At 34.2% G+C, this 57,671-nt stretch carries 53 protein-coding genes and 2 tRNA genes (1 of these 55 running past the window's edge); 21 read left to right on the top strand and 34 right to left on the bottom strand.

Annotated features, from left to right (window positions below):
* Positions 1–21 precede the first annotated feature (21 nt).
* From AC6CH4_RS01480 to AC6CH4_RS01470, 3 genes are all read right to left on the bottom strand, one after another.
* Entirely contained in the window at positions 22–348 is a 327-nt protein-coding gene (locus AC6CH4_RS01480) for a LytR/AlgR family response regulator transcription factor (protein ID WP_498099527.1), read from the bottom strand.
* Between the two features lie 127 nt (positions 349–475).
* The gene (fabD, locus tag AC6CH4_RS01475) at positions 476–1,351 is read right to left on the bottom strand and encodes an ACP S-malonyltransferase (RefSeq protein WP_133507282.1); all 876 of its coding nucleotides are present in this window, start codon (positions 1,349–1,351) and stop codon (positions 476–478) included.
* A 73-nt stretch (positions 1,352–1,424) separates the two neighbouring features.
* Positions 1,425–1,787: a DUF983 domain-containing protein gene (locus tag AC6CH4_RS01470; protein WP_498099525.1), complete on the bottom strand. Its 363-nt coding sequence runs from the start codon at positions 1,785–1,787 to the stop codon at positions 1,425–1,427.
* A gap of 170 nt (positions 1,788–1,957) precedes the next feature.
* Here AC6CH4_RS01470 and AC6CH4_RS01465 point away from each other — a divergent pair, with 170 nt between their 5' ends.
* Entirely contained in the window at positions 1,958–2,818 is an 861-nt protein-coding gene (locus AC6CH4_RS01465; RefSeq protein WP_498099523.1) for a helix-turn-helix domain-containing protein, read from the top strand.
* A gap of 151 nt (positions 2,819–2,969) precedes the next feature.
* On the opposite strand, the gene AC6CH4_RS01460 is transcribed toward AC6CH4_RS01465, so the two are convergent.
* From AC6CH4_RS01460 to AC6CH4_RS01445, 4 genes are all read right to left on the bottom strand, one after another.
* Positions 2,970–3,503 (bottom strand): YceI family protein, encoded by a 534-nt coding sequence (locus tag AC6CH4_RS01460; RefSeq protein WP_498099521.1) that lies wholly within the window; start codon positions 3,501–3,503, stop codon positions 2,970–2,972.
* 256 nt (positions 3,504–3,759) lie between these two features.
* A complete protein-coding gene (locus AC6CH4_RS01455) occupies positions 3,760–4,476 on the bottom strand; it encodes a pirin family protein (RefSeq protein ID WP_026985603.1) in 717 nt (238 codons plus the stop codon).
* A gap of 441 nt (positions 4,477–4,917) precedes the next feature.
* On the bottom strand, positions 4,918–5,277 hold the full coding sequence (locus AC6CH4_RS01450) for a hypothetical protein (RefSeq protein ID WP_498099519.1): 360 nt from the start codon (positions 5,275–5,277) through the stop codon (positions 4,918–4,920).
* Positions 5,278–5,283: 6 nt separating this feature from the next.
* Positions 5,284–6,765 carry a helix-turn-helix domain-containing protein gene (locus tag AC6CH4_RS01445; RefSeq protein ID WP_498099517.1) on the bottom strand — a complete coding sequence of 494 codons (1,482 nt, stop codon included), beginning with the start codon at positions 6,763–6,765 and terminating at the stop codon, positions 5,284–5,286.
* Between the two features lie 208 nt (positions 6,766–6,973).
* On the opposite strand from AC6CH4_RS01445, the gene aceB reads away from it, so the two are divergent.
* Entirely contained in the window at positions 6,974–8,575 is a 1,602-nt protein-coding gene (gene aceB, locus AC6CH4_RS01440) for a malate synthase A (protein ID WP_498099515.1), read from the top strand.
* A 249-nt stretch (positions 8,576–8,824) separates the two neighbouring features.
* A complete protein-coding gene (gene aceA / locus AC6CH4_RS01435) occupies positions 8,825–10,105 on the top strand; it encodes an isocitrate lyase (protein WP_310298642.1) in 1,281 nt (426 codons plus the stop codon).
* A gap of 261 nt (positions 10,106–10,366) precedes the next feature.
* On the opposite strand, the gene AC6CH4_RS01430 is transcribed toward aceA, so the two are convergent.
* The 9 genes from AC6CH4_RS01430 to AC6CH4_RS01390 all read right to left on the bottom strand — a co-directional run bounded on the left by AC6CH4_RS01430 (position 10,367) and on the right by AC6CH4_RS01390 (position 19,120).
* Positions 10,367–10,942 (bottom strand): Crp/Fnr family transcriptional regulator, encoded by a 576-nt coding sequence (locus AC6CH4_RS01430; protein WP_498099513.1) that lies wholly within the window; start codon positions 10,940–10,942, stop codon positions 10,367–10,369.
* On the bottom strand, positions 10,942–11,259 hold the full coding sequence (locus AC6CH4_RS01425) for a DUF6370 family protein (RefSeq protein ID WP_498099511.1): 318 nt from the start codon (positions 11,257–11,259) through the stop codon (positions 10,942–10,944). The genes AC6CH4_RS01430 and AC6CH4_RS01425 overlap by 1 nt, the downstream gene beginning before the upstream one ends.
* Positions 11,260–11,261: 2 nt before the next feature.
* The gene (gene purT / locus AC6CH4_RS01420) at positions 11,262–12,422 is read right to left on the bottom strand and encodes a formate-dependent phosphoribosylglycinamide formyltransferase (protein ID WP_498099509.1); all 1,161 of its coding nucleotides are present in this window, start codon (positions 12,420–12,422) and stop codon (positions 11,262–11,264) included.
* Between the two features lie 184 nt (positions 12,423–12,606).
* On the bottom strand, positions 12,607–14,481 hold the full coding sequence (locus AC6CH4_RS01415; protein WP_498099507.1) for a peptidase U32 family protein: 1,875 nt from the start codon (positions 14,479–14,481) through the stop codon (positions 12,607–12,609).
* 140 nt (positions 14,482–14,621) lie between these two features.
* Positions 14,622–15,167, bottom strand: a complete 546-nt coding sequence (locus AC6CH4_RS01410) for a dihydrofolate reductase family protein (RefSeq protein ID WP_498099505.1) — start codon at positions 15,165–15,167, stop codon at positions 14,622–14,624.
* Positions 15,168–15,241: 74 nt separating this feature from the next.
* Positions 15,242–15,835: a hypothetical protein gene (locus AC6CH4_RS01405; RefSeq protein ID WP_498099503.1), complete on the bottom strand. Its 594-nt coding sequence runs from the start codon at positions 15,833–15,835 to the stop codon at positions 15,242–15,244.
* Positions 15,836–15,969: 134 nt separating this feature from the next.
* Positions 15,970–16,428, bottom strand: a complete 459-nt coding sequence (locus AC6CH4_RS01400; RefSeq protein WP_498099501.1) for a ferritin-like domain-containing protein — start codon at positions 16,426–16,428, stop codon at positions 15,970–15,972.
* A 341-nt stretch (positions 16,429–16,769) separates the two neighbouring features.
* Entirely contained in the window at positions 16,770–17,960 is a 1,191-nt protein-coding gene (locus AC6CH4_RS01395) for a pyridoxal phosphate-dependent aminotransferase (protein ID WP_310298623.1), read from the bottom strand.
* Positions 17,961–18,025: 65 nt separating this feature from the next.
* Positions 18,026–19,120, bottom strand: a complete 1,095-nt coding sequence (locus AC6CH4_RS01390) for a fatty acid desaturase family protein (RefSeq protein WP_498099499.1) — start codon at positions 19,118–19,120, stop codon at positions 18,026–18,028.
* A 107-nt stretch (positions 19,121–19,227) separates the two neighbouring features.
* Here AC6CH4_RS01390 and rsmG point away from each other — a divergent pair, with 107 nt between their 5' ends.
* Complete coding sequence (gene rsmG, locus AC6CH4_RS01385; protein ID WP_498099497.1) at positions 19,228–19,857, top strand: 16S rRNA (guanine(527)-N(7))-methyltransferase RsmG; 630 nt, start codon at positions 19,228–19,230, stop codon at positions 19,855–19,857.
* Between the two features lie 57 nt (positions 19,858–19,914).
* On the opposite strand, the gene AC6CH4_RS01380 is transcribed toward rsmG, so the two are convergent.
* From AC6CH4_RS01380 to pruA, 3 genes are all read right to left on the bottom strand, one after another.
* Complete coding sequence (locus AC6CH4_RS01380) at positions 19,915–21,078, bottom strand: thiol-activated cytolysin family protein (protein WP_498099495.1); 1,164 nt, start codon at positions 21,076–21,078, stop codon at positions 19,915–19,917.
* Positions 21,079–21,096: 18 nt separating this feature from the next.
* Positions 21,097–21,939, bottom strand: a complete 843-nt coding sequence (locus AC6CH4_RS01375; protein ID WP_498099492.1) for a hypothetical protein — start codon at positions 21,937–21,939, stop codon at positions 21,097–21,099.
* 210 nt (positions 21,940–22,149) lie between these two features.
* Entirely contained in the window at positions 22,150–23,775 is a 1,626-nt protein-coding gene (gene pruA, locus AC6CH4_RS01370) for an L-glutamate gamma-semialdehyde dehydrogenase (RefSeq protein WP_498099490.1), read from the bottom strand.
* A 201-nt stretch (positions 23,776–23,976) separates the two neighbouring features.
* Here pruA and AC6CH4_RS01365 point away from each other — a divergent pair, with 201 nt between their 5' ends.
* The 4 genes from AC6CH4_RS01365 to pdeM all read left to right on the top strand — a co-directional run bounded on the left by AC6CH4_RS01365 (position 23,977) and on the right by pdeM (position 29,810).
* The gene (locus tag AC6CH4_RS01365) at positions 23,977–25,008 is read left to right on the top strand and encodes a ligase-associated DNA damage response exonuclease (protein WP_498099488.1); all 1,032 of its coding nucleotides are present in this window, start codon (positions 23,977–23,979) and stop codon (positions 25,006–25,008) included.
* Positions 25,005–26,606 (top strand): ATP-dependent DNA ligase, encoded by a 1,602-nt coding sequence (locus tag AC6CH4_RS01360; protein ID WP_498099486.1) that lies wholly within the window; start codon positions 25,005–25,007, stop codon positions 26,604–26,606. Before AC6CH4_RS01365 ends, AC6CH4_RS01360 begins: the two co-directional genes overlap by 4 nt.
* 101 nt (positions 26,607–26,707) lie before the next feature.
* The gene (locus tag AC6CH4_RS01355) at positions 26,708–29,167 is read left to right on the top strand and encodes a ligase-associated DNA damage response DEXH box helicase (protein WP_498099483.1); all 2,460 of its coding nucleotides are present in this window, start codon (positions 26,708–26,710) and stop codon (positions 29,165–29,167) included.
* Positions 29,168–29,174: 7 nt separating this feature from the next.
* Positions 29,175–29,810, top strand: coding sequence for a ligase-associated DNA damage response endonuclease PdeM (gene pdeM, locus AC6CH4_RS01350; RefSeq protein WP_498099481.1), 636 nt, complete (start codon positions 29,175–29,177; stop codon positions 29,808–29,810).
* On the opposite strand, the gene apaG is transcribed toward pdeM, so the two are convergent.
* The 5 genes from apaG to map all read right to left on the bottom strand — a co-directional run bounded on the left by apaG (position 29,807) and on the right by map (position 36,328).
* Positions 29,807–30,193, bottom strand: a complete 387-nt coding sequence (gene apaG / locus AC6CH4_RS01345) for a Co2+/Mg2+ efflux facilitator ApaG/CorD (protein ID WP_492966727.1) — start codon at positions 30,191–30,193, stop codon at positions 29,807–29,809. The two genes, pdeM and apaG, sit on opposite strands and share 4 nt — an antisense overlap.
* A 79-nt stretch (positions 30,194–30,272) precedes the next feature.
* Positions 30,273–31,532 (bottom strand): type IX secretion system plug protein, encoded by a 1,260-nt coding sequence (locus tag AC6CH4_RS01340; protein ID WP_498099479.1) that lies wholly within the window; start codon positions 31,530–31,532, stop codon positions 30,273–30,275.
* Positions 31,533–31,612: 80 nt separating this feature from the next.
* Positions 31,613–34,516 carry a DEAD/DEAH box helicase gene (locus AC6CH4_RS01335; RefSeq protein WP_498099477.1) on the bottom strand — a complete coding sequence of 968 codons (2,904 nt, stop codon included), beginning with the start codon at positions 34,514–34,516 and terminating at the stop codon, positions 31,613–31,615.
* A gap of 128 nt (positions 34,517–34,644) precedes the next feature.
* Positions 34,645–35,418, bottom strand: a complete 774-nt coding sequence (locus tag AC6CH4_RS01330; RefSeq protein WP_498099475.1) for a methyltransferase domain-containing protein — start codon at positions 35,416–35,418, stop codon at positions 34,645–34,647.
* 91 nt (positions 35,419–35,509) lie between these two features.
* A complete protein-coding gene (map, locus tag AC6CH4_RS01325; protein WP_498099473.1) occupies positions 35,510–36,328 on the bottom strand; it encodes a type I methionyl aminopeptidase in 819 nt (272 codons plus the stop codon).
* A gap of 268 nt (positions 36,329–36,596) precedes the next feature.
* On the opposite strand from map, the gene AC6CH4_RS01320 reads away from it, so the two are divergent.
* On the top strand, positions 36,597–37,853 hold the full coding sequence (locus tag AC6CH4_RS01320) for a DUF445 domain-containing protein (protein ID WP_498099471.1): 1,257 nt from the start codon (positions 36,597–36,599) through the stop codon (positions 37,851–37,853).
* A 181-nt stretch (positions 37,854–38,034) separates the two neighbouring features.
* Here the strand turns inward: AC6CH4_RS01320 and gpmI are convergent, their stop codons facing one another.
* Both gpmI and AC6CH4_RS01310 read right to left on the bottom strand, forming a co-directional pair.
* Positions 38,035–39,552 (bottom strand): 2,3-bisphosphoglycerate-independent phosphoglycerate mutase, encoded by a 1,518-nt coding sequence (gpmI, locus tag AC6CH4_RS01315; RefSeq protein ID WP_498099469.1) that lies wholly within the window; start codon positions 39,550–39,552, stop codon positions 38,035–38,037.
* Between the two features lie 140 nt (positions 39,553–39,692).
* Positions 39,693–42,125, bottom strand: a complete 2,433-nt coding sequence (locus AC6CH4_RS01310) for a DUF5916 domain-containing protein (RefSeq protein WP_498100599.1) — start codon at positions 42,123–42,125, stop codon at positions 39,693–39,695.
* A 286-nt stretch (positions 42,126–42,411) separates the two neighbouring features.
* On the opposite strand from AC6CH4_RS01310, the gene AC6CH4_RS01305 reads away from it, so the two are divergent.
* On the top strand, positions 42,412–43,134 hold the full coding sequence (locus AC6CH4_RS01305) for a murein L,D-transpeptidase catalytic domain family protein (RefSeq protein WP_498099467.1): 723 nt from the start codon (positions 42,412–42,414) through the stop codon (positions 43,132–43,134).
* Here AC6CH4_RS01305 and AC6CH4_RS01300 read toward each other — a convergent pair.
* Complete coding sequence (locus tag AC6CH4_RS01300; RefSeq protein ID WP_498099465.1) at positions 43,123–44,715, bottom strand: L,D-transpeptidase family protein; 1,593 nt, start codon at positions 44,713–44,715, stop codon at positions 43,123–43,125. The genes AC6CH4_RS01305 and AC6CH4_RS01300 overlap by 12 nt on opposite strands.
* Before the next feature lie 155 nt (positions 44,716–44,870).
* The gene (locus AC6CH4_RS01295; RefSeq protein ID WP_498100597.1) at positions 44,871–44,993 is read right to left on the bottom strand and encodes a hypothetical protein; all 123 of its coding nucleotides are present in this window, start codon (positions 44,991–44,993) and stop codon (positions 44,871–44,873) included.
* Positions 44,994–45,286: 293 nt separating this feature from the next.
* Between AC6CH4_RS01295 and AC6CH4_RS01290 the strand changes: the two genes are divergently transcribed.
* Positions 45,287–45,359, top strand: a tRNA-Gly gene (locus tag AC6CH4_RS01290).
* Between the two features lie 105 nt (positions 45,360–45,464).
* A tRNA-Gly gene (locus tag AC6CH4_RS01285) sits at positions 45,465–45,537 on the top strand.
* A 138-nt stretch (positions 45,538–45,675) separates the two neighbouring features.
* On the opposite strand, the gene pepE is transcribed toward AC6CH4_RS01285, so the two are convergent.
* Positions 45,676–46,383, bottom strand: a complete 708-nt coding sequence (gene pepE / locus AC6CH4_RS01280; RefSeq protein ID WP_498099463.1) for a dipeptidase PepE — start codon at positions 46,381–46,383, stop codon at positions 45,676–45,678.
* A 162-nt stretch (positions 46,384–46,545) separates the two neighbouring features.
* On the opposite strand from pepE, the gene AC6CH4_RS01275 reads away from it, so the two are divergent.
* The 7 genes from AC6CH4_RS01275 (at position 46,546) to AC6CH4_RS01245 (ending at position 52,611) form a co-directional block, all read left to right on the top strand.
* Positions 46,546–47,313 carry a carboxypeptidase-like regulatory domain-containing protein gene (locus AC6CH4_RS01275; protein WP_498099461.1) on the top strand — a complete coding sequence of 256 codons (768 nt, stop codon included), beginning with the start codon at positions 46,546–46,548 and terminating at the stop codon, positions 47,311–47,313.
* Positions 47,300–48,025, top strand: a complete 726-nt coding sequence (locus AC6CH4_RS01270) for a carboxypeptidase-like regulatory domain-containing protein (protein WP_498099459.1) — start codon at positions 47,300–47,302, stop codon at positions 48,023–48,025. The genes AC6CH4_RS01275 and AC6CH4_RS01270 overlap by 14 nt, the downstream gene beginning before the upstream one ends.
* Positions 48,015–48,776: a BamP family beta-barrel-assembly machinery protein gene (gene bamP, locus AC6CH4_RS01265; protein ID WP_498099457.1), complete on the top strand. Its 762-nt coding sequence runs from the start codon at positions 48,015–48,017 to the stop codon at positions 48,774–48,776. Before AC6CH4_RS01270 ends, bamP begins: the two co-directional genes overlap by 11 nt.
* On the top strand, positions 48,766–49,272 hold the full coding sequence (locus AC6CH4_RS01260; RefSeq protein ID WP_498099455.1) for a DUF6702 family protein: 507 nt from the start codon (positions 48,766–48,768) through the stop codon (positions 49,270–49,272). Before bamP ends, AC6CH4_RS01260 begins: the two co-directional genes overlap by 11 nt.
* 66 nt (positions 49,273–49,338) lie before the next feature.
* Positions 49,339–51,582 carry a M1 family metallopeptidase gene (locus AC6CH4_RS01255; protein WP_498099453.1) on the top strand — a complete coding sequence of 748 codons (2,244 nt, stop codon included), beginning with the start codon at positions 49,339–49,341 and terminating at the stop codon, positions 51,580–51,582.
* Between the two features lie 104 nt (positions 51,583–51,686).
* A complete protein-coding gene (locus AC6CH4_RS01250) occupies positions 51,687–52,046 on the top strand; it encodes a Sec-independent protein translocase subunit TatA/TatB (protein WP_056194644.1) in 360 nt (119 codons plus the stop codon).
* Position 52,047: 1 nt separating this feature from the next.
* Positions 52,048–52,611, top strand: coding sequence for a phosphatase PAP2 family protein (locus AC6CH4_RS01245; RefSeq protein WP_498099451.1), 564 nt, complete (start codon positions 52,048–52,050; stop codon positions 52,609–52,611).
* A gap of 141 nt (positions 52,612–52,752) precedes the next feature.
* On the opposite strand, the gene AC6CH4_RS01240 is transcribed toward AC6CH4_RS01245, so the two are convergent.
* The 4 genes from AC6CH4_RS01240 to AC6CH4_RS01225 form a co-directional block, all read right to left on the bottom strand.
* Positions 52,753–53,139, bottom strand: coding sequence for a hypothetical protein (locus AC6CH4_RS01240; RefSeq protein WP_498099449.1), 387 nt, complete (start codon positions 53,137–53,139; stop codon positions 52,753–52,755).
* Between the two features lie 36 nt (positions 53,140–53,175).
* Positions 53,176–53,892, bottom strand: a complete 717-nt coding sequence (locus AC6CH4_RS01235) for a phytanoyl-CoA dioxygenase family protein (RefSeq protein WP_498099447.1) — start codon at positions 53,890–53,892, stop codon at positions 53,176–53,178.
* A gap of 81 nt (positions 53,893–53,973) precedes the next feature.
* Entirely contained in the window at positions 53,974–54,615 is a 642-nt protein-coding gene (locus AC6CH4_RS01230; RefSeq protein WP_026985648.1) for an O-methyltransferase, read from the bottom strand.
* Between the two features lie 110 nt (positions 54,616–54,725).
* Complete coding sequence (locus AC6CH4_RS01225; protein WP_498099445.1) at positions 54,726–55,091, bottom strand: hypothetical protein; 366 nt, start codon at positions 55,089–55,091, stop codon at positions 54,726–54,728.
* Positions 55,092–55,301: 210 nt separating this feature from the next.
* Here AC6CH4_RS01225 and rlmN point away from each other — a divergent pair, with 210 nt between their 5' ends.
* A complete protein-coding gene (gene rlmN, locus AC6CH4_RS01220; RefSeq protein WP_498099443.1) occupies positions 55,302–56,345 on the top strand; it encodes a dual-specificity RNA methyltransferase RlmN in 1,044 nt (347 codons plus the stop codon).
* Positions 56,346–56,432: 87 nt separating this feature from the next.
* Here the strand turns inward: rlmN and AC6CH4_RS01215 are convergent, their stop codons facing one another.
* Positions 56,433–57,293, bottom strand: a complete 861-nt coding sequence (locus tag AC6CH4_RS01215; protein ID WP_498099441.1) for a hypothetical protein — start codon at positions 57,291–57,293, stop codon at positions 56,433–56,435.
* A gap of 161 nt (positions 57,294–57,454) precedes the next feature.
* Between AC6CH4_RS01215 and AC6CH4_RS01210 the strand changes: the two genes are divergently transcribed.
* A protein-coding gene (locus AC6CH4_RS01210; RefSeq protein ID WP_498099439.1) for a polyprenyl synthetase family protein crosses the window boundary here: on the top strand, positions 57,455–57,671 show its beginning. Its footprint extends 761 nt past the window's final position; 217 of the gene's 978 nt are visible here — the first part of the coding sequence; it begins with the start codon at positions 57,455–57,457; its stop codon lies beyond the right edge, outside the window.

Raw genomic sequence — 57,671 nt, 5'->3', positions numbered from 1 at the left:
CAGTCTTTTTTTATGTTGATGTTACAGCATGAATTTATTGATTGCCTTAGTGAGACAATCTTTATAAGTCTTGCCAATAGTTATTTTATTCCCTTTGGCAATAATGTGATTGTCTTCTATGCTATCTATATTGGTTAGGTTAACTATAAATGAATTGTGAACCCTCATAAATTCATTAGGTAATACATCTATCAAGTCTTTTAAAGATTTGTAATAGGTATGTTTGATATTTTCTATTGTTATAATCTGAACATAATTCCCCAAACCTTTAATTACCGCTATGGAATCAAAATGTAGTTTTACAATTTTTTTATCCGTTTTTATGAATGTAAATTTTTCTTCTTTCATCCTATTTAATCTCATTTTAAGGGATTGAGATTCTGGAGTAAATTTAAATGGTTTTATATAAAAAATCCTCATAAACAATCTGTTTATGAGGATTTTATTTATATCGTCAATAACTGAAAGCTAAAAATTAAGCATTCGCTGTAACCGCTTCTTTATCAATTTTATTAATCAAGCCAGCTAACACTTTTCCAGGACCAACTTCAGTAAATAAAGTAGCACCATCAGCGATCATTTGCTGAACAGATTGTGTCCATTTTACAGGAGCAGTCAATTGTATAATTAAGTTCTTCTTGATTTCGTTTGCATCAGAAACCGCATTTGCTGTTACGTTTTGGTAAACAGGGCAAATAGGAGTAGAGAAAGTTGTAGCTTCGATTGCAGCTGCTAATTCTTCTCTTGCTGGTTCCATCATTGGTGAGTGAAATGCTCCTCCAACAGGTAAAATTAAAGCACGTTTTGCTCCGGCAGCTTTCATTGCTTCACAAGCTTTTTCAACTGCTGTAGTTTCTCCTGAAATTACTAATTGTCCGGGACAGTTATAATTTGCAGCAACTACAATTCCGTCAATAGAAGCACAAACTTCTTCAACGATATTATCAGCTAAACCTAAAACCGCAGCCATTGTTGATGGAGTGATTTCGCAGGCTTTTTGCATTGCCAAAGCACGTTGTGAAACTAATTTAAGGCCATCTTCAAAAGATAAAGTTCCGTTTGCCACTAAAGCAGAAAATTCGCCCAATGAATGTCCGGCAACCATTTCTGGTTTAAAATCTTCGCCTAAAGTTTTAGCTAAAATAACAGAATGTAAAAATACAGCTGGCTGAGTCACTTTAGTTTCTTTTAGTTCTTCGGCAGTACCTTCAAACATAATATCTGTAATTCTAAAGCCTAAAATTTCGTTAGCTTTTTCGAATAAGTCTTTGGCTAAAGCCGATGATTCATATAAGTCTTTGCCCATTCCTGTAAACTGCGCGCCCTGACCTGGAAATACGTATGCTTTCATTTGTCTAATTTATTTTTTTATTTTTTTTGAAATTGAAAATTAGTTTCAATTGAAAGGCAAAAATAGTATTTTTTTAGCTCGTATAATCCTTAAACATGTAAATCCATGCTAATCTTGAAAATCGGAGATTGAAAGAAGTGAGTAAAGTAATGACAACGGCAATAATGGGAATGATTCGTAAGTCGAATGTTTGATCAAAGAAAAACTGAGCAATACAATACGTAGCAATACCTTGTGCAACTGTTAGTCCGTAATTTACATACATGGCTCCAAAGAAATATCCTGGTTCTTTCTGAAATTTGTAATTGCAATGACTGCAGTATTCGTTCATCTTTGGAAGACCAAAATTCAGGAAAATATTTTTGTCTTTAAATACTTTTCCTTTATGACAAACCGGACATTCGTTGCTTAAAATATGAGTTAATGTACTTGACATGACTTTGTTGTTTTTATTTATACAAAGGTATTTCATAATGAATTTAAAGTCTTTTTTATATCTTCGCTACTTATAGCACAATAAAGACATTTTGTTGTGAAAATTCCAAATCTGAAATTCCAAATTCCAAAATTTATATCTAAAATCTGCAATCTAAAATCTAATCGCGTATGAAAAAGTATCCCATTTATAGTGTTCAGAATTTCAGTTGCAATGATGTTCATCGCGATTTTTATGTCAATACTTTCGCGGAGCATTTAAAAAGCCACAGTTTTGTAGAAGAACCACATCGGCATGATTCGTATTTAATGGTGTTTTTTACAAATGGATCCGGATTGCATGAAGTCGATTTTGATCAATTCGAAATAAAAAGAGGAAGTTTGTTTGTTCTTCAACCGGGACAAATGCATCATTGGAGCCTGTCAGAAGATATCGAAGGCTTTGTGATTATCTTTTCGCAGGAACTTTATAATTTATATTTCGGGCAGAAAAAAATCAACGACTATAATTTTTACCATTCCATTCATAGCCGGCCAGAAATGGTTTTTGAAGAAAATGAAATGCTGAAAATTCTGCCGTATTTTGACTTATTGATTCAGGAAAACAATCAGAATAATAAATTGCAATTGGATAAGATGCTGAATTTGCTTGATTGTATTCAGATTGAAATTTCAAGAAAATACAGTGAAACATATTCCCATCAAACACATTCATACAATAGCAAAATCAACAAATTTGAATTGCTTTTGGAACAATATTTCAGACAAGAAAAATTGCCTTCTTTTTATGCAGAAAAATTAAATATCACGCTAAAACATTTAAACAGAATCTGCAATGAAATTCTGCAAAAAACAGCAACAGAAGTAATCATGGATAGAGTAATTCTGGAAATAAAAAGGATGTTAATCGACAAACAATTAGCGGTAAACGAAGTTGCATTTGCAGTCGGCTACGAAGATTATTCGTATTTCTCCAGATTCTTCAAAAAACAAACCGGAATGTCTCCAACTGAATTTCGAAATATAAAATAAGGGCTTCGACTCCGCTCAGCCTGACAATTCTATTCTAAAGTTATCGCATGTCAGGCTGAGCGGAGTCGAAGCCCCGTCTAAAAGAAAAACCCTGCACTTTCTAAAAAGTACAGGGTTTTTAACCAACCAAATTAAAACCTATTTTATAAGATTAAGCTTGTTTTGCGAATTGTAATTCGATGTTCAAACGAACTTCTTCTCCAACTAAAACACCACCAGTTTCTAGAGCTGAGTTCCAGTTTAATCCCCAATCTTTACGATTGATTTTACCTTCAATATTTAAACCTACTTTAGTATTTCCCCATGGGTCAGTCATGATTCCGCTAAATTCTACAGGAAATTTTACTGTTTTTGAAACACCTTTGATAGCTAGATCTCCAGTTAATTCATATTCGCCATCATTTACTTTTTTGAATGATGAACCTTTGAAAGTTAATTTTGGATGATTTTCAGCATCAAAGAAATCTCCACTTCTCAAGTGACCATCTCTGTCTGCATTTGCTGTGTCGATAGAAGCGATATCTCCTGAAAATTGGATATCAGCATTTTCGAAGTTATCTCCGTCTGTAGTAATTGTTGCGTCGTATGTTCCAAATTTACCTGAAACATTTGTAAACATCATGTGTTTAACTTTAAAACCAATTTCTGAATGTGTTGGGTCAATTGACCATTTTGTAGTTGCCATAATTTTTATTTTTTAAATAATTAATTTCATTTTGATAGGACAAAGTTACGGTGGTAGTGAGCGTAACGCACTTAACCTAGATTAAGAAATAAAAAAATGTGCTTTTTATTTTTTAGATTGATTATCTTAAAAATACAATTCTCATGTAAATTAAAATTATCCTTTAGGAAAAGTTTAGTAAAAAAAGAAACGATAATAGTCTGAAGTTCAGATGGATTACCGTTTCTTAAAAAAAGTATTAGTTGTGTTGTGTGAATTAATAGTTCATCGGAATGTCCATCAATAAGAATTCTGCATCCGTATTTGCTTTTATAGTCAAAATATCAGTTCCTGAAATTCCAACGGCATCACGAGTGTTTAATTCCTGACCATTAATCGTTACGTTTCCTTTTAAAATGAAAGCGTAAACTCCGTTTCCTTCTTTTTTAATTTTGTATTCTGTCGCAATTCCGGCATCAAAATTCCCCATATTAAACCAGGCATCCTGATGGATCCAAACTCCTTCGTCATCTGCATTTGGAGATAAAATTTGTGCTAATTTATTATGTCTGTCAGCAACATCTAAAGTAATTTGTTGGTAACGTGGTGCTACATTTCTTTTGTTTGGGAACAACCAGATTTGCAATAATTTTGTTTGCTGATCTGCATTTGGGTTAAACTCACTATGTTGCACTCCTGTTCCGGCACTCATTACCTGAATATCACCATTTTTGATGATTTCAGTATTTCCCATACTGTCTTTGTGTGCTAAATCGCCTTCTAACGGAATGGTTATGATTTCCATATTATCATGAGGATGCGTTCCAAAACCCATTCCGCCGGCAATCGTGTCGTCATTCAAGACACGAAGCGCGCCAAACTGAATTCTATCCGGATTGTACCAGCTTGCAAAACTAAAACTGTGATAAGCGTTAAGCCATCCGTGATTTGCATTTCCTCTTGTTTCTGCTTTGTGCAATACTATATTTTCCATGATCTGTGTGTTTTGTTATTTTTATAGTACAAATTTACGATCAACATGGAGGAAAAGCACTTAATGTAGATTAAGAAAGGTTTTTTGAAGGTTCTGAGGTTCTAAGGAACTGAGATGCTAAGGTTTTTTTGAAGCAGAAATTTTGGTTTCCAAAAGACGTCTAGTCCCGCTATCCCTTCCAATCTTTTATGCTGAACCCCAGCATAAAAGGATTTCCAGTTCTATCGGGCTAAATTAGAAGTTTCATTTTTATAGGGAGGGGCAAAGGCTCAAAGTTGCAGAGGTTCAAAGGTTCCAGTTTGTCATCCTGAGGAACGAAGGATCACACTAGAAGCTCGACAAAGATTGGCGATTGTTGGAACGGACTTTTCTAGTGTGATCTCTCCTTCGTCGAGATGACAAGATTGTGCTGAATCACTATTTGAAAGTAAAAAACCTGATTTATTTAATCCGAATCAATTTCCCTTTTCCAACTACTTCATCAAGGTAATTAGCAGCCGAACTTTGCTTATCATGCATGTAAAATGGAATAGTATCTTTTTTGATTTGATCTTTCGAAATACTTATAATTAGATCTGTATTTATAAAATTTTCCAATAGTATTACATTGCCATAAGAAATTTTTCCTTTTGGCAGATACTTATTATCAAACACAAAAACGCTATCCTTAAAAGTAATTTTATCTTTTTGTATATACGAATTGTTGTCTTCTACTAAATAATTGTAGCGGCCATTAAGTTTATCTGTTTCCTGCTTTAAGTTAATAGAAAGCAGCGTTATTATTAAAATAAGATATTTCATAACATTCTAACTAAATTGATTTATAAACTGCTGTACAACCGCATCCGTATTCTCATGACGCTTTTTCTTTTCCAATTCAATCGGTGGCGCAGCTCTTTCGAAACAATTTTTCACGTCACAAGTCTCACATGTAACACCGACAATTCTTTTTACAAGCGGTTTTCCTTCTATGAATTTGAATTTCTTTTTCATGGTCGGATTAATTAAAATTCCAACTGAAATACTTCTTATAGTATCGTGCATGAAAGGATCTTTTGTGGCCGATGAAAAAACCAAATATTCATTTCCGCTATGAACGTAACTCGAAATTTGAGCATCAAAAAAATGAGGTTTATTTTGTCTGATGGCTTCATCTATGGTTTTTACCGAAACCCATCTTCTGCAATAATGCTCATTGGTTTCGTTGGCGTGCGGTTCCTGTTGGTTGGTAATATGTAATTCTTTTTTAATTTGATAAACATCAGAACCAATTCTGTGCGACATTCTTAAAAAGAATAAATTCTTCAGATGAAAATCTTTCGGTAGTAAATTGGTCAATCTCTGGTAAAAAGATTCCGGAGAAACTTCAAAGCTTTCAATTAACGCTACAAATTCTTCCGGATTTGGTTTTTCGTTAATTAAGAAATTATTGATTTTATCTACAACCAATTGTCTTGGTAACAATAAAGCTCCCGCAAAATAAGAAGCGTAAAAATTATGTAAAACCTGATCGAAATTATCAAATTTTATCCAGCTGAAAGTCAGCAGACGATCGGATAGTTGCAAGTAATTATAAGCAATTTCTTTGGCTAAGATAAAAGCCCTTTGCGGATCGTCAATTTCTGTTGAAAGCAATAAAGTTTTGCTTTTCGGAACATAAATCGAACGCAAATCGCCCAAAGCTTCCTGATCTGTAAAAGCAATTTCTGTAATAGTATAATCGTATTCTTCTTTAAGAATGGCTTCTAATTCTTCAATTGTAATTTTTGAATCTAAATTGATCTGAAAGGATTTTGAAAAGGCGATTACCTTCTCTTCTAGATCTTCAAAATAATTACTGTGTGCTTCCTGGTAAGAACGCAATGCGGCCAGAAAGAAACTTTCACGACTTAAATTATAATGCTGGGCAATTTCGATTATGGTACTAATAAAGGCATTGACTTTGGCTGGAGCATTGGCAATAATGTCAATTAAATCGGCTTCCTGAATTCCAAAAAGCTCAAGTGGAATCTCTTTTAAAATTCCGGATTTTAAGATTTCTCCAATCGGAGCGAGGTTGTTATCGAGTTTTAAGGAAATCATTTGGTCATAAGAAACATCCAAATGCTTGCAGAGTAGTAAGATTTTATCTGTTTTTGGATATTTTTTTCCCTTTTCAATTTCGTTTAAGTACGATTTTGAAAGATTTGTCAATTTGGCTAAGCCAAAAAGTGAGAGATTTTTTTGAGTTCGAACCTGCTTGAGTTTTAGCCCAAATATCAGCTTTATATAGTCTTTTTCGATATCCATGAATCAAATATAACCATTTAAAAAATAATCGCCAAAAAATTATTTTTAATATTTAGCGAACGTTCGCTTGTTTTGTATAAAACTTTTTTCTAATATTGTGGTGTAGAAAATATTAGATATCAGATTGTTATGAATTAATGTTTTTAAAAGTGATAAAACTTAATGATAATCATTTGATTATTACTAATGAAAAATTAAAACCACAGCTATGAAAAACCAATTAGAGATTACCGAAACGGCAATGGAATTTTTAGCCGAAAAGAACCTTTCTTATCCAACTATTTGGACAGAAGAAGCAATTGTTTTTATAACCGAATTGCATCGAAAATTCGAAGCGCAACGCAAATTGCTGTTATTACAGCGTGAACAAAAACAAGTCGCATTGAATCTGGGTATTATGCCTTCTTTTCCTTCAGATACCAAAACCGTCAGAGAAAGCAATTGGGTAGCTGGAGAAATTCCGAAGGATTTATTGGATCGAAGAGTGGAAATCACCGGCCCAGTTGATCGTAAAATGATTATCAACGCATTGAATTCGGGAGCCAAAACTTTTATGGCCGATTTTGAAGACAGTACTTCCCCTACCTGGCAAAATTTGATGGAAGGACAAATGAACTTAATTGATGCTGTAAACAAAACGATTTCTTACACCGATTCGGTTAAAAACAAAAGTTATCAGTTAAATGAAAAAATAGCAACGCTGATTGTTCGACCAAGAGGATTGCATTTGCCTGAAAAACATCTTTTAATTGATGGAAAGGAAGTTTCAGGGTCTTTGGTAGATTTTGGATTGTATGTTTTTCACAATCATAAAAAGCTTTTAGAAAATAATTCAGGACCGTACTTCTACATTCCAAAATTGGAACATTATCTGGAAGCGCGCTGGTGGAACACTGTAATTGATTTTACGGAGAATTATTTAAGATTGAAAAGGGGAACTATAAAAGTGACGGTTTTGATTGAAACGATAACGGCAAGTTTTCAATTAGATGAAATTATCTATGAATTGAAAGAACATATCGTTGGTTTGAATTGCGGGCGTTGGGATTATATCTTTTCTTATATCAAGAAATTCGGTAAGAATCCAAAGTTCATCGTTCCGGATCGTGATCAGGTAAATATGACTTCGCCTTTTATGAATGCCTACTCAAATTTGGTAATTCAGAGATGTCATAAAAGAGGAATTCATGCGATTGGCGGAATGGCGGCGCAAATTCCGATTAAAAATAATGAAGAAGCCAATGCGCTTGCTTTCGCAAAAGTAAAAACCGATAAAGAACGTGAAGTTCGAAACGGTCACGATGGAACCTGGGTAGCACATCCGGATTTGGTTTCGTTAGCTAAAGCTGTTTTTGATGCCGGAATGCCAACACCAAATCAAATTCATATTAAAAGAGAACATCGCAAAATAACGGAAGCAGATTTGATTGAACCACCAATCGGAATTATAACTGAAAATGGCGTTCGAAAAAATATCAATGTAGGGATTCTGTATTTAGCATCATGGCTGAACGGACAAGGTGCGGCAGCGTTACATAATTTGATGGAAGATGCTGCAACGGCTGAAATTTCGAGATCACAATTGTGGCAGTGGCTTCAGCATAAAGTGACTTTGGATAATGACAGAAAATTAGATTTGGCCTATTATCACGAATTGGCTTTAGACGAATATCAAAAGATCAAAGCGGAATTAGGAGAGGAAAACTACGAAAAACGTCAATTTCCTTTAGCAGAAAAAGTATTGGAAAGATTAGTGGTAAATACTGATTTTGTTGACTTTTTGACTATTCCTTGTTACAAATATTTATAAAACTGTTGAGCTTAATTTTTAAACACATAGAAACATAGGTACAAAATTGATAAAAAGAGATTAGAAAAAATCTAGATTTTCACACATAGCTATGCGTTTTTGAACAAATGAAACGCCTTAACCACAAAGAAAATCTATGTTCCTGTGTGTTGAAATAAAATACAAATAAAAAAACTTTTTGAGTCTCAGTTGAAAACTGAAAACTGCGACTGCAAACTTTACTTACTAACCAACTTAACTATATTATTTATGAAAACAACAGAAGACAGAATTCAGGAATTGATTAACGATTGGATCACGAACCCGAGATGGAAAGGTGTTGAGCGTCCTTACACGGCTACAGAAGTAGTTACGCTTCAGGGTTCCTATCAAATTGAGCACTCTATTGCCAAAATGGGAGCGCAAAAATTATGGAAAAAGTTAAAAAGTCAGGATTATGTTGCTGGTTTGGGCGCATTGACAGGAAACCAGGCGATTCAGGAAGTCGATGCTGGTTTAGAAGCGATTTATTTAAGTGGCTGGCAAGTGGCTGCTGACGCAAATTTGGCGGGAGAAATGTACCCTGACCAATCGCTTTATCCGGTGAATAGTGTGCCAATGGTGGTAAAAAAGATTAATAGTGCTTTATTGAGAGCTGATCAGATTCAGGTAGTAAATGAAGTTGAAGATAAAAAAGATTATTTAGTTCCGATTGTGGCTGATGCCGAAGCTGGTTTTGGGGGAAACCTAAATGCTTTTGAACTAATGAAATCCATGATTGAAGCCGGAGCTTCAGGAGTTCATTTTGAAGATCAATTAAGTTCTGCTAAAAAATGCGGGCATTTAGGAGGCAAAGTTTTGGTTCCAACACAAGAAGCGATTAATAAACTGATTGCAGCTCGTTTAGCTGCGGATGTTATGGGAGTTTCGACTTTAATTGTTGCAAGAACAGACGCTGATGCGGCTAATTTATTAACCAGCGACGCTGACCCAAGAGATGCTAAATTTATTACGGGAGAAAAAACAAACGAAGGTTTTTTCTATGTAAACAGCGGAATCGATCAGGGAATTGCGAGAGGTTTAAGCTACGCGCCTTATGCTGATTTAATTTGGATGGAAACCAGTAATCCTGATTTAGTTTATGCTAAAAAGTTTGCCGATGCCATGCGAAAAGAATTTCCGGATAAAATGTTGGCTTACAACTGTTCTCCGTCTTTCAATTGGGCAGCAAAATTATCAGTTGCTGAAATGGAAACGTTCAGAGAAGATTTGGCGGCGATGGGATATAAATTCCAGTTCATCACTCTAGCAGGTTTCCACGCTTTGAATACGAGTATGTTTGAATTGTCTAAAGCGTATAAAGAACGAGGAATGGCAGGCTATTCTGAATTACAGGAAAGAGAATTTGCTTTGCAGAAAAACGGATTCAGAGCGGTAAAACACCAGGCTTTTGTAGGAACTTCTTATTTTGATGCAGTTCAAAATACAGTAACAATAGGAAGGTCTTCAACTACAGCGATGAAACATTCTACGGAGGTTGAGCAATTTTAATTCAAAAGAAAAACCAGTTCATTGAACTGGTTTTTTTTGATTTTATATTAAGATTTAAATTAATTTTTAAACACATAGATACATAGATCTGCTTTGTGGTCAAAAGGCATTTCACTAGTCTAAAAACACATAGCTATGTGTGAAAAATCAAGATTTTTTTCAAATACCTTTTTGGATCTTTTAATCCTATTTCTATGTGTTTAAAAATTATATTTTATGTATTCAATTTAATTCTCTTAATATCTTAATGGTAAATTATTTTTATTTTTTCAAAAGCCTTGCTTTCATTTTGCTGAAAAATTCTGGTGTAACACCAATGAAAGAAGCGATTTGTTTTTGAGGAACTTTGTGAACGAGTGTTCCGTATTTGGCGGTAAACTTTTCAAAACGTTCTTCAGCAGGTAAACTCAAATTGTCCATTAATCTTTGCTGATTGGCAACTAAAGAATTTTCAATTAAAATCCTGAAAAAGCGTTCTAATTTTGGAATGTCGTGATACAATTGTTCCTGATTTTCTTTTGAAAGCGAAACCACTTCAGCATCTTCTAAAACTTCAATAAAAAGCTGTCCCGGTTTTTGTGAAAAAAAGCTGTACATATCGCTCATCCACCAGCCTTGACAGGCAAAAGCTAAAACATGCTCGACAATATTATCGTTGATATTGAAGCTTCTTAAAATACCGGAATTTACAAAATAAGAATGTTTACAAACTTCGCCTGCATTTAGTAAAATGGTTTTGGCTTTGTAAGAGTTGGTTTCTAGTTTAGATAAAAAATGAGCCTGTTCTTCTGGCGTTAGTGAAACGTGTTTGGCAATATTTTCAAGAATTAACTCCATTATTTTTCTTTTACTAAAGTGAATGAAGTCGCTTTAAAACGATTATTTTCTATTTTTCCGGTAACAGATGCTTTGCGGATTGTGTTGCAAAAACCATCTTTTGCATGTGCGTCGCCATGTTGGTCAATTGTAGTTCCGTCCACAAAATACGCTTTTCCGTCAATGCGAACGGCTAAATCACAACCGTTGCCTTTCATTCCGAACTGACATTCGCCACAAGCTGTTTCTACAATTTGATGTTTTTCTGCGGTTTTTTTATCCTGAGCCTGAGCTGTAATTCCAACAAATAGGAATAGTATAAATAGTGCTTTTTTCATTTTTAAGGATTTACAGTTATTAATTTTGAAGTGGTTTTGGCACGTTCTACAATTTCTTCGATTGGAGTTGCTAATGAATCATGACTTAAAACAACTCCCATTCGGCGATATGGTCTTGAAGTTGGTTTCCCGAATATCCTGAAATCAGTTTTTGGCAAGGCCGCTACTTTTTCAATTCCGGTAAAAGTTGGGTTCGCGGAATCTTCAGAAGCTAAAATTACGGCACTTGCTCCGGCTTTTTCTAAAGTAATTTCGAAAATGGGAAGACTTAAAATTGCACGCAAATGCAATTCGAATTCGTTGAAATTTTGAGTTCCGGCCAACGTTACCATTCCGGTATCGTGTGGGCGAGGAGAAAGTTCAGAGAAATAAACGCCCTCGTTGGTTAAGAAAAATTCAACACCAAAAAGTCCTGCACCGCCAAGTGCTTCCGTGATTTTTTCGGCCATATCCTGCGCTTCGTACAAGTCTTTTTCTGAAACTAAAGCAGGCTGCCAGCTTTCCTGATAGTCGCCGCGTTCTTGTCTGTGGCCAATTGGAGCACAAAATAAGGTTGGATTATTATTTTGCGTAATCGTTAAAAGTGTGATCTCAGAATTGAAATCAACAAATGCTTCAACAATCACTTCGATTACATCGCCACGCGAACCTGCGACAGCATACTGCCAGGCTTTTTCGATATCACTTTCTGTTTTTATAGTCGATTGCCCTTTTCCGGAAGAAGACATTAAAGGTTTGACCACGCATGGAATTCCAACTTCCTGAACGGCTTTTTGCAATTCTTCGGCTGAAGTCGCATATTGATATTTGGCTGTTTTTAAACCTAATTCTTTTGATGCTAAATCACGAATGGCTTTACGATTCATGGTAAAGTTGGCTGCTTTCGCTGAAGGAACAACAGTAATTCCCTGTTTTTCGTAATCGTAAAAACGTTCGGTGCGAATGGCTTCTATCTCCGGAACAATAAAATCGGGTTTGTGTTTGGCTACGATTCGGTCAAGAGCTTCGCCGTCGAGCATATTGATGACTTCAAAATCGTGAGCAACCTGCATTGCAGGAGCATTTTCGTAACTGTCAACAGCAATTATAGTTTGTCCGATTCGTTGCGCAGCAATGACAAATTCTTTGCCTAATTCGCCTGAACCGAGGAGAAGTATTTTCATTTTGGTGTGTTGTAAATAATGGAGTAGTAAAAGTAGGGAAAAATGTTTTTAACCGCAAAGTTCGCAAAGGGTTTACGCGAAGAGATCAAAGCTTTGTCTTGAAGTAAAATAAAAAGGTTCGCAAAGATTATAAAACCTTTGCGAACCTTGCGTAATCCCTTTGCGAACCTTGCGGTTAAACTATCTAGTGAAAATGATCTTCCTCAATTTCAAATTCGGCATCTTTTTCCCAAATTTCCATTTCACAAGGCTTACAGTTGAATTTTAGTTTATATTCTAATTCACCTTGTTTTAAAACCAAAGGTTCTTTTACCTTAACACCTACAATGTCTTTTTGGTGTATCGGACATTTTTTTAATTCGTATTTGATGCAATATTTGGTTGTCATTACACGAGATTTTCCTGGATCCCATTGTAATTCGAATGCTTTTTCGATTTCGGTAACACCGTGACGTTCGTAGAATTTACGAGCAACTTTGTTCGAAACATTGTACATGAAATCTAATTTGGTTTCAGGATACGGATGTGACGTTTTTACCAATTGGTGTTCTTCGCGTTTGTAATTTTTCAAACGGATTTCGGTTAACTGATCGTAAACCGTTCTTCTCATTTCGTTGATTTTTGAAATGGGAAGGAACCAGTTTTGAGAGAACATAATATTGATTTCATTGGCAGTGTAAGGTGTGAAACCTGTTTTTGCCAATTGTGTTTTGATGTTTTCTTCAATTGATTCACCGGTTTTAGTCTGCTCTTTTGCGTGTTCTAAATTTACGATGCTTACATTACCGTCTTCATCGGTAGCGATTAATTCGAAACCAGTTTCATTTTCTGTAAGTAATAAAGTTGTGCTGATTTTACGAACTGCACTGTCTTCTCTTTCTACAATTTTAATGAAAGCGGCATCGTTATTTCTGTAGATAAAAGTTCCGTCTTTTATTTCTTTTAAAACGTTCGGATATATTTTACCGTTTTCTGCTTTGTTTACGTAAATTCCGTCAGCTTCGTTGTTTTCATTGATGAAACAAAGTCCGTCACCGTTGTTCAAGAATTCGCCGTTTTCAATTTCGTAAGCGTTTCCAATAGTTCTGATCAATTTACCAATATATTGACCTTTTGATTTTGGGCTTTCCCAAGAACCAATCGAGCTGTGTCTTTCGTTTACAAAATAATCGGTATAACCACGGTTGAAAGTTCTGTTCAAAGACGAATCAAAAGTATAAGTACATGTTCCTGAAGAAGCTTTCGTGTATTTTTCGCTGCCAGGTCCTTCTAAATAGCTATCTAATTTTTGACGTAAATAAGATACGTTGTTTTTTACATAAACCACATCTTTCAATCTTCCTTCAATTTTAAAAGAAACGATTCCGGCTTCAATCAAATTTGGAATCTGTTCTGAAATATCTAAATCTTTTATCGAAAGCAAGTGACTGTTTTTGATTAAAGTTTCTCCGTTTCCATCGATTAAGTTGTAGGGTAAACGGCAGTTTTGTGCGCAAGAACCACGGTTGGCGCTGCGTTCTCCGTTGGCCACACTCATATAACAGTTTCCACTAAAAGAAACACATAAAGCTCCCGTTACGAAAAACTCTAGTTCTACATCTGCCTCGTCGTATATTGTTTTGATTTGATGCAGGTTTAATTCACGGGCTAAAACCACACGTTTGATTCCGGCATCTTTAAGGAATTTAATTTTATCTGCGTCACGATTATTGGCTTGTGTGCTGGCGTGAAGTACGATAGGAGGTAAGTCCATTTCCATAATCGCCATATCCTGAATGATCAGTGCGTCAACACCAATTTCGTATAATTCCCAAATCATTGAGCGACACGTTTCTAATTCGTTATCGTATAAAATGGTATTCATAACGACAAAAACCTGAGCGTTAAATAAATGCGCATATTGCACTAAAGCGGCAACATCTTCAATAGAGTTGTTGGCATTTGAACGGGCACCAAATTGTGGTGCACCAATATAAACGGCATCGGCGCCACTGTTTATGGCAGCCATTCCCCCAATTAAATCTTTTGCCGGAGCTAATATTTCAATCTTCTTCTTCATTTCTAGTACTTTAGGCTTTTGTGGTATTCACGCAAAAAAGTTTGCAAAGTTCTTATAAATAATTTGAGTTTGCTAATACTGAAGTGACTTTTTTTGAAATAGTTAACTAATATGGAATGATGATGGTTAAGATTGTAATTTTATTTGATTGGCTTGTAGATAAGTTGCACGACACCCGACTTGAAAGTATTTGTTTTGAGTAACTTTAATTCGATTCTTTCTTTTAAGTCTTCAAATAATGGTTTGCCATTTCCTGAAACGGTTGGATGAACTGATATCCTATATGTATCAATAAGATTTAATTGGATAAATGTTTTAATAAGGCTTGCTCCGCCATATAACCAAATATCTTTTCCAGACTGTTTTTTAATTTCATTTACATTAGTAGTAATGTCAGAATTTATAAATGTGGCATTCTCATCTTTTTTACTTTGACTGGAAAAAACATATTTCTTTTTTGAATGTACTCCTTCCCAAAGTTTCTGTTCAGATGAATCTGCGGTTGCATCCGGTTGAAAATTACCCCACGTATCATAACTTACACGACCATAGAAAATAGTATCTATGTCAGATAAGAAACCATCAAAATCCATATCATCGTCCATCATACACCAATCAATTTCTCCATTTGGACCTTCAATAAAACCATCTAAGGTTACAGCTAAATCTAAAATTACTTTTTTCATTTGAGAATATTTTTATTTAATATTTCAATATAAAAATAATATTATTTGAGTTTGTATAAGAAAAAAACTGTTATTTAATCTAAAGGAAAAGTATACCCTGCAGCAAGTACTGCATTTGATTGTTTAGCTGCTGGATGAAAGTAGCCAGAAATACCAATTTCAAAATTATTTTTTCGGCCAATAGCTAATCCTATACTAAATGGAATGTGAAGTAATACACCACTCTTGTCGAAATTAACCCCAGGTGTTAAAGTTTCTAACTTGCCTATTGAGGTACCAATACCTCCTTCTATAAAAGGCGCTACCCAAGGAATTGGGGCATAAAGTCGAGCTTTTCCTCCAAGTAAAAAAGCATTTGTTGTTACTCTGTACTGAGGTTGATTTTGCAAGTCTTGATTTTTATCTACTGATGTAAAAATGCCGCCAACATATGGTCTTGCACTAAACCATGAAGTTATTCTAAAAATATATTCACCTTGTAGATAAAGTCCGCCTCCCATAACATCAACTTCATCTTGAGCCCCGTAATTTTCAATGTAATAAGAGCCGCTGCTTGCAAAACCTATTGAGCCTTTTATAGCGTTGCCTGTTGTTTGGGCTTTTGTAAGATTGGGAAATAAGATTATAAGAATGATGGAAATATAAATGCTGAGTAAAGTTTGGTTCATAAAATAGTTTTGGTTAAGATTTATTATGATTGGTTGAGACGAAAGTAAAGATTTATTTTGAATTTTATAAAACAAAAAAAAACTACCCGGTTTTTATAACCAGGTAGCTTTCTTCTCAAAAAAAATAGCATCAATTATGACGATCTTTTTGCTTTAATTTTGTCCAATGTACTTTGGATGCTGTTTAATTGTTTTGAAACAATGGCAATTTGACTTCCGTCTAATTCGTTTTTCTCAAGTGCCATTTTGTATTTTTCAACAGCGGCTTCTTCTCCGGTAATACAAGCATTGATAATAGCTTCGGTATCTCCACCGGTAAACGATGATTTGATATCAATCCAGGTACGGTGCAAAGCTCCCAATGGACCTCCGCCAGAAGTATCTGTCGATTTTCCTAGTTTATTGATTTGATCTTGTAATTCAACTATGAATAAAGCTCTTTCTCGGGCGTACTCTAAAAAATCAGCTTTGATAATAAGATCTTCTACGTGTTCTGCTGCATTGGTGTATCCTAGTTTCCCGTCTTCCAAAATAGAAATTAATCCTTCTAAAGTATTAACTGCTTCTGTTGTGGTTTCATCTGTATGTATCATAACTTTTAAATTAATGTATAATACAAAGTTGGGATTTTACAGCGCGGAATGTCTTATAGAATTATAGTGTCATTTTATAAGATTGTGGAATGGGAATTTTGAAAGAAAAAAATTTGTTTCACGCAGATCTTGCAGATTTGGCAGATTTATTTTGAAATGAAACTTTTCGTGACCGTTTTGGGTTAGGGATAGAAGTGGAAATCCTTTTGTGTAATGGAATAAAACAAAAGATTGAAACGGATAGCCCGTCCGCCGCGGCAGAACCCCATAAAAAAACAGCTTAAAGTATAAAGTGATGAAACTTTGAACCTTAAGCCGTTTTAATAAACTTATTTATATTTTTATACAGTCAAAGCTTCCTTGATTCTGCGTAATGCTTCTTTTAAAATATCATCGCTTGTCGCGTAAGAAAAACGTATACAATTTGGATTTCCGAAAGCGTCCCCTGTTACAGTTGCTACGTTAGCTTCAGCCAAAAGATACATTGAAACGTCGTTTGCATCTTTAATTTCAGTTCCTCTTAAAGTTTTTCCGAAGAAAGAAGAAACGTCTGGGAATACGTAAAAAGCTCCTTCAGGAACGTTGATTTTTACTCCAGGAATTTCTTTTAATAATCCAACTACTAAGTCTCTACGAGTGTGGAAAGCCTGAACCATGTGGTTTAATACGCTTGGATCAGCATCTACAGCAGTAATTGTAGCACGTTGTGCTACAGAATTTGCTCCTGAAGTTACTTGTCCCTGAATTTTTGTACATGCTTTTGCAATGAATTCCGGTGCTCCGATATAACCAATTCTGTACCCTGTCATGGCAAATGCTTTTGCAACTCCGTTCACTGTGATTGTTTTTTCTAACATTCCCGGAATTGAACCAATACTGCAGAAAGTACCTGAGAAATTAATGTGCTCATAAATTTCGTCAGCAACTACGTAAATATTTGGGTGTTTTTCTAAAACTTTTGCAAGCGCTGTTAACTCTTCTCTGCTGTAAACAGAACCTGAAGGGTTACAAGGTGAACTGAACCACATCATTTTTGTTTTTGGTGTGATAGCAGCTTCTAATTGTTCCGGAGTGATTTTGAAATCAGTATCTACAGAAGTTGGAACTTCAACCGGAACTCCGCCTGAAAGTTTTACAATTTCGAAATAAGAAACCCAGTATGGTGCTGGTAAGATAACCTCGTCACCATCGTTTAACATTACTTGCGCAATGTTGTATAAAGATTGTTTTGCTCCTGTAGAAACTACGATTTGAGTTGGTTTGTACTCTAATCCGTTGTCTCTTTTGAATTTTCTTGAGATTGCTTCTCTCAACTCTAAATAACCTTCTACTGGAGAATATGTGCTATAATTTTCGTCAACTGCTTTTTTAACAGCTTCTTTAATAAAGTCTGGTGTATTGAAGTCAGGTTCACCTAAACTTAAACTGATAATGTCTTTTCCTTGTGCTTTTAATTCGCGTGCTAAAGCGGCCATTGCCAAAGTTTGTGAGGTCGCTAAGTTGTTAATTCTGTCCGAAAGAATATGATTCATTATAAAAATTTTGAATGTCCTTAATTTCAACTTTAATTAAGGAAGGTTAATTATTAATAGATTTTTTATGCTAGTTCAGGTTTCATTCCAAGTTCTTTTAAGTGCTTGTAATGCGCAATAACGGCACCTCTCATGGTTCTGAATTCATGATAAGGCAAGTTGCATTCGATTGCAGTTTGTTTTACAATTTCAGCAATTTTCCCGTAATGTACATGACTGATATTTGGAAAAATATGGTGTTCAATTTGGTGATTTAATCCTCCGGTAAACCAATTGACAACTTTGTTTTTGGGAGCAAAATTAGCAGTTGTGTATAATTGGTGAATTGCCCAGGTGTTTTCTATTTCACCTTCTTCATTCGGAACAGGATTTGAAGTTTCTTCCACTACGTGTGCCAATTGAAAAACAATACTTAAAATTAATCCTGCCGTGTAGTGCATTACAAAAAATCCAATAACAACTTTCCACCATGTTACGCCTAAAATCATTGGCAAAGCCATCCAGATTAAAACGTAAATTATTTTTGTGATTACTAAAACAGTCCACAATTTAGTTGGACTTTGAGGAGCTCCGTACGATAATTTTCTTTTTAAGTAATTTTTCATTTGCTTAAAATCGGTTGTTAATGCCCAATTAAAAGTCAATAGTCCGTATAAGAAAAAAGAATAATAATGTTGAAATTTATGAAAACGGTGCCATTCGGCATTTTGTGTAAAACGAATAATTCTTCCCGCATCCAGATCTTCATCGTGACCGTGAATATTAGTATAAGTATGGTGAAGCACATTGTGTTGTACTTGCCAGTTGTGTACGTTTCCGGCTAAAACATAAATACTTCCGCCCATAATTTTGTTGATCCAGGATTTAGAAGAATAAGATCCGTGATTTCCATCATGCATTACATTCATTCCAATTCCTGCCATTCCAACTCCCATCAGGATGTTTAATAGCAATTGTGCCCAAAAAGGCATATTAAGAGTTAGGATCAAAAAGTACGGCGTTAGAAAAACGGCAAAAAGAATAACGGCTTTTAAGTGCAGTTTCCAGTTTCCGGTTTTCTGAATGTTATTCTCCTTGAAGTAATTGTTTACTCGTGAGTTAAGTGTTCTGAAAAACTTCAGATTGTCTTGCTTAGCAAATGTAGGCGCAATGTTATTCATAATTATTTTAAATAGTTTTCAAAGGTAATTATTATAAATTTTCAATTTGCAAAATTGAGTTAAATATTTCAATCGTAAAGTAGTACTTTTGTTAAAAATTTACTACAATGGATGAGATATTGAAATATTTTCCAGATTTGACCGATCTTCAAATCGAACAATTTCAAAAATTAGACTTTTTATACCACGATTGGAATGAAAAAATCAATGTGATTTCAAGAAAAGACATTGATGCCTTATATACAAAACACATTTTGCATTCGCTTGGAATTGCAAAAATCATGAAGTTCGAACCAGGAGCAACTGTTTTGGATGTTGGAACCGGAGGAGGATTTCCCGGGATTCCGTTAGCGATTCTTTTTCCCGAAACACGTTTTTATCTAATTGATGTTATTGCCAAAAAAATAAAAGTGGTTCAGGGTGTTGTTGATGCCTTAGAATTAAAAAATGTAAAAGCAGAACAAAAACGTGCTGAATTGGTAAAAGGTGATTTCGATTTTATTGTGAGCCGTGCGGTAACCAATATGCCGGATTTTGTTTCGTGGATAAAAGATAAGATCAAGAAACAAAACAAACACAGTTTAAAAAATGGTATTCTTTATTTAAAAGGAGGAGACTTGAGTGAAGAACTGAAAGATTTCCCGAAGTCGACCTTATATGATTTAGCAGAGATATTTGATGATGAATTTTTTGAAACCAAAAAAGTAGTTCATCTTCCTTTGAAGTTTAAAGTATAATTTAAAAGCCGAATCGATATTTTGAAGATTCGGCTTTTTTTATTCTTTAAATGTTTTTTAATTAGCTTTTAATTCTTTAAATTGTGTTTTATACATGTCTTTTACTTCAACCTCAGTATTGTCTTTCAGACGTCTTATTTTATAGGATATTGGAGATGATGAAGATACTAGGTCACTAGGAGATGGTGCTTTTAAAAAATCAACAAAACTATTATAATCGGTTACTTTTCCACCTAATGCTAAAGGGCCTCCTACAATCATAACTTTTATCTTATTTTGGGCAAATAATTTTTTAAATTCTTCAGAATAAGTTACATCAATACCAATATTTACTACTTTTAGCGCAACTCCTACAGCTGCTTTTACCATAGTATTGTTATAAGTTTCGTCTTTTGTCGTTTCAATTAATATGTAAGCAACTCGTCCATAGTCAACATTACTTACATATACTGGTTCGTGGGTTCCAAAATTATTTGAACTAATATCGCCATCAATCCAATCCGTATAATATTTTGGATCTATCGTCATGCTGTACAAGCGTTGTCTAACTTTTACCATTACATACGATTTAGTATTTGTTGATCCGCTATTTTGTGTATAGCCAAAGTTTGCTTTTACCATACCGCCAAGAACATCAACATTTAAGTGGGCATCGAGGGCTTTTTTAAAACTGTCCTCAGTTGTAATTTCGTCACTTTGGTATTCATAATAAGTGGGAATAGCACTATAATCGATTAATCCTTTATTTTTACTTACAAGACCATTAATGACTGTGTTTACTTCACTAGGGATAGGTAAAGTGTTAGCACTTACAGATAAATCTCCTCTTAAAGACATCGACAAAGTTACAGGCTTAAAAGAGTTTTTAAGAACTAGTGGATCATAGGTAGCAGTCATGAAACTGGAACCACGCAAAATACTGCCAGGATAGATAACATCCAGATTTGCCTCATCAATAATTGAAAGAGGCGACAGTGTGGTTTGTTTTTCTACAGTAGTGAGATAAACATATTCGTTATTGCCAGTTGCGGGATTCAGTTCTTGTGTTCCTGTTTTTTTAGAACTAAGAATGTTATCTGGTTTAACGGCAAATGTTACTGGTTGTAAATTATTTAGATCACTGACACTATCTTTTTCTTTATTATCATCACTACAGGAAGTAAATAATGATGTTGTAATGGCTAATGCTAAAACAGCTGTTTTTTTAAATTGCTTTTTCATAGTAAAGGTTTTTAATTATTATTTTTGCTTAAGGCTTAGATTGCTGTATACGATTATGTTGTCTGGCTCATAATCTCTCTTTTGAGTTATTTTTATTTCTGAAAGTATCCAGGCGGGTACGATTTGAGCACCTTTTTCTGTATTTACCTTTTCGCTAAAGGTCATTTTTTCATTAATTTTGATAACACCGCTATACTTTTTATCATTATAAAGTGTTACGTAGTTGTTTTCTTTAGATTCACTGTTGGTTAGATAGGTATCATTTGTCTGATCCCCGTCATCGATAGTGAATTCGTAATAACGGCTATGTTTTGAGTTTGAAAACATGGTCGAATTATCTGTTTGTTCATTCCAGGTATAAACTTCAATTTTTACTGCAGATAATAATATTTCCTGTGTAGTTGCTGCAACATACTTATTTGCGCGCATTTTGCGAAGTTCATATTGTTGCCTGAAATTTCCTGGTTGCAGGATTGAAATAATAAAAGAAGAATTTGGTTTTTTGATGATAATACTGTCCCGTATTTTTTTAGTAAAAATGCTATCTTTCGCCAAACCAGTTAAAGACGGTACTTTTATTTCTTCCTGGAAATTATAATCGATTTTGTTTCGTTGATGTAAAGTGGCGTCTACAGTTATGGGTTTGAGTACATAAACCACATCTGCTGAAGAATCAAAGTTTTTAATTTTAACATCAAATTTTAAAACATCACCTACTAAGACGTTACTCCAATCTATTCTGCTGCTATTTTTAAGTAATGAAAAATTGGCTTCATCATGATAGACAATAGTTTTAGAGCTATCATCTTCACTACATGAAATAAAAAACACTAACACACCAAAAAGAATATATCTTCTCATAATTTAAATTTTTAGCTAAATAACGACTTTACTCTATCGCCTTAGTTTGCTAAAAGTTTTTAAAATATCAGATTAAGTTTTTATAGTAATTGTCGCAATCAAATTTTCCTATTCAAATCCTCATAAAATAAAAAGTAAAAGCCGAATCTAATTTTTAGATTCGGCTTTTTATATAGACGAAGTTTCAAAATTGAAACCTTAAACAAAAAATTATCCTAAAAACGGATATCTATAATCTTCCGGAGTAACAAAAGTTTCTTTGATTGTTCTTGGAGAAGCCCAACGCAATAAGTTCAATGCAGAACCTGCTTTGTCGTTCGTTCCTGAAGCTCTTGCTCCACCAAAAGGCTGCATTCCTACCACAGCTCCTGTTGGTTTATCGTTGATGTAGAAGTTACCAGCAGCATTTTGCAATTTCGTTGTAGCTACTTCAATAGCATAACGATCCTGGCTAAATACAGCTCCTGTTAAAGCGTACTCAGAAGTAGTATCAACTAATTCTAAAGTCTCTTCCCATTTTGCATCTTCGTAAACATAAATAGTAATTACTGGTCCGAATAATTCGGTTTCCATTGTAGTATATTTTGGGTTTGTAGTCACAATAACTGTCGGCTCAATAAAGTAACCTACAGATTTATCGTAATTTCCACCAACAATAATTTCTGCGTCAGCATCTTTTTTAGCCTGATCGATAAAACCAGCTAATTTATCAAAAGAACCTTCGTGAATAACTGCCGTAATAAAGTTTCCGAAATCTTCCGGAGAACCCATTTTCATCGATTTTACATCAGCAATTAATTGTTCTTTTACAGCTGGCCATAAACTTTGTGGAATATAAGCTCTTGAAGCTGCAGAACATTTTTGTCCTTGAAATTCAAATGCACCACGAGTAATTCCTGTTGCAACTTGTTTTACGTTAGCGCTTGGGTGTGCAATGATAAAATCTTTACCACCAGTTTCACCAACGATTCTTGGATATGTTTTATAGTTGTTGATATTGGCACCAATTTTAGCCCAGATATCTTTAAATACGTGAGTTGATCCTGTAAAGTGAACTCCGGCGAAATCGCGGCTTGCCAAAACAGTATCTGTAATCATTAAAGCGTCTCCAAAAACAACGTTGATAACGCCATCAGGAACACCAGCTTCTTTGAAAACTTCAATAATGATTTTTGTAGAGAAAACCTGGCTATCACTTGGTTTCCAAATTACAACGTTACCCATCATCGCAGCACTTGCAGGAAGATTTGCAGCGATAGCAGTAAAGTTGAAAGGAGTAATCGCATAAACAAAACCTTCAAGAGGTCTGTATTCTAAACGATTCCATGTTGTAGAATCAGATTTTGGCTGATCTCCGTAAATTTGAGTCATGAATTCTACGTTGTAACGTAAAAAGTCAATTAATTCACAAGAAGCATCAATTTCTGCCTGGTGAATATTTTTAGATTGTCCAATCATAGTGGCAGCGTTGATACGCGCTCTGTATGGACCTGCAATAAGTTCAGCCGCTTTTAAGAAAATAGCAGCACGTTGTTCCCACGCCATGTTTGCCCATGCTTTTCTTGATTCAAGTGCATTTGCAATCGCTTTTTCGATATGTTGTTTTTCAGCTAAATGGTACGTTCCAACAATGTGTTTGTGATCGTGAGGAGCTGAAATAGTTTTAGTATTTCCAGTTTTGACTTCTTCACTTCCAATGTATAATGGAACATCGATTTTTGAGTTCCACATTGTAGTGTAAGCTGCCTGTACAGCTGCTTTTTCTGGTGAGTTTGGTGCGTAACCTTTTACAGGCTCGTTTACCGCTTTTGGTACATGAAAGAATCCTTTTAACATGGGATAAATTATTTTAAAATTACGAATTGTCTAATTTTTTACAAAAGTACAAATGATAATTTGAATATATCACAATACAATATTAAAAAGTTGTAATTTAATAAACTAATCGCGCGAAACTGTAAAACAGCTTGATTGATAAATAGTTAAATTTGATAGAATGTGCCAAAACGGTTTGTCAATATTAAAAATGGTAACAACATGAAAATCCCACTTTTAGCTTTTAACGATAATGGAATTTACTGTCAACAAGCCGATGTTTATCTCGATCCATGGCGACCGGTAAAAAATGCGATTATTACGCACGGACATTCTGATCATGCACGCTGGGGGCATCAAAATTATATTACACATCATACCAATATTCCCATTATTCGACATAGGTTAGGAGAAATAAATGTTACCGGAAAAGACTGGAACGAAATCTTTGTAATCAATAATGTAAAATTCTCTTTTCATCCCGCCGGACATATTATTGGGAGTGCCCAAATTCGCGTTGAACATAAAGGTGAAGTCTGGGTTTTTACTGGAGATTATAAAGTAGAAGATGACGGGATTTCTGTTCCTTATGAAGTGGTGAAATGTCACACTTTTATAACCGAATGCACTTTTGGTTTGCCAGCGTTTAACTGGACTCCGCAGGCTGAAGTAATTACAGATATCAATAATTGGTGGGCTGAAAACAAAGCAGAAGGGAAAACTTCTGTTCTTTTTGGATATTCTTTAGGCAAAGCACAAAGACTTTTAAAATATTTGGATACAGATATCGGAATAATTTATACACACGGCGCTATTGAGAATATGACAAATGTTGTTCGACCTTTAGTAGATCTTCCGCCAACCACTTTAGTAACCTACGAAACTAAAAAAGAGGATTTATTAGGAAATATTGTTCTGGCCCCGCCAAGTGCACACGGAAGTGTCTGGATTAGAAAAATGACGCCTTTTGTTACTGGTTCTGCTAGTGGCTGGATGGCCTTTCGCGGAGCCAGACGCAGACGCGCGATTGACAAAGGTTTTGTTTTAAGCGATCATTGCGATTGGTTCTCTTTGCTGGACAGCATTAAAGCGACTGGAGCCGAAAGAGTGATTTGTACACATGGTTATACCGATATTTTCTCCAAATATTTAAGAGAATTGGGTTATGACGCCAGAACAGAGAAAACCCAATACGAAGGCGAAACTGCAGAAATGGAAAAAGAAGTTGAAGTAGAAAAAGAAATCCAACAATGAAAAATTTCGCCCAACTTATAAAAGTCCTTGATAGCTCCAATAAAACGAACGTAAAAGTCGATGCGCTGACTATGTATTTTAAAAATGCATCGCCAGAGGATAAAGTATGGACGATTGCGATTCTTTCGCACCGTCGTCCGCCAAGACCTGTTAATACTACATTATTAAGAAACTGGGCAAATGAATTGGCAAATATTCCCTTATGGCTTTTTGAAGAAAGTTACCATATTGTAGGAGATTTGGCTGAAACAATTGCTTTGATTATTCCGACAACAAAAGAACATTCCGATAAAAGTTTAACCGAATATCTTCAGGAAATCATTGCGTTAAAAAAGAAATCAGACCCGGAGAAAAAAGAATATTTACATGAAAATTGGTTGGCGTTAAATTATTACGAACGCTTTGTTTTTACCAAATTAATTACCGGAAGTTTTAGAATCGGCGTAAGCCAAAAATTAATGACAAGAGCACTTTCGAAAGCAGAAGGTGTTGATGAAGATGCTTTGGCTTATAAATTAATGGGAAATTGGGATCCGAATACGATCACTTTTCAGGAATTGATTTTAGACGAAAAAAATAGTGACTATTTATCGAAACCCTATCCGTTTTATCTGGCGTATCCAATTGAAGGCGAAGTGGACAATTTAGGAAATCCCGAAGATTGGTCGGTTGAACATAAATGGGACGGAATTCGTTCGCAGACGATCATCCGCGAAAGCGAAATTTATGTGTGGTCAAGAGGCGAGGAGTTGATGACCGATAAATATCCGGAGTTTCAATCTTTTGTTGGTTTGATTCCAAACGGGACTGTAATTGACGCCGAAATTTTAGCTTTTCCCGAAGGAGAAATTGGAAGTTTTAACGATTTGCAAACCCGAATTGGACGCAAAACCATATCAGCTTCTTTGCTTGAAAAAGCTCCCGTAATTTTAAAAGCGTACGATATTTTAGAATGGGAAGGTCACGATATTCGGAATTTGCCTTATTCAGAAAGAAGATTATTATTAGAACAATTATACGACTCCATAAAAGATAAAACTAAAAATTTTCAATTATCAGAAAGGGTTTTGCTCCATTCCTGGGAAGATGTTGCAAATGAAAGAATGCGTGCCCGCGAAATGAAAAGTGAAGGCTTGATGATAAAACGCAACGATTCGACTTATCAGGTTGGAAGAAAAAAAGGGGATTGGTGGAAATGGAAAATCGAACCTTTGGTAATTGATGCTGTTTTGACTTATGCCATGCGAGGTCACGGAAGGCGTTCCAATTTATTTACCGATTATACTTTTGCGCTTTGGCAAACGAACGAAAAAGACGAAAAAGAATTGGTCACTTTCGCAAAAGCCTATTCCGGTTTAACCGATGCCGAATTTAGGAAAGTGGATGATTTTATAAAGAAAAATACCTTAGAAAGATTTGGTCCTGTTCGAAGTGTTACACCAAAATTAGTTTTCGAAATTGGATTTGAAGGAATTGCACTTTCCAAAAGACATAAAAGTGGAGTTGCAACACGTTTCCCAAGAATTTTGAGATGGCGACAAGACAAAAAAATTGAAGATGCCAATTCGATTGAGGATTTAAAAAGTATGATTTCATAAAAGTTTCAAAGGGACAAAGTAACAGAGTTTCAAAAAAAAACTTTAGGAAACAGCTAAACTTTGGCCCTCTGAGCCTTTGCAACTTTGAACCTTATAAAAAAATGAACAGAGAAGAACTATACACAATTGCTGAAAACTGGTTCAAGGATCAGGGATGGAAATCTTTTCCGTTCCAGACTCAAACCTGGACGGCATTTCTGCAGGGTAAAAACGGTCTGTTAAACGCTCCAACCGGAAGCGGAAAAACCTATGCCTTATGGTTTCCGATAGTTCTCGATTACATCAATAAAAATCCGGATTATAAAGCTAAACATAAACCAGGCTTAAAAGCCATTTGGATTACGCCTTTGCGATCCCTTTCTGTCGAAATAAAACAAGCAGCGGAACGAATTGTTGCAGATTTAGATTTGCCCTTAACTGTCGGAATTCGTTCCGGAGATACTTCGCAAAGTGAAAGAACAAAGCAAAGTAAAAAAATGCCTGATTTGCTGATAACAACTCCAGAAAGTTTGCAACTGCTTTTAGCCTCCAAAGAATTTTCAAAAACTTTTGCTAATTGTGGCGCTATTGTAGTAGATGAATGGCATGAATTATTAGGTACAAAACGAGGCGTTCAAATGGAACTGGCTTTGTCCAGATTAAAAACGGTGGCACCAAAAATGAAAATTTGGGGAATTTCAGCAACGATCGGAAATCTGGAACTGGCACAACAGGTTTTGTTAGGAGTCAATTCAGAAGCTTATGAAAATTCAGTTTTAATAAAAGCAAATATCAACAAGAAAATAAAAGTGATTTCAATCCTTCCGGAGAAAATGGAAAGCTATCCCTGGCGCGGCCATTTAGGATTGCATTTAATTGATGAGGTTGCCAAAATCATCAGAAAAAGCAAAACCACTTTAATTTTTACGAATGTCCGTTCCGTTTGCGAAATGTGGTATCAGGCAATTTTGGAGAAATATCCTGAATTTGCAGGCGAAATGGCTATGCATCACGGAAGCATCAGTAGGGAAGTTAGACAATGGGTTGAAAATGCGATTCGGAATGAAGAATTAAAAGTGGTAGTTTGTACTTCAAGTCTGGATTTAGGTGTTGATTTTGCACCGGTTGAAAGCATTATTCAGATTGGCGGTCCAAAAGGTGTTGCGCGCTTTCTGCAAAGAGCGGGAAGAAGTGGCCATCAACCCGGAAAAGAAAGTGTTATTTACTTTCTTGCCACACATGCGATCGAATTAATTGAGGCATCGGCACTTAAAAAAGCAGCAGCAAAAACAATTGTCGAAGACCGAATTCCGTATTTGAACAGTTGGGATGTTTTAATTCAATATTTAAATACACTTGCTGTTTCTGACGGTTTTTTTCCGGATGAAATTTACAAAGAAGTAAAACAAACCTTTTGTTATCAAAATATAACCAAAGAAAACTGGAACTGGATTCTAAATTTTATTACCAATGGAAGTCAGAGTTTACAAGCCTATGATGAATTCAAAAAAGTAGAAGTAGAAGAAGATTGTCGTTTCAAAATTAACAGCCGATTGATTGCGATGCATCACAGAATGCAAATCGGAACTATCGTTGGAGATGCAGTTCTTAATGTGAAATATTTAAGCGGAGGTTATATTGGAACCATTGAAGAATGGTTTGCCTCTAAACTCAAACCGGGAGATGTTTTTACGTTTGCCGGAAAAAGACTGGAATTATTCCGTGTTAAAAACATGCAGGTTTTGGTGCGAAAAGCGGATCCAAAAAAATCTTCAAAAACGGTTAGCTGGATGGGCGGACGTATGGCGCTGTCTGTACAAATGAGTGAATTGTTAAGAGAAGAATTATATGCCGCAAATACAGACAATCTATCTCCCGAATTAAAAGCCCTGAAACCTATCTTTGACAGACAGCGAAAAGAAAGTATTGTTCCGGATGCAAATGAGTTTTTAATTGAAACGTTTAAAACCAGAGAAGGATTTCATGCGATTTTTTATCCTTTTGAAGGAAGGTTTGTGCATGAAGCTTTGGCAAGTATGTTGTCTTACCGAATTAGTTTGCTGTTCTCCATCACGTTTTCATTAGCCTATAATGATTACGGTTTTGAACTACTTTCCGATCAGGAAATTGATATGCAGGCCGTTTTTGATAATGATTTATTTTCTACAGAATATGTACACCACGATTTACAAAAAAGCCTGAATTCAACTGAAATGGCAAGAAGAAAATTCAGGGATATTGCCGTAATCGCCGGATTAGTTTTTACCGGAATGCCAGGTCGACCAGTTAAAACCAAACATTTGCAAAGTGGCTCTCAATTACTTTTTGAAGTTTTTCGGGATTTTGAGCCTGACAATTTATTGTTGCATCAGGCGTTTATAGAAACATTCGAACATCAGTTAGAAGAAGGACGTTTGATTCAGGCCTTAGAAAGAATTAACAGACAAACGATTGTGTGGAAACAATGCAATAAACCAACACCTTTTAGTTTTCCGATCATTACAGACCGACTCAGGGAAAAATTATCGAGTGAAACTTTAGCAGAAAGAATCAAAAAAATGACAGCCAGTTATATGAAATAATTTCTTTATGAGAATAGTAATTAATAATCAGAATTTTATTTTGCATCAATCTGGCGTTGTTTTTTGGGAAGAAAAAAAGATGCTTTTGATTTCTGATGTTCATTTGGGAAAAGTGACCCATTTTAGGAAACACGGAATCGGAATTCCGAAAGAGGCCATTTTTGAAAATTTTAATCGTTTAAAAACAGTTTTAGAAATATTCAGCGCAGAAACCATTATTTTTTTAGGAGATTTATTTCACAGTAAAATTAATACTGAATGGGATTTTTTCATGGATTGGATAAAAGAGTATTCACAGAAAATAATTTTAGTGGAAGGGAATCATGATATCATTTCAAAAATAAATTATGAAGACCTGAATATTGAAATTTACAGTGAATTGATTATTGATGATTTCCTGTTGACGCATCATCCAACAGAAAAAGAAGGATTTTTTAATTTTTGCGGACATATTCATCCTGCTATACAATTAAGGGGATTGGGGAGACAGTTTTTAAGTTTGCCTTGTTTTTTTCTAAAACAAAATCAATTAATTTTCCCTGCTTTTGGCGAGTTTACAGGAAATTCCTATATGACGCCAACAGAAAATGACAAAGCATACGCAATCACAAAAGAAGGTGTAATCGAAATTTCAATAAATTAATTTAAAGCAAAAGGAGCGCACATTCTAAAAGTAGGAACAATAACTTTGAATGTTTTGGTAGTAGTAAAATTGATCATATTAAAATGGCCTTTCATTGCTCCGTAAGGAGATGAAAGCAAACAACCCGAACTATAAGTGTGGTTTTCTCCAGGTTTTAAAACTGGTTTTTTTCCAATAACGCCCTCACCATCAACGATATCAATATCGTTTAAAGAGTCAAATATTTCCCAGTGACGAGAAGTTAATTGTACTGAATCTTTACTGTGATTTTCAATCGTAACTACGTAACTAAAAGCAAAGTGAATCTTATAGTTCTTGAAGTAAGTACCTTCAAAACTAGTCAAAACTGATATTTTTATGCCTCGTGTAATCTGAGAAACCATACTAACGTAGTATATATGTGTGTGTTATAGTTGCAAACTTACGAAAAAAATTCGTTCAAAGAAATCCTTTAACAATGTTTTAATTGGTGATATTTATAGAGTTTGCATTTCCTTTTCCGATTACTCTTTCGTATCGATCTGAACTATGTTTGTAATAAACGAGTATAGTGTACTCGTTTTCTGTCTGATAGAAATTACCATCAATAGCATTCTCATAATCAATTACCCCTTTTTTATCTGCTACGCGATACTTAAAATTGGTAAAACCTTGTTTGATCATGACTGCTTTTTCGTACACCCCCTTTTTTTCATTATAGTCCATTTTGTATTCCGGCGATAAGCTGTAATTATTGAACATTCCAACAATATAAATGTCTTTATTTAACTGGAAAGCCGGAGCCGAAAGACTGAAATAAACCCAGGCATAATCTGCTTCGATTTCATTATTAGAGGCATTTATATTTTTTACAACAAAATTTCCGTCTACATCTTCATATAACGTATAAATTTGGTTTGCTCTTGCCTGATTTGTATATAAAAAAGAACTGTAAATATCATTCGCCGAACCAACTTTTGCAACATTATTACTTGCGGCACGAATGTCTTTATTCTCAAAATATAAAAATTCATTTCCTGCCCAAAATTGCGTCTCTTTATCGTATTTGTAAACCATTTGGTTTCCGATTGTATATTGTGGAGCAATATTTTTGATACTGGTATTAAAATCCCCATTTTGCAATAACAACACTTTTAAGTTTTGCAAAGGGGTCTGAAAAACAATATCATTTGAAAGTACAGTAAATTCAAGATTTTGTTTGTAATCAATATTGCTGAGGTTTCGGCTTCGTTTTACGACAGCTCCAACGGTTGAATGATCTTCAAATAAAATAAACTTTCTGGAGAAAACAATTTCCCGGTCTTCATTCAGAATCCTCAACATATAATTTCCTGAAATTCTCAGTTGTGTAGTAAACTGGTTCGGGAAAGAAAGGCGATAATGAGAAAAAGCCTGAAGCGTATTAAAGGAATTGGAGTAATCTGTAATTCTCTGATTGTCAAAACCACGAACATAATCCGTTTTCGGAATGTCAGTAGGAATCCAGTTATAATCGCAATGAATTAAATCAAAATAATAATTGGCTTCATTCCCAAACAAATCATCAAATTGTAATTCAAATGTCGAACCTAATTCGAAAATCGGCACGACATTATTTCCATTCTGAACAAATGAAACGGTTTTAATGTTATAGGGTGGAGTTACTTCGGTTTGTACTTCCTGGGCTTTCGCCGAAGTAAAAATGAAAAGTAAAAGTAGACTTTTAAACAAAAATTTTGGCATCTTATTACGTTGTAAGATTGTAAATATAATAATTTATACAACGAAAAATAAGACGTTTTATTGGTTTTAAAAACAATTTATTATGAACCCAAAATGTATTTCAAATTAACTTCGATTTCATCGTTAATATAACTTTCTTCCAAAAGTGAGTCAGATAACAGTTTTTTGTTTTCTTGTAGTTTAATTATTTTTTCCTCTACCGTATTTTTCGAAATAAACCTGATAACATTGACTTTATTTAATTGTCCAATTCTATGCGCTCTTCCAACTCCTTGTTTTTCTGCAAAAGGATTCCACCACGGATCTAAAAATAAAACATAAGAAGCTTTGGTGATATTCAAACCGACTCCACCTGCTTTAAGCGAAATAAAAAACAACAAAGGCTCTTCTTTTTCCTGAAACAGCTTTACCTGATGTTCTCTTTTACTGGCTGGAGTTTCACCTGTAATTTCACAAAACGCTATTTTATTTTCCTTACACCAATTGGTATAAAAATTCAAATTAGTAACAAATGAGCTGAAAATAATAGTCTTTTGTTTTCCTTTGACTAAGTTTTCGAGATAATTCGTCACAGCAATATATTTCCCTGAATCAATTTCCGACTCCTGATCAACCATTTTTGGGTGATTACTCAGCTGTCTTAACTTCATCAGCGTGTTGATAATGCTAATCTTATCAGGACTGGTTCCGTCAGTTTTCAATAGAAAATTACGGGCTTTTGATTTTTCCTGCTCGTATAATTTTTCCTGTTCAGGATCCATATCGCAGTAATAAATCTGCTCCGTTAATTCAGGTAAATCTTTCAAAACCTGTTCTTTAGTTCGTCGCAAAATATAAGGCTGAACCAGATTTTTTAATTCAGTTAAACTATTTTCGTCCTGCTTTTTCTCAATCGGGATTTTAAAATTTTCTGCGAAAAAATTATAAGTGCCCAAAATATCAGGGTTTATAAACTGCATTTGTGACCATAAATCATCCAGCGAATTTTCGATAGGCGTACCACTTAAAGCAATTTTATGAGCTGTATTTATTTTATTAATCGCTTTAAAAATCTTAGAATTTTTATTTTTAATATATTGACTTTCGTCTAAAATTAAATAGCGGAAATCATATTTTTCTAAAATTGAAATATCACGATGTACAATACTGTAACTCGTAAAAATCAAATCTGTTGATGCTAATCTATTTGCCAACAGTTTTCTGTCGTTACCGATATATTGCATTTTTGAAAAATGCGGTGTGAATTTTGAAGACTCGTTATACCAGTTAAAAACCAATGAAGATGGTAAAACAATCAGGGCTTTTAATGGTTCTCTTTCAATAGTAGTTTCGTTTGCAAACAAATCAAAATTTGTGGTTTTGGTTGTGAATCCTAGCTGTTCTTGTACGGCAACCAAAACGGCCAGGGTTTGTAATGTCTTTCCGAGTCCCATATCATCAGCCAGACACGCACCTAAGTTGGAGTTGAAATGACCCAAAAGCCATTTTACACCCTCAATTTGGTAAGGTCTCAGCGTTGCTTTCAGTAAATCTGAAGCGGTGTATTCTGCTTTTTGAATTACATCATTTTTGATTTCCGGAATAGTATCCAAAGCAGTAAAATTACTTTTACGCAAAAGAAGATTTTCATTTTCTGTTTTGGCTAATTTGGCCAGTGAACTGTATTTGCTTAGCCATTCCAGCGGAATCAGAAAGTAGTTTCCGTCAGGCAATAAAAAGAGTCTTTCTTTGCTTTTTATATTCGGAATGATTTCACTGAAATTGATCGTAAAAACTCCAACACTAATTATTATTTTGATATCAAACCAATCTTCTTTTGTCTCTTCTTTTGAAGCTAAAACAGTATGACTTTCGGTAATGATTTCTTTACTTTCCAGCTTTAAGTTTTGGATGGTAAAACCTAAATTTCCCAGCTCTTCTTTATGATTAATAACGAATTGAATATTAGCGTAAGGATCGTTAATTTCTGCCTCTGAATTCGATCCAAATAATTCGTTTTTGATTTTTGTTAAACCAAGTTCAGGTAATTTATCTGTGTATAAGGCCTCGTCAGCACTTCTTTTAAACTGAATTATTTTAGGTTCATTGGCAACACTAAAATCAACAAATGAATGTGTCTTTTTGGTTTTACTGGCGTCAAATGAATAGCCATTATAATCAAAGTAAAGATTGAGATAATAACAGTTTTTGAAGAAATCATAAACAGGCTGAATGGTACATGAAACAATTTTGTCCCGAAGTTCAATTTCGAAACCAGTCGCGTCGATGTCGATTTTTTTAGCTATTTCGGGAATAAAACTTTTAAAATAATCATCAACTAATTTTGAAGGTATCTCGATCGATTTTTTCTTTAAAAAAGGAGAAAGTTTTTTAGAATTAAGGTCTTTTAACTTCCCTAATTTTTTATCTATAATTAACCAGCCCGGTTCATCTAAAAGAACATCAACACTACTATTCATAGGCAAAAATGTAGTTTCGTTTTCTTTTAAAGATAAAGTATAGGTAATGCCTTCAACATGTTTGTCAAATTGAATTTGAGGCTCAAAATACAATGAATCAATATTTACGCTTGAGCGATAAAAATCTTTTTCGGGTCCAATGTTGATTGACAACGGAAATTGTTCCTGAACAATTAAAGTGTAAAACGAATCTAGATTCATTTTTAAATGCTGACGAATGGCAAAATCAATTTTGGAATCTTTTTGCAAGTCAGCAATTGTCTTGGCTGATTTGATTTTTGCACTGAATTTTTTAAAAATAAAATCAGGCTTTAAGGATTCGCAAACGGTCAGTGTTTTTTTTGTATTGGAATCTAAATTTTCGAAAACAATTCCGAAGCTTTCAAGTATACTAGTTGTTGCTTTTTTGTTCAGATATTTGATTTCATCAGTATTCTCAACAATATAGGCTGTTGGAATATAAGCGTTCAGATTTTTTTCAAAACTGATGTCAAAACAAAATTGAAATGATTTTGAAGTTTCCAAGAGTAGGGCTGTGGTTTGGTTTGGTTTGGTTGTAATTTGGGATGAGCTAAAAATTAAAAAGTTTTCAAAATACTAATAATTTGAAAACTTTTTAAATAAACTTATATAACTTATATGGTGGAAAAAAATTAGTTTTCCTGTTTAAAGCAAAGCGGAATAATTTCTCCTTTTGCCAAACAATATTTCTCTACCAATTCTGGCGCAATTTTATTGGTATAATCTTCTTCGATTACTATGAAACCAATGCTTCTTAATTTATCAAAATAATCACGGCCATAAATACGAACGTGATCATATTGACCAAATATTTTAGCACGTTCTTTTTGGTCTGTTATCGAATCATCGGCAAAAGTAACTTCTCTCGATAAATCCTGTGGAATTTGCAAAACGGCCATTCCGCCTGGTTTTAAAACTCTGAATAATTCCTGCATTGCTTTTGTATCATCCGGAATATGTTCTAAAACGTGATTACATAAAATCACATCGTATTCGTTGTCTTTAAAAGGCAAATTACAAATATCTGCTTTTACATCTGCCAACGGCGAAAACAAATCGGTTGTTGTGTAATCCAGATTTTTTTGCTTGCGGAATCTTTTATAAAAAGCCTGTTCCGGTGCAAAGTGAAGCACTTTTTTTGGCGCGGTAAAAAAATCAGTCTGATCGTTTAAATACAACCAAAGTAAACGGTGTCTTTCTAATGAAAGTGTACTCGGCGAAAGCACATTATTACGTTGTTTTCCGTATCCGTAAGGCAAAAACGATCTAAAACTTTTACCATCAATAGGATCAGTAAATTTGTCTCCTTTTAAAGATAAAGCCAAAATTGGGCGGGCCACATAACTCAAACGAATTAATAATGGTCTTGGAATAGTATTAAGTACTAATTTAAAAAGTTTCTTCATTGGGGGGCTGTTTCGCAGAGTTTCACAAAGTAAGCACGGAGCTTCACAAAGTTTAAATCTCTTATAATGTTTTTAAATCTCTGTGGAATAACTATAATACTAAAGGCACTTTTCTGAATTCATCTTCTTCATTACTCTCAATTCCTAACGCTTTGTAGATGTATTGAAAAGTTGATAATAACTCTGGTTTTCCATCAATTAAGGCAACGTCGTGTTCGAAATGCGCACTTGGTTTTCCGTCAGCAGTTAAGATTGTCCAGCCGTCTTTTAATTGTTTGATGTTTCTGGTTCCCATATTGATCATTGGCTCAATGGCAACCACCATTCCTTCAACAAAAAGTTTTCCACGACCACGTTTTCCGTAGTTTGGCATTTCTGGTTCTTCGTGCATTTTTTGTCCTACACCGTGACCAACCAATTCACGAACTACTCCGTAACCGTGAGATTCTGTATATTTTTGAATCGCATTTCCAACATCTTCCACACGATTTCCAGCTTTAAATTCTCTGATTCCAACATAAAGAGATTCTTTAGTAACCTGCAAAAGTTTTTTAACTTCCGGGGCAACTTCTCCAATCTCAAAACTATAGGCATGATCACCGTGATATCCATTTTTGAATGCACCACAATCTACTGAAATTACGTCTCCGCTTTTCAAAGGTGTGTTATTGGGAATTCCGTGTACAACCTGTGCATTCGGACTCATACAAAGAGAATTCGGGAAATCATACAATCCAAGAAAACTTGGTACTGCACCATGATCACGAATAAATTCCTCGGCTAATTTGTCAAGATATAATGTAGTAACTCCTTCTTTAATTTCAGAAGCAATCATTCCTAATGTTTTAGATACGATCAAAGCACTTTCGCGCATTAATTCGATTTCCTCTCTACTTTTTTGGATAATCATATTTTTCAGATTTTCAGTTCGCAAAAGTACGATATTAATATAAATTTTTCGCCACGAATTTTACGAATTAGCACGAATTCAATTTTAATATAAAAAAGGAATAAATTTTACGAATTTCAAGGTTTTTAAAATTTGCGGACAGATTAATTAGTGAAATTCGTGGCAAAACTTTTTTAACCGTTATTGAGTTCTTTAAAACTCAAAGTCTTTACAGATTTATATTTGACAGAAAAAACGTAAATTAGTAGTTGTTAAAACTATCGAAATTATGGAATCTGCTATAAATCAAGAAAATATATCCAAAGTAAAAGCATTGAAAAAGATGAAACGAAATGCTTTGGCGCTCTTAGGCGTTGCGGTGCTTCTTTTTATTATTGCGATTTATTTTAAAATTCCAATGTTGCAGGCGTTTAGTGAAGCGGCAATGGTCGGTGGAATTGCCGATTGGTTCGCGGTTGTAGCTTTATTTCGTCATCCGCTTGGAATCCCGATTTGGCATACTGCCATTATTCCAACCAAGAAAAATGAGATAGGAGAAAATTTGGGGAATTTTGTTTCTGAGGAATTTCTGAACCGTGAAAAATTAGAAATTAAATTAGAAGAATTCAACTTTGCTACAAAAGCTTCAGATTGGCTTTCAGAAGTAGAAAATGCCAATAAAATTGCCAATTTGGTCGCCGTAAATATTATTCCGGGCGTTTTAAAAACCATCAAAGATGAAGATATAAAACGATTCATTCAGGTTCAGTTTAAAGAAAAATTAGAAGCAATTAATTTTGGAGATTGGGTTGCGCTGGCATTAGAACCTTTGCAAAAAGGAAATGTAAAAGATCAATTGCTGACCAATCTTTTGGAAGTTATGAGTTCCGAACTGAGTAACAATAAAGATTTGATTCGGAAAAAAGTAAAACAATCCACACCTTTTTTAAGTTTCGGTCTGGCCGATAAAAGTATTTCAGAAGGAATTTTTAATGGACTGCAGGAGTTTTTAGATGAAGCGAAAAAACCGGAAAGTGAAATTAGAATTAAAATCGACGAATATGTAGCAGATTTTCTGGATAAAGTAAAAAACTCAGAAGAAATGAGAATCAAAATCAACAATTTGATTCTTGGTTTTGCCGGTAAAAAAGAAGTTCAGGATTACATCAACGGAATTTGGGATGAAATAAAATTATCAATTTCAGATGATTTAGAGAAAGGGGATGAGTCTTCCATCAAAAATAATATTTCAAGCTTAATTCAACGTTTCGGAAATGGATTAAAAGAAGATCCGGTAATGATTGACAAGATTAATAATTTCATCAAAAACGATTTATTATCAGTGCTTCTGAACAATAAAAAAGTAATTGGAGATTTAATTTCTTCCACTGTAAAAAGTTGGGACGGAAAAGAAGTGTCAGAAAAATTAGAATTAGAAATCGGAAAAGATCTTCAATACATCAGAATCAATGGAACATTAGTCGGTGGACTAATTGGACTCATAATTTATGGTGTGGAATGGACGTATCATTATTTTGTAATATGATACACGCAATTTTGTCATTTCGAGGAACGAGAAATCCTCGCAAGTAACTCCGCAACGAAAATCCAATCTTTGTCGAGCTTCTCGCGAGGATTTCTCGTTCCTCGAAATGACAACAAGCCTAAAAACAAAAAAGAGACAAATCCGAAAACTTGTCTCTTTTTCTATTAAAAAAAAGTGGTTTCTATAATAATGAATGACAAGTCATTGTATTTGGTTGTGGGACTCCCATTAATTCTAAAATAGTTGGAGCAATATCTCCTAAAACACCATTTTGAATGTTTTTCAGATTCTTGTCAACTAAAATAATCGGCACAGGATTCGTTGTGTGAGCCGTATTTGGACTTCCATCAGGATTAATCATTGTTTCGCAATTTCCGTGATCGGCAATCACAATTGTAGTATAATCATTAGCAAGAGCAGCTTCAATTACTTGTTTTACACAAGCATCAACAGCTTCACAAGCAAGGATTGCAGCACTCATAATTCCGGTATGTCCAACCATATCTCCATTAGCAAAGTTAAGACAAACAAAATCTACTTCGCCTTTGTTTAATTCAGGAACAAGTGCAGTAGTTAGTTCGTAGGCACTCATTTCTGGCTGTAAATCATAAGTAGCTACTTTTGGAGAGTTTCTCAAGATTCTTGATTCGCCTTCAAAAGGAGTTTCTCTTCCGCCAGAAAAGAAAAAGGTTACATGTGGATATTTTTCTGTTTCAGCAATACGAATTTGTTTTTTACCCGCTTTTTCTAAAACTTCACCCAGCGTTTCAGTAATATTATCTTTATTGTAAACAACTTTTACGTTTTGATACGTTTCGTCGTAGTTGGTAAGCGTTACATAATACAAGTTTAATTTGTGCATGTTTTGCTCGTGGAAATCATGCTGTGAAAGTGCTTCTGTAAGTTCACGGCCTCTATCGGTTCTGAAATTGAAGAAGATTACAACATCACCTTCAACAATTGTTGCCAGCGGTTTTTGTTCTTCATCAACCATTACAATAGGTGCAATAAATTCGTCAGTAACATCGTGTGCATAACTTTCAAGGACACTGGCAACTGCATTTTTTGAAGGAATTCCAGTACCATTAACAACTAAATCGTAAGCTAATTTTACGCGTTCCCAACGTTTGTCACGGTCCATTGCATAATAACGACCAACAATAGAAGCTATTTTTACCGGAGTATCTTTAATATGTTCTTCTAAGTCATGAATGTATTTTGCTCCTGATTTTGGATCAACATCACGTCCGTCTGTAAAAGCATGAATATAAACCTGGTCTAAGCCATATTCCTGAGAAGCATCGATCAATCCACGTAAGTGCGAAGTATGAGAGTGAACACCTCCATCAGAAACTAATCCTAAAAAGTGTACTTTTTTATTGTTTTCTTTAGCATATGTAAAAGCATCAACCAAAACTTGTTCTTTGGCTAATGTTTGATGCGCTACGGCTAAGTTAATTTTGGCTAAATCCTGATACACAATTCTTCCGGCACCAAGATTCATATGTCCCACTTCGCTGTTTCCCATCTGACCTTCGGGTAAACCTACGTTTAATCCATCGGTTCGAAGTTGAGCGCTTGGGTAATTTTTGTAAAGACTGTTTATAAAAGGAACATTTGCATTGTCTATTGCGGATACTTTAGGGTCAGGAGATTTTCCCCAACCATCTAAAATCATAAGGATAACTTTCTTGTTCATTACTTTTTGTTTTGTACAAAGATAAGCCATTTCTAAAATGTGCAAAGAAAGCAATGTTACATTTATGTTTAATAAAATGAAGTATGTGAAAAAATAATAATTTAATTGAAGAAGGACTTATTTTTTAAAATTAATTCACGCTAAGCTCTCTTTCTGAGCTTATTTTTGACAGCATTGTAGTCGATAAAATATTTCACACTGACTGAAAAAATGTGTTTTAAAGCATCATTGTTGAGTAAAGCAGTTACATTGCCCTTAAATTCTTTATCGATAATACGCTCAAAATTGGAAGCGCTATTACGGTATAAAACCGAAACCTGACTTCCCGGCGCAAACCACCATGAATAGGATAAGTCAGCATTCCAGGAATAAAAACTCGAATTTTTGTTTTCAGTATATTCAGGATAAGGTGTTAAAGCTCCATCTTGCTGCAATTCCAGAATGTCTTTATTTTCAGCATAAGACCAATATTGGCGAAGTGCTAAATTTAAAGTCATCGCACTGTTTAAAGCATATTTTCCCGTAATTGTATTCGAATAGGTAATTACATTTCGATTGGCAAAAACAATAGTTTCCGGAGTGCTTTCATTGTCATCATCATCATCATAACCATCGATATAGCCTTTGTTGTTGTTTTTTCTAAAATAACTAAAAGTATAGACCATTAAAAGTTTATCACTAAAGCGATATCTCGGTCCAATATCAAAGCCATATGCCATTCGTCCAGGCTCGTCAGCAATAGCAATTGACGGATTTAGATCTAAAGCAAATTTATGGTTGTAATTTGTAGAAATGCTGCCCCACGCTTCAACTCTTCTCGGAATGATAACATAACGATTGTCGGCTCTTGGTTCATAATAATCATGAGATATTAAAGGAAATACAGTGATTCCTCCGCCATAATAATTATTTTTTACCGTACTCAGGTTTACATTTGCCTCAATATTATTGTCTTGTACTTTTCCTGATTCTTTATTGAATTCGACATACATATTATAGTTGACCTTAAAGCTATTAAAAAGCTTTGTTGGGTTTAGAATTCTATAATTTGCATTTCCGTAGAAATTGTAATAATTGGTATAAAAGTTAATTCCGAGATCATTTGGATCGTACCCTTTTGTGACAAAATCAGTACCTACACTGTAACGGTATTTTCCAGTAGTTTCGGCAAATCCAATTGTGGAGAAGACACCCGTTTTATCTTCAGTTTGATTAATGATACTGTATTTTACATTTCCAGATAAATTATAGGTATTTGCTTTTGTATTTAAATCCCACGCTAAGCCCGAAACATTGGCATCTCTGTAATGTGCATTTCTTGTAACGTTTGTGTTTATAAAGGTTACAGAAGAATTTTTCCGAAAACGCTGATCCAAAACCAAAACGTTATAATTGGTCAAAGGTTCCACAACTATTTGTCTTGTGTCTCCTGAAAGAGTATCTTTTACGGTAGCGAAAGTTTTTTCGGTAATGGCATTTAAAATTCCAATTCCTAATCCGTTTTTTGTTCTTCCTGAAACTTTCAAAGCATTGATAAGATTCACATTCTGAACGGTTTCAATTACTTCTTCATTATCATTTAATTCAGGGTCTATAGAAGGTGCCCCTCCAATTCTTCTGGAGTAAAAGATGTTTCCTTTATTGAACAAATCGGTTCCTTCTGTAAAAAAGGCTCTGTTTTCGTTGAATTGTTGCTCAAACGGACTCAAATTCAAAATCTGATCGTCGTATTTTGTTTGTCCAAAATCGGGAACCAGAATCGCATCCAAAGTAAAGGCATCTGTAATTCCGTACTTAATGTCCATACCACCTTTCATTGTACCGTATGTTTTTTGACCTTCAGCAGCATTTAAATAATAGGAGGCATATGGCATAAAAAATAATCGGGTAGGAGGTTTGATATTTTCAATTCCGGTTAATTCCCCGTTTTGTTGTGTAAACGTGCCAATTTTGGTATTTATTAAGTTCCAGGTATATTTCCTGCGTTCTCTTTTTACTTCCCTGAAAAAATTAATTCCCCAAGTTTGTTTGTTCTCTGCAGAGAATCGCAAAGCGGCGTACGGAATTTTAATCTCCACAATCCAGCCTTTATCGGTTATTTTTGCTTTGCTAATCCAGACAGCATCCCAGGAATAATCTTCTCCAATGACATCTGTCATGATACAATCGCCCTGAACATCAGCTGCAGAAACAAAAAACTCAAAGTTTTGTTGCCCGTCATTAAAGCCGTTGATGAAAACACCAAAAATATCAGCGGTTCCAAAATTATCACGTTGTGAAATCTCTTTTAAAATTTTGTTTGGCTGGTCATCATACATCATGGCACCTATGTAAATGGCGTCATTGTTGTAAATAACCTTGATTTCTGTTTTTTGAGATTCAGGAATTGGCTTTCCGTTGTCGGGTTCAAACATGATAAAATCAGAAGCAATCGGGGCATTTTCCCACGCGGTCTCGTCTAGTTTTCCATCAATAATAATGGGCTGCGAGGTAGATTGTGCCTGTAGGGTTTTCTTTTGGCTGTAGCCGAACGATACACAGAGCAGAAAATAAAGGAAAACTACTTTTTTCATTTGTATGATGAAGGATGCGTGAGATAATATAGACATTCAAAAGTGTTAAATGTTACACTTTAAAATCTAAAAATTATATCTTTTTAGTATTGTAGGTATATCGCTACGTAGTAAAAGTTAAAATAATGCGTAAAAATAAGATTTTTACGTCAATATGCCAATGTTTTGTTTTTGATCTGTTAAATTTTAAACAAAACGTGCCTGATTTACAGCTATTTATTTTGTACCGTATATTTTTTTTATATTTTTGTCAAACCCAAATTTGTTATTAACCTAAAGAAATTCAATGATTTACAAAATTTATCCACTGCTAGTGTTTTTGTTATTATCTTTTGGTAAAGATTCAAAAAGCACTCCCGAAACTAAAAAAGAAGCAACTAAAAGCATTGCTAAAGTTGAAAAACTTACAGTAGAAGCTAAAATTGAAGGTGTATATCATGCCTTGAATCCAAACAATTATCAGTTACCTGAACTTAGAACTTTTTCTGAAGCTTTAAAAGGATTTTATTTATTAAAGGAAAGAGGAGTTGTTCAAAAAGACATTCTAACATTAATTGATTTCAGTTTGTCATCAAATACCAAACGTCTTTGGGTAATTGATTTAGCAACAAATACTGTTTTGTTTCAATCTTTGGTTGCTCACGGAAGAAATACAGGTGAAGAATATGCATCTGCTTTTTCAAATACTAATTCATCTTTTAAAAGTAGTCTTGGTTTTTATGCTACAGGCGAAATTTATCAGGGAAAACATGGAGCTTCATTGCGTTTAGATGGTTTAGAGCGAGGTTATAATAATAATGCCCGCGAAAGGGGAGTTGTTATGCATGGAGCAGATTATGTTTCTGAATCTTTTATCAGAAATCATAAAAGACTAGGCAGAAGCCAGGGTTGCCCTGCATTACCAGTTGAATTGACCGGAAAAATAATTGACATTATTAAAGATAAATCGTGTTTGTACATCTACCATCCTTCAAGAGGATTTGCGATGGAAGAAAAGCTACTTTCGTAATTTAGCATACAAATCCGAATCTAAATTATAAATATCAGCTCTGAAAATGAGCTGATTTTTTTTGCTCCATGCTGTCCAGTACCATTGGTATAAAGCGTACTTTTTAATAATTTTGATATAAGTAGTCTTCTGTGAAGCAATAATAGTATCTATTTTCTCTTGTGAATATTTATCAGGATCATTTAAAATGTGCTCCGCCAGTTCTAACGGATTTTCAATACGAACGCATCCAGAACTCAGTGAACGATTATTTCTTCCAAAATAATTACGATGATTGGTGTCGTGCAAATAAACGCTATGATGATTTGGGAATAAAATTTTCATCAATCCCAATGAATTATTATAGCCCGGACTTTGCACATATTTGTAATTGCCAGGTTTGTTTTCATTCCAGTTACTTGGATCAACTTCATTGCCTGTAGTGTCATAAATCGTTATATTTTTATTTTTTAAATAATTACGATTGCGTTTCATCGCAGGAACTACATCTTCTTTTAAAATGGTCGGAGGAACGGTCCATGTCGGGTTAAAAACAACTGTTTTCAGTACCGATGTAATAATTGGGGTTTTTCTTTTACTTGTTCCAACGACAATATTACGGACTAAAGTAGTGTCTTGACTTTCAATAACATTCAAGCTGTAATTAGGTATATTTATAATGAAATAATTTTCGGCCAAATCATTGCTAAACCATCTCCAACGTTCTAAATTGGCAATAATTTGCTGTTTTCTTTTTTCTTTAGAATAATTTAGGGCGCTTATTGTTCCTTGTCCAATTACCCCGTCAGAGGCCAGACCATGTCTCTCCTGAAACCTTTTTACCGCTTCAAATGTCTTTTGATTATACATAGTAGTTAAACTATCTTTTCCGAACATATCGCCCCAAAACAAAAGCCTTTTTTTGATATTAATTAAAGCTTTGTTGCTTTCATTTAAAGATATTTTCCTGGTCAGAGAATCAATAGTAATCATTCCTATATCGTCCTCCGGAAACGTATCAATAATTTCAAGTGCTTTTAAAAGCTGTTTGTAGGTGTCTGATTTTGGTTGAATGCTTTCAACAATACTATCTAATTTGTTTTTATTAAATGCTTTTATCAAAACACTATTGATATCCAATTTTTTTTCTTGAAGATCCCAGTCTGTATATAGTTTTTTAGGATCTAGTTTGCCTTTATGCAAATGATTTAGATACAATTCAAAATTATAAGTAAGCAAAATGTCGAAAGTTGCTAATTCTTTATCATTAAGTTTGCTGATTCTTTTTTCGTATTTTTCAAGCACTGCAGACTTGTAGTCGTCCGTATCCAGACCTAACGCTGTACAATTTTTTAATTGGGATAAAACATAAGTTCTTTTTTTAAGATTTCCCCAAACGGTTTGATTGTTTGAAGAATTGTAAAATTCCTGAAGCGTTTTGCTTTTAAAAATACCTATTAAGGCAGTATCAATGGAAACTTTTCTTTCATCGGTAAGTATGATAGTTGGGGGTGGAGTTACTTTTACAGGAATAACTTTTGGAGTCTCCTTTTTGCAACTAATAAAAATACATGCAATTATAAGAAAGTAGAATTTTCTCATTTTATAATTTTTTATACATCAAAATAGTGTTCGCCAACATCTTTAATATCAAATGGATTACCCGGGGTTGGTATTCCATTTTTTTGTAAAAGCCTACAGCGGCGGTTCTGGCGTTAAACCAAATCAAATCGACTTTGTTCGCATTGTAGTAGGTTTCACAATGTTACTAAAGCCTCCCCAAATTCTTTTTTCTGATGCGTTTCTAAAACGGCCATCCCGCGAATTTGTGCTTGATTCTGTTCGGCAAATATAGTATTGATTTTTCCGAATAGCGAAATAATTCCTATTAAATTTTCATTATCAAAAAGACCAAAATGATGTGTTGCTTCTAAATCATCTCCCTCGAAGATACAGCTTTCTATAGGTTTCTCTTTTCTGAGAACAGGTTAACGAACGATATAAGTTTCTTTTGAAGGTATTTCTTTAATTTGAATCATAATTTATGAAAAATAATTGACTCTTTAACTTTTTAGTTTTAAATAGGTTATAAGAAATTGTTGCTTTTAATTCATTTTTTTTGAAAAAAAGCTTGTTTTGAACTGAACTTATTTTTTATATTTGCACCAGTAATGCGAAAGTAGCTCAGTTGGTAGAGCTCCAGCCTTCCAAGCTGGTTGTCGCGAGTTCGAGCCTCGTCTTTCGCTCTAAAAGCCGAAACTTAATTGTTTCGGTTTTTTTATCAAAGTTAAATAATTATTGATTTTTATTTTTTTAAATGATTTAATTATTTATATTTGCACCCTGTTAATGCGAAAGTAGCTCAGTTGGTAGAGCTCCAGCCTTCCAAGCTGGTTGTCGCGAGTTCGAGCCTCGTCTTTCGCTCTTCAAAATCCTCAAACAATTTGTTTGGGGATTTTTTGTTTTTAAACAAATGTAAATCCCAATATTTTTAAATTCCAAATCCCAAGTTTTTAAAAAGAAAAACAATGCTAGGATTTGGAATTTAAAAAATGGGAATTTTTATTTTAAGTTGCTCAAATCGCTTTCTGTTTCTAGTTCAATCGGGGTTTCGTTTTGTTTGAATAAACGAGCAGTCAGACTTCCTTTCAAAGTGATTTTATTGCCTTTTACTTCAAGCCAGCTTCCTTCTCTTAAACCTAAAACAGGAATTGCATTAAAAGCATGAAACTCTTTAATTCTTGTTTCGCGCGTTTCGCCCATGTGTTTCGATTGTAAATCCGGATCTAAATAATGTGGGTTTAAATTGAACGGAATTAACCCTAAAGTTTGAAAACTTGGCGGATAAACAATTGGCATATCGTTGGTTGTCTGCATGGATAGACCGCAAATATTGCTTCCTGCACTGGTCCCTAAATAAGGTGTCCCATTTTTTACAGTTTCAGAAAGAAGCTGCATGATATTGTGTTGGTATAATTGAGTAACCAGTAAAAAAGTATTTCCTCCTCCGGTAAATATTCCTTCTGCAGTTTTTATTGCATTTTCAGGATTTTCAAACTCATGAATTCCTTTTACAGAAATGTTAATAGTTGCAAATGCCTGCGCTACTTTTTCAGTGTAATCGTTATGTGAAATTCCGCCGGGGCGAGCAAAAGGAATAAATAAAATGCTTTTGCAATTTTTAAAATGTTCTTGTAAAGTGGGTAATAAATATTCTAAATAACTGCCTTCGTGAAGGGTAGAGGTGCTGGCAATAATAATGCTTTTCATAAATTTTGTACTTAGATTGTTTAGGTTAAAGGTATTAAAAACTCTTTTTTTAGGAGAAGAAACAAGAGTTTAATTAACATATTTTTACCAAGCCGTTAATACTAATTTTGGAACACATTAAGATATTTTTACACTTTTAACGGTAATTTTAATTTTTTCATTTTGATCAACAAAGTTTTATGCGTTTTGGTTGTTGTTTTGAGTCAGACCGTGTGGTCTCAAAATCAGGATCGTGCTATTGTAAACGGCAAAATCGTTTCGAATACAAATGATTTGGAAGGTGTTTATGTAGTAAACGCGCAAACTGAAGTTATGGTGACTACAGACGCTGAAGGTGTTTTTTCGATCATGGCTAAACCCGGAGATACACTTGTTTTTTCGTCTATTCAATTTAAAGAAAATCGGGTTTTGTTGACCAGTGAAAACTTTACGGATCTTAATTTTACTGTGAAACTAAGTCTGGTAATGCATCAATTGCAGGAAGTGATTGTAAAAAGATACGATAATATCAACGCTGCGGCAATGGGAATTGTTCCGGGAAATCAAAAAACATACACAGAAAGTGAAAGAAAATTACGCACTGCTACCGCGTTAGACGCGACTGCAAGTGCAAGTGGAATGGCAGGTGGTTCGATTTCTGCAGATCCTTTTTTGAATTTTTTATCAGGCAGAACTAAAATGCTTAAAAAGGAATTGGCTGTCGAGAAAAAGGAATTTTTTATGAAACTTTTAGAAAACATGTTTAGTCTGGATCATTTTGTTAACAGATTAAAAATTCCGAATGAGTATGTGAAAGGCTTTGAGTATTATGCCGTGGAAAATGATAAGTTTACGGTCATTTTAAATTCTAAAAATAAAACTTCAACAGAATTCTTATTAGCTGAATTGGCTGTTAAATACAAAGAAATATTGGCTGGTGAGAACAAATAATATTTTATTAATTCTATTTTTATTAATTACTCAAATTTCATTGGGACAAACTTCTGGTGTCAAAGAAATTCTGGGGCAGGTATTTGAACAATCGTCTTCCGTTGAAGGTGTGAATATCATCAATAATAATACTCAAATTACTGCTGTTACGGATGAAAATGGAATGTTTTCGATTATAGCGAAAGAAGGAGATGTTTTGGTTTTTTCTTCTGTAAATCTGGATCCTTTAAAACGTAGAATATCGGCAGAAGATTTGAATTCTGCTTCGATTCAGATTAAAATGACCGCAAAACAAATCGAGTTGAAGGAGGTTGTTGTAAACGACAATGCAGGTATTAATGCTGAAAATCTTGGAATTGTTCCGCATGGACAAAAGACCTATACTCCGGCTGAAAGAAAACTTTATACGGCCAAATCAACTTCGGTAGACAAGTTGATAAATGCAATGTCAGGACGTACTTCAATGCTGAAAAAAGAGATAAAAGTAGAGAAAAAGGAGATGCTTTTCAGGAAGTTGGAATATCTTTTTGATGAGAATTATTATACAGAAAGATTAAAGATTTCGTTAGAAGATATTAAAGGATTTCAATTATATTGTGTAGAGGATTCTGAATTTGCCGTATCTTTGAATAGTAAAAACAAAACAATGAGTATGTTTTTAATCACTGAATTAGCCAGAAAATATCTTAAAATCCTCGAAAATGAAAAATAGCCTAAGAATACTCGTTTTGTGCCTTTTTTGTCAAATTTCATTTGGACAAAATGCAACAAGGAAATCATTACACGGACAAGTTACAAACCCATCACTTGCCATTGAAAGTGGATACGTAATGAATATAAATGCCAATGTTAGAACTTTTATTGGTTCTGGTGGATTGTTTGATATTATGGCAAAGCCAAAGGATACTTTGCTTTTCACCGGAATGGCATTTCAGTCCAGAAAGATTGTTTTGACAGAAAAAGACTGTGCCCAAATTCTCTTTAATGTTTCGTTAGATTTAGTAAATAATCAGCTTAAGGAAGTTTTGGTTCATAAAGATTTAAAAGTAAAAGCACTGGGAGGTGGTTCTCAGGCAATAGTCGATTTACAGTTTGAAGATGACAAACAGTCGACAGCAAAAAATACCGTAATGTATTCTGATCAAACCATTAAATACGGAACTGATTTTGTCCGAATATTTAAAGATGTTAAGAAACTTTTACGTAAAAATGATGAAGTTCAGGAAGAAGTTATAAGTGATATTGCTTTTACGGCTTATGCCAGAGATAATTTTACACCTGATTTTTTTAATAAAACATTAAATCTAAAAGATGATGAAATAGAACTGTTTTTAATGTATTGCTCCAATGACCCGGAATCTAAGCGATATTTAAAACCAGACGATAAATTTCAGTTAATCGATTTTATGATTAACAAGAATAAAGATTTTAAGAATATTACTGTTTCCAAAAATGAAAAATAAATTAATTTACCCCTTAATTGGGGTATTATTTTTATCGCTATCCTCGTTTGCTTTTCATAAATTTTATATGGGCGTTTTTCAGGTGAATTATGCGGCCGAAAAGAAAATGATTCAAATTACATCCCGTATTTTTATTGATGATCTGAATAACGGAATGGAGAAAAAATACCATAAAAAAACCTTTGTTGGAACAGAAAAAGAAACGCCTGAAGATTTAGAATTATTTAAAAAATACCTTTCAGAAAATTTCACAATAAAAGTAAACGGTCAACCAAAACCAATTACTTTTTTATCTAAAGAAGTTGAAGCTGGTGATGTACTTGTATGTTACTCCCGAATAAAAGACATCGATAAATTTAAGACGCTTGAAATTTCAAACACTATTTTGGTAGATTGGAATGCTGAACAGCAAAATATTACACATATTTCAGCATTCGGTACTAAAAAGAGTGTTCTCTTTACAGAATCTTCAAGGAAAGAAGTGTTAAAGTATTAATGAATAGATAAAATTATCATTATAATTGTTATTTTCACACCCTGATAAAATTACCTATTACATTTTATGAAAAAACTTTCATTATTATTAATTTTCCCTGCCTTATTAATGGCTCAGGAAAAAAATACCACCGTTGCTCCAAAACAACAAGGTAAGTACGATACCAACAAATTTAGTCAAATGTACGATTTGCTGGCAACACCAAATATGTTTCGTACCGCGTCTGGAGCACCAGGTCCTGCTTATTACCAACAACAGGCAGATTATAAAATAGATATCGAATTAGACGATAAAAATTCAAAATTAACAGGTTCTGAAGTGATTACTTATTCAAACAATTCTCCGGATAGTTTAGAATATCTATGGATTCAGTTAGATCAAAATCAGGCTAAAGCAAATACTCAGACACCATTGGCTGAAAGCGAAAAAATCAATCAGGTATTGCCATTGGATGGTTTTTCAAGCAAATATTTGAAAAAAGATCTTGAGCGTGGTTTCAACATTGAGCAGGTAAAAGATGCAAAAGGAAGTCCAATGTCATACACGATCAACGAAACAATGATGCGTATTAATTTGGCTACTCCTTTAAAACCAGGTGAAAAAATTTCATTAGCTATAAAATGGTGGTACAACATCAATAATTATAGAAAAGAAGGCGGACGTTCAGGTTATGAATTATTCGAAAAAGACAGAAATAAATTATATGTAATTGCTCAATTTTATCCAAGAATGGCGGTTTACAACGATGTTGAAGGATGGCAAAATATGCAATTCTGGGGAAGCGGAGAGTTTGCTCTTCCTTTTGGAAACTTTGATGTAAACATTACAGTTCCTGCAGATCACGTTATTGATGCAACAGGAGAATTAACAAACAGAGCTGAAGTTTTTACTGCAGAGCAAGTAAAACGTTACGAGCAAGCTCAAAAATCATTTGATAAACCTGTAGTAATTGTTACACAGGCAGAAGCTGAAGCTGCTGAAAAAGGTTTTTCTGAAAAGAAAAAAACATGGAAATTTAGTGCTAAAAATGTACGTGATTTCGGAATCGCTTCTTCAAGAAAATTTATTTACGATGCAATGGCTGTGAAATTGGGAGGTAAGATTGTTATGGCAGAATCTGTTTATCCAAAAGAAGCAAATCCGCTTTGGGGAGAAACTTCTACAATGACAGTAGCTCATACTTTAAAAAGCTATTCCTCTCATACTTTTGATTATCCTTATCCAAAAGCAGTTTCAGTTTCGGCAGAAGATCAGGGAATGGAATACCCAATGATTTGTTGGAATTTTGGTCGTCCTGATGAAAATGGAGTGACGAGCAAAGAAGTTAAAAACGGAATGATTGGTGTTGTAATTCACGAGGTTGGACACACTTTCTTCCCGATGATTGTAAACTCAGATGAGCGTCAATGGACCTGGATGGATGAAGGTTTAAATTCATTTTTAGAATATTTGGCAGAACAGGAATTAGATCCAAATTTCCCTTCAAGACGCGGACCGGCAAAAAACATTGTCCCTTACATGAGTGGAGATCAAAAGTTTTTAGAGCCAATTATGTCTAACTCTGAAACAATTGCACAGTTTGGAAATAATGCTTACGGAAAACCTGCTACAGGCCTTAATATTTTAAGAGAAGTAGTAATGGGGAAAGAATTGTTTGACTATGCTTTCAGGACTTATGCTAACAGATGGAAGTTCAAGCATCCAACTCCTGAAGATTTCTTCAGAACAATGGAAGATGCTTCTGCTGTAGATTTGGATTGGTTTTTCAGAGGATGGTTTTACTCCACTGATTTTGTAGATATCGGAATTAAAGAGGTAAAACAATATTATGTTTCAGATACTCCAACAGCTGATTTAAAAGATGTAAAAGTGAAGAAAGGACGTTTCGGATTCGATAAAGGACCATTCGTTTATTTAGTAGCAAGTGATAATGCAGAAGTTAATGCTTCAAAGAAAAAAGCTTTGAAAGTGGATGACGTAAAATTATTGGCAGATTATGTAAATCAAAGTTTTACTGCTGAAGAAAAAGCAAGTTTAAAATCGCCTAAATATTTCTACGAAGTTGAGTTTAATAAACCAGGGGGGATGATTATGCCAATTTTGGTTGAAATCACTTACGAAGATGGTTCAAAACAAAACTTCCAGTATCCGGCTCAAATCTGGAGAAAAAATAATGATACTGCTAAGAAAGTTTATGCAACTGAAAAAGCAATCAAAAGCATTCAGATAGATCCAAAATTGATGACTGCTGATATTGATGTAACCAATAACTCTTGGCCAAAAACGGAAGAAAAATCAAAATTTGATTAAGAATAAGACTAAAAAAGACTCTGAAAAGAGTCTTTTTTTTAAGTAAATTTTAAAACAGTCGGCTGCAAAATTTAATATCTTTGTGGCACACAAAAATAAAAGTTATGTTTGGTATAGGAGGAGGAGAATTAGTTTTTATACTGTTTATCGTACTAATGCTTTTTGGTTCTGATAAAGTGCCTGAAATTGCTCGTACAATGGGTAAAGCTATGGCGCAATTGAAAAATGCAACCAACGACATTAAAAGTGAAATTCAAAAAGGAGCAGAGGCAAATGGCCTTGATACAAAATCTTTAACGGATATCACAGGAAATATTAACGCACAGATTAACGATGCAAAATCAAACCTTTTAGGCGATACTACCAGTTTATCAGGGAATTTATTAGGAGATACTGCAACAGAAATAGACAAAGTAAAAGAAGACATCGATTCAATCTCAGGACCTGTAAAACGCCAAATGTAATATGCTTGAAAAAATACAAGAATTAGATACCAATCTCTTTGTGTATCTTAATGGTTTAGGTTCTGAAACATACGATAAATTTTGGCTGATTATCACCAATCAACTGTATTGGACACCATTTTTTTTATTCCTGTTTTTTCTTATCTATAAAAAAATAGGTATAAAACAAACCTTGTATATTCTTCTTTTTATTGCAGTTTTAATTGCTTTTACTGATCAGATGACTAATTTGTTCAAACATACTTTTGAACGTTTACGCCCGTGTAATAATCCCGAAATAAATTCATTTATTCGTATTGTTCAGGTTCGTACATCCTATAGTTTTTTCTCAGGTCATGCGGCTAACACAATGGCTGTTGCAACCTTTTTATTCCTGATTTTAAAACGCCATTTCAGGTATTTAGGATTCTTATTTTTATGGCCGTTAATCTTCGCTTATAGCCGAATTTATTTAGGATTGCATTATCCTGGAGACATTCTTACCGGTTATTTCTTCGGAGCATTTTTCGGATCTTTACTTTATTTGGTTTATAGAAAACTAAAACCTTTATATTTTCCAGGATAGTTTTTGGAGCTACTTCTAGCCATCCGCTGTATCTTTTGCGTCTCCCGATAGCTATCGGGACCGCCACAAAAGGATGCCGCTTCTGTCTGGGCTAGGGGCTCATTTTCAAATTTTTTTTTAAGTATTCGAAGAATAAATTACTTAGTTATTAGGAAATCTAACACCGTTCCAAATTATTATAAGTTGAAAAACGGTTATTAATATCGTTAAAGCGATATGATAAATCGGAACTTCTGGTTTCGAAAAAAAATCTGAAATTTCTTTTTCGTTCAGCCTTTCACGGAGTCTTACATTATTATATTTATTAATGAAGCTTAAAGGCATTATTGCCCAACTAAAAAGCAACATAATAATGAAAGTCTTTTTATGTATCATTATATCTTTGATGTAAATAATGTCATAAGTTTTACCGATAATAGCAATAACTAAAAATAAAAATATAATCCATTTAAAACGAATACTTTGACTTGCTTTTAGGGTGAAATAGTTTAGTGTAATAAAAATTATAGAGTAAATAAATATTACCATACTTTGAATGATTTTTTGATTTAGAAATAATGAGTTTTAATTTTTAAGAATCGTTTTTTCACTCCATTCTAATCCATCAGGAAGAATTTGATTGCTAAATTCAATATGAATAACTCTTCGTCTTTGGTTATTGGTAGTTTTGTTTGAAGCATGAAAAAGCAAAGGTTTCATGATCATAATTCCACCTTTATCAACTTCACAAATAGTTTCTTTTTCTGCCTGTAGATTTTCAACTCTAAAAATTCCTTTTGAATGCGAATCGTTTATCACCTTTAAAGCTCCATTATCTTTAGTTGTATTATCAAGATGAATTCTGATGGTAAAATTGTTTTCAAGAATTTCTGTTGGAGGCTGAACCGCAAACTGATTTTGTTTTATAGTCCAGTTTTCGAAGTTTTCGATTTCAATTTTCTTGTCAACAGAAATCGTTAAATCCTGATGATAAGCGACAAACCAATTTGATTTTTCCGGTTTATCAAAATATATTGATTTCGTTATAAAGTAGCCTTCCCCAAATGTAGATTCAATAATGTCTTTTAAATTTTGATTGAAAATATAAGGCAAAGTTTCAGGGATTTCCTTGTGAAATTGTCTGATCGCAAACAAATCCTGAGATTTTCTAAATGTTGCATTATCAGTATCGTTTTCGGTTAGATTTTCAATTAACGAAATCAATTTTTCTATTTCACTTTCAGTATAAACAGTATTTATAATTGTAAAACCTTTAGTATTTATTTCGCTTAAACAATTCATTTTGAAATCAAATTTTATATAGTTACAGATTCTAAAAAAAAAACTCAAAACCTCAGTATCTTAGAACCTTAGTAGCTTTTTTTAAAGAACTCGACTCACAGTCAATCCATCACGAATCGGCAATAAAACCGTCTCCACTCTCGGATCATTTTTCAAAAGTAAATTATATTCTAAAAGTACTTTTGTACTAACATCATTTGGATGAACTGGTTCGAGGATTTTACCGCTCCACAAAACATTATCAGATAAAATGATTCCGCCTTTATTCATTTTCGGAACAATCATTTCCCAATAATTTAAGTAGTTTTCTTTATCGGCGTCAATAAAAACCAAATCAAATTTCACATCCAGAGTCGGAATAATGTCTATTGCTTCTCCTAAATGCTGAAAAATTTGTTTGCCCCAAGGCGAGGCATCAAAATACTTTCTCTGAAAATCAATTAATTCTTCTTTAATATCAATAGTATGTAGTTGACCATTTTCCTGCATTCCTTCACACAGACACAAAGCCGCATAACCTGTATATGTCCCAATCTCCAGAATATTTACCGGACGAATTAATTTGGATAACATGCTTAAAACTCTTCCCTGAAAATGTCCGCTCAACATTCTTGGCAAAAGGATTTTCTGGTATGTTTCCTTATTAAGTTTTGCTAACAATTCTGGTTCGTTTTCAGAATGCTGTTCGATATAGTCTTCTAAGTCTTGTGAAATAAAATGCATGTTGTAGTATCTTCTAATTTAAAGCAAAAATACAAAAAATATTCGCTCACTTTTTTCCATAAAAAAACCATCCGACGTGGGATGGTTTAGTTTGTAAAATTCTTTAACAATTATTTCTTCAATGCTTCATTAACGTCTTTAGCAGTTTTTACTGTTCCGTCTTTGGCAGCTTTTGCAGCGGCTTCTGCCTTGTCTGCAGCTTTTTTAGTGGCTTCTTTTACATCTTGTGCAGCTTTGGTTGTAGCGTCTTTTACATCCTGAGCAGCATTTTCAGAAGCTTCTTTCGCATTTGCGGCAGCATTTTCAGCTTTAATTACAGCACTATCCTTTGCCTGTTCGATATCTGTAGTCAAAGTGTCAACTTTGTTTCCAAGAGTTAAATTCTCTTCTCCTGGTTTTGGTTCTTTCTTCTCGCAAGATTGAACAGCGAATGCTAACAAAGCAACTACAGCTAAGCTTAAAATTTGTTTTTTCATAATGAATCAATTTTTTTTAGGTTATAAAATTTAAAGGTTATAAAGCTGAAAAATAAAGATACAAATTTTAAAATGATTGCGCGCTTTGTAAGATTATTTTCCTTGTGAGTGGAAGACAATTCTCGTGCCAAAAATTATGATTTAAAAAGTTTACTCCTAAAGTTTTTTAAGAATTAAAAGGTTTCCATAAATACTTAGTAACTTTGCACCATGCAAATCGAGAAAAAAGACATAAGAGCCTTATCAAAAGATCAATTACGAGATTTTTTTGTCGCAAATAATGACAAAGCTTTTCGTGGAAATCAAGTCTATGAATGGTTGTGGAGCAAGGGAGCACATAGTTTTGAGGATATGACGAATGTTGCCAAAACAACTCGTTCTATGCTTGAAGATAATTTTGTTATCAATCACATTAAGGTTGATACCATGCAGCGTAGTAGTGACGGAACGGTAAAAAATGCAGTTCGACTTCATGATGGTTTAGTAGTAGAGTCGGTTTTGATTCCGACCGATACCAGAACAACAGCTTGTGTATCAAGCCAGGTGGGTTGTAGTTTAGATTGTAATTTCTGCGCAACATCAAGATTGAAAAGAATGCGGAATCTGGAACCAGGGGAAATCTACGATCAGATTTTAGCAATCGATAAAGAAAGTCGTTTGTATCACAATCATCCGCTTTCGAATATCGTTTTTATGGGAATGGGAGAGCCTTTAATGAATTATAATAATGTCATTAAAGCGATAGATATGGTTACATCAACGGAAGGTTTAGGAATGTCGCCAAAAAGAATCATGGTTTCGACTTCCGGAATTCCGAAAATGATTAAGAAAATGGCTGATGATGATGTAAAATTCAAATTGGCAGTTTCATTGCATTCGGCAATTGATGAAATTCGTGCCCGAATCATGCCTTTCAGTGTGAATTTTCCTTTAAAAGATTTACGTGAAGCATTAGAATATTGGTACAGAAAAACCAAAAGCAAAATCTCCTACGAATATGTGGTTTGGGAAGGCATTAACGATGATAAAGCTTCAATTGATGCTTTAGTGAAGTTTTGTAAATATGTGCCCTGTAAAGTTAATTTAATTGAATATAACCCAATTGATGATGGCGAGTTTCAACAAGCATCAGAAGAATCGATTATGGCTTATATAAAAGCTTTGGAGAACATTGGAATTGTGGTAAAAGTACGTCGCAGTCGCGGAAAAGATATTGATGCTGCTTGTGGGCAATTAGCAAATAAAGAAGGATAAAATCCAGATATTTTAAATAAACAAAAAAGCATTAAAAACGAGAGATCTTCTTGTTCTTAATGCTTTTTTTCTGGGCAAAAAGGGTTATTATTTTTTTAAATCAACCTCTTCTGTTACTCCGTCTTTTGTAATTTTAGCAAGTGTATCGCAGCTTCCGTCTCCATAATCAACAACTGCTGAAGCGCCGTTTTTAGATACTGTTACAATTCCTTTTACAGCAAATGATTTTTTACATATTGCTTTAAATTGTAATGGTGTAGTAATTTCAGCTGTGTAGGTATCTCCATTTGGGAAAGTAGTGGTGCCGCTTCCGGTTACCAAATAAGCATTATCTTCCCAATTAAACCAGGTATCGTAACCTTCAACCATTTCTTTTACCAAAGAACCTTTTCGAATATAAACACTTCCGTCATCAAAAGTTATGGTCATATCGATTGCAGCTGTCAAAACCGGATGGGCTGTTGCCAGTAAATCAGTTGTTTTTACAGTTCGTACAATGCTTTTACTACCCTGAAGTTTTTTGCCATTGTGATAAAATCCATCAAAAGTATAACTAATAGTCTGTGTTGAAGCTGAAAAATCATTAGAAAAAGAAATAACCATTTTTCCTTTTACTGTATTTCCGTTTTCCAGCGTACAGCCTTCAATACCAAAATCGACAGTTCTGGTCCAGGTGTTATTAGTTAAAACAGTAGTAATCGTAGCACAACTCGGAAGGAAATTTTTTACCGTTCCGCTTGGTTTGGCATTTACGTTTTGTTGTGCGCTAAATTGATCTTCAGCAATATTTGTTACATCATCTATTGACGCATCAATTTTAGAGTTTGTAATAATTTCGTCTTTTGTAATTGCTGCTGATGTCCCGTCATTTGTTTTTTCATCAGAATTACAGCTGATAAAAAAAGATAAAGCGACTAATGTTCCAATAAATAAAAATTTTGCTTTCATAATAATTCGTTTACGTGATTTTTAAATTAATGAATTCAAATTAGGCTTTAACAAGATTTATGTTTTTTTTGGTGATTTTTTTTAATTAGTACACAATTGTTGATATACTAACTTAAAATACACAACGTTTTTTTATTTAAAATAGTATATTTGGAGTCGAAATGAATATTACTTCTCAAATAAAACAACCCATTTTTAACGAGATGGAACTTTTTGAAAAAAAGTTCCATGAATCGATGACTTCAAAGGTTGCATTACTAAATCGTATCACCTATTACATTGTAAATCGAAAAGGAAAACAAATGCGTCCGATGTTTGTTTTTCTGACTTCAAAAATGGTTTCCGGAGGCATTGTAAACGAAAGAACCTATCGTGGTG

This window comes from Flavobacterium sp. GQ95 (assembly GCF_059758655.1).
Note: the sequence above shows the minus strand (reverse complement) of the source record. Positions and strands in the feature narration are given on the sequence as shown.

What these genes read in the sequence shown, in the direction of transcription:
- bamP (WP_498099457.1), top strand. Translation starts at nt 48,015, where the DNA reads ATGAAAAATAGCCTAAGAATACTCGTTTTGTGCCTTTTTTGTCAAATT.
- AC6CH4_RS01260 (WP_498099455.1), top strand. Translation starts at nt 48,766, where the DNA reads ATGAAAAATAAATTAATTTACCCCTTAATTGGGGTATTATTTTTATCG.
- purT (WP_498099509.1), bottom strand. Translation starts at nt 12,422, where the DNA reads ATGAAAATACTTCTCCTCGGTTCAGGCGAATTAGGCAAAGAATTTGTC.
- AC6CH4_RS01365 (WP_498099488.1), top strand. Translation starts at nt 23,977, where the DNA reads ATGAAAATCCCACTTTTAGCTTTTAACGATAATGGAATTTACTGTCAA.
- AC6CH4_RS01215 (WP_498099441.1), bottom strand. Translation starts at nt 57,293, where the DNA reads ATGAAAGCAAAATTTTTATTTATTGGAACATTAGTCGCTTTATCTTTT.
- pruA (WP_498099490.1), bottom strand. Translation starts at nt 23,775, where the DNA reads ATGTTAAAAGGATTCTTTCATGTACCAAAAGCGGTAAACGAGCCTGTA.
- AC6CH4_RS01305 (WP_498099467.1), top strand. Translation starts at nt 42,412, where the DNA reads ATGATTTACAAAATTTATCCACTGCTAGTGTTTTTGTTATTATCTTTT.
- AC6CH4_RS01465 (WP_498099523.1), top strand. Translation starts at nt 1,958, where the DNA reads ATGAAAAAGTATCCCATTTATAGTGTTCAGAATTTCAGTTGCAATGAT.
- apaG (WP_492966727.1), bottom strand. Translation starts at nt 30,193, where the DNA reads ATGGTTTCTCAGATTACACGAGGCATAAAAATATCAGTTTTGACTAGT.
- pdeM (WP_498099481.1), top strand. Translation starts at nt 29,175, where the DNA reads ATGAGAATAGTAATTAATAATCAGAATTTTATTTTGCATCAATCTGGC.
- AC6CH4_RS01405 (WP_498099503.1), bottom strand. Translation starts at nt 15,835, where the DNA reads ATGAACCAAACTTTACTCAGCATTTATATTTCCATCATTCTTATAATC.
- aceB (WP_498099515.1), top strand. Translation starts at nt 6,974, where the DNA reads ATGAAAAACCAATTAGAGATTACCGAAACGGCAATGGAATTTTTAGCC.
- AC6CH4_RS01310 (WP_498100599.1), bottom strand. Translation starts at nt 42,125, where the DNA reads ATGAAAAAAGTAGTTTTCCTTTATTTTCTGCTCTGTGTATCGTTCGGC.
- AC6CH4_RS01455 (WP_026985603.1), bottom strand. Translation starts at nt 4,476, where the DNA reads ATGGAAAATATAGTATTGCACAAAGCAGAAACAAGAGGAAATGCAAAT.
- AC6CH4_RS01230 (WP_026985648.1), bottom strand. Translation starts at nt 54,615, where the DNA reads ATGCATTTTATTTCACAAGACTTAGAAGACTATATCGAACAGCATTCT.
- rlmN (WP_498099443.1), top strand. Translation starts at nt 55,302, where the DNA reads ATGCAAATCGAGAAAAAAGACATAAGAGCCTTATCAAAAGATCAATTA.
- AC6CH4_RS01235 (WP_498099447.1), bottom strand. Translation starts at nt 53,892, where the DNA reads ATGAATTGTTTAAGCGAAATAAATACTAAAGGTTTTACAATTATAAAT.
- AC6CH4_RS01425 (WP_498099511.1), bottom strand. Translation starts at nt 11,259, where the DNA reads ATGAAAAAAGCACTATTTATACTATTCCTATTTGTTGGAATTACAGCT.
- AC6CH4_RS01240 (WP_498099449.1), bottom strand. Translation starts at nt 53,139, where the DNA reads ATGGTAATATTTATTTACTCTATAATTTTTATTACACTAAACTATTTC.
- AC6CH4_RS01255 (WP_498099453.1), top strand. Translation starts at nt 49,339, where the DNA reads ATGAAAAAACTTTCATTATTATTAATTTTCCCTGCCTTATTAATGGCT.
- AC6CH4_RS01380 (WP_498099495.1), bottom strand. Translation starts at nt 21,078, where the DNA reads ATGAAAAAGCAATTTAAAAAAACAGCTGTTTTAGCATTAGCCATTACA.
- AC6CH4_RS01245 (WP_498099451.1), top strand. Translation starts at nt 52,048, where the DNA reads ATGCTTGAAAAAATACAAGAATTAGATACCAATCTCTTTGTGTATCTT.
- gpmI (WP_498099469.1), bottom strand. Translation starts at nt 39,552, where the DNA reads ATGAACAAGAAAGTTATCCTTATGATTTTAGATGGTTGGGGAAAATCT.
- AC6CH4_RS01360 (WP_498099486.1), top strand. Translation starts at nt 25,005, where the DNA reads ATGAAAAATTTCGCCCAACTTATAAAAGTCCTTGATAGCTCCAATAAA.
- aceA (WP_310298642.1), top strand. Translation starts at nt 8,825, where the DNA reads ATGAAAACAACAGAAGACAGAATTCAGGAATTGATTAACGATTGGATC.
- AC6CH4_RS01480 (WP_498099527.1), bottom strand. Translation starts at nt 348, where the DNA reads ATGAAAGAAGAAAAATTTACATTCATAAAAACGGATAAAAAAATTGTA.
- AC6CH4_RS01460 (WP_498099521.1), bottom strand. Translation starts at nt 3,503, where the DNA reads ATGGCAACTACAAAATGGTCAATTGACCCAACACATTCAGAAATTGGT.
- AC6CH4_RS01400 (WP_498099501.1), bottom strand. Translation starts at nt 16,428, where the DNA reads ATGATACATACAGATGAAACCACAACAGAAGCAGTTAATACTTTAGAA.
- AC6CH4_RS01330 (WP_498099475.1), bottom strand. Translation starts at nt 35,418, where the DNA reads ATGAAGAAACTTTTTAAATTAGTACTTAATACTATTCCAAGACCATTA.
- AC6CH4_RS01300 (WP_498099465.1), bottom strand. Translation starts at nt 44,715, where the DNA reads ATGAGAAAATTCTACTTTCTTATAATTGCATGTATTTTTATTAGTTGC.
- AC6CH4_RS01355 (WP_498099483.1), top strand. Translation starts at nt 26,708, where the DNA reads ATGAACAGAGAAGAACTATACACAATTGCTGAAAACTGGTTCAAGGAT.
- AC6CH4_RS01225 (WP_498099445.1), bottom strand. Translation starts at nt 55,091, where the DNA reads ATGAAAAAACAAATTTTAAGCTTAGCTGTAGTTGCTTTGTTAGCATTC.
- AC6CH4_RS01430 (WP_498099513.1), bottom strand. Translation starts at nt 10,942, where the DNA reads ATGGAGTTAATTCTTGAAAATATTGCCAAACACGTTTCACTAACGCCA.
- AC6CH4_RS01250 (WP_056194644.1), top strand. Translation starts at nt 51,687, where the DNA reads ATGTTTGGTATAGGAGGAGGAGAATTAGTTTTTATACTGTTTATCGTA.
- AC6CH4_RS01415 (WP_498099507.1), bottom strand. Translation starts at nt 14,481, where the DNA reads ATGAAGAAGAAGATTGAAATATTAGCTCCGGCAAAAGATTTAATTGGG.
- AC6CH4_RS01395 (WP_310298623.1), bottom strand. Translation starts at nt 17,960, where the DNA reads ATGAATCATATTCTTTCGGACAGAATTAACAACTTAGCGACCTCACAA.
- rsmG (WP_498099497.1), top strand. Translation starts at nt 19,228, where the DNA reads ATGGATGAGATATTGAAATATTTTCCAGATTTGACCGATCTTCAAATC.
- fabD (WP_133507282.1), bottom strand. Translation starts at nt 1,351, where the DNA reads ATGAAAGCATACGTATTTCCAGGTCAGGGCGCGCAGTTTACAGGAATG.
- AC6CH4_RS01470 (WP_498099525.1), bottom strand. Translation starts at nt 1,787, where the DNA reads ATGTCAAGTACATTAACTCATATTTTAAGCAACGAATGTCCGGTTTGT.
- AC6CH4_RS01375 (WP_498099492.1), bottom strand. Translation starts at nt 21,939, where the DNA reads ATGAGAAGATATATTCTTTTTGGTGTGTTAGTGTTTTTTATTTCATGT.
- AC6CH4_RS01320 (WP_498099471.1), top strand. Translation starts at nt 36,597, where the DNA reads ATGGAATCTGCTATAAATCAAGAAAATATATCCAAAGTAAAAGCATTG.
- AC6CH4_RS01410 (WP_498099505.1), bottom strand. Translation starts at nt 15,167, where the DNA reads ATGAAAAAAGTAATTTTAGATTTAGCTGTAACCTTAGATGGTTTTATT.
- AC6CH4_RS01445 (WP_498099517.1), bottom strand. Translation starts at nt 6,765, where the DNA reads ATGGATATCGAAAAAGACTATATAAAGCTGATATTTGGGCTAAAACTC.
- map (WP_498099473.1), bottom strand. Translation starts at nt 36,328, where the DNA reads ATGATTATCCAAAAAAGTAGAGAGGAAATCGAATTAATGCGCGAAAGT.
- AC6CH4_RS01390 (WP_498099499.1), bottom strand. Translation starts at nt 19,120, where the DNA reads ATGAATAACATTGCGCCTACATTTGCTAAGCAAGACAATCTGAAGTTT.
- AC6CH4_RS01340 (WP_498099479.1), bottom strand. Translation starts at nt 31,532, where the DNA reads ATGCCAAAATTTTTGTTTAAAAGTCTACTTTTACTTTTCATTTTTACT.
- AC6CH4_RS01450 (WP_498099519.1), bottom strand. Translation starts at nt 5,277, where the DNA reads ATGAAATATCTTATTTTAATAATAACGCTGCTTTCTATTAACTTAAAG.
- pepE (WP_498099463.1), bottom strand. Translation starts at nt 46,383, where the DNA reads ATGAAAAGCATTATTATTGCCAGCACCTCTACCCTTCACGAAGGCAGT.